Annotated in this window: 51 protein-coding genes, 1 tRNA gene and 1 pseudogene (2 of these 53 running past the window's edge); 23 read left to right on the plus strand and 30 right to left on the minus strand. The window is 66.7% G+C overall.

What is annotated here, in order from left to right; all coding sequences use genetic code 11:
• The 10 genes from AX676_RS16280 to AX676_RS16325 form a co-directional block, all read right to left on the minus strand.
• Nucleotides 1–1,733 carry the 5' end (the start) of a strawberry notch-like NTP hydrolase domain-containing protein gene (locus tag AX676_RS16280; protein ID WP_156437711.1) on the minus strand. The gene continues 2,611 nt to the left of window position 1, outside the view, so the window shows 1,733 of its 4,344 coding nt (coding positions 1–1,733); it begins with the start codon at nt 1,731–1,733; its stop codon lies off the left edge, out of view.
• 41 nt (nt 1,734–1,774) lie between these two features.
• Entirely contained in the window at nt 1,775–1,990 is a 216-nt protein-coding gene (locus AX676_RS16285; RefSeq protein ID WP_066479214.1) for a DUF6117 family protein, read from the minus strand.
• A gap of 71 nt (nt 1,991–2,061) precedes the next feature.
• Nucleotides 2,062–4,134, minus strand: a complete 2,073-nt coding sequence (locus tag AX676_RS16290) for a ParB/RepB/Spo0J family partition protein (protein ID WP_066479220.1) — start codon at nt 4,132–4,134, stop codon at nt 2,062–2,064.
• A gap of 130 nt (nt 4,135–4,264) precedes the next feature.
• Nucleotides 4,265–5,470, minus strand: coding sequence for a hypothetical protein (locus AX676_RS16295; RefSeq protein ID WP_066479222.1), 1,206 nt, complete (start codon nt 5,468–5,470; stop codon nt 4,265–4,267).
• 542 nt (nt 5,471–6,012) lie between these two features.
• Nucleotides 6,013–6,088 (minus strand) — tRNA-Lys (locus tag AX676_RS16300).
• A gap of 115 nt (nt 6,089–6,203) precedes the next feature.
• Nucleotides 6,204–7,322: a rod shape-determining protein RodA gene (gene rodA, locus AX676_RS16305; RefSeq protein ID WP_066479228.1), complete on the minus strand. Its 1,119-nt coding sequence runs from the start codon at nt 7,320–7,322 to the stop codon at nt 6,204–6,206.
• Nucleotides 7,319–9,298 carry a penicillin-binding protein 2 gene (gene mrdA / locus AX676_RS16310; protein WP_066479340.1) on the minus strand — a complete coding sequence of 660 codons (1,980 nt, stop codon included), beginning with the start codon at nt 9,296–9,298 and terminating at the stop codon, nt 7,319–7,321. The genes rodA and mrdA overlap by 4 nt, the downstream gene beginning before the upstream one ends.
• On the minus strand, nt 9,295–9,804 hold the full coding sequence (locus AX676_RS16315) for a rod shape-determining protein MreD (RefSeq protein ID WP_066479230.1): 510 nt from the start codon (nt 9,802–9,804) through the stop codon (nt 9,295–9,297). The genes mrdA and AX676_RS16315 overlap by 4 nt, the downstream gene beginning before the upstream one ends.
• Entirely contained in the window at nt 9,801–10,682 is an 882-nt protein-coding gene (mreC, locus tag AX676_RS16320) for a rod shape-determining protein MreC (protein ID WP_066479232.1), read from the minus strand. Before mreC ends, AX676_RS16315 begins: the two co-directional genes overlap by 4 nt.
• Before the next feature lie 14 nt (nt 10,683–10,696).
• Nucleotides 10,697–11,737 (minus strand): rod shape-determining protein, encoded by a 1,041-nt coding sequence (locus AX676_RS16325; RefSeq protein WP_066479234.1) that lies wholly within the window; start codon nt 11,735–11,737, stop codon nt 10,697–10,699.
• A 148-nt stretch (nt 11,738–11,885) separates the two neighbouring features.
• Between AX676_RS16325 and mutL the strand changes: the two genes are divergently transcribed.
• On the plus strand, nt 11,886–13,661 hold the full coding sequence (mutL, locus tag AX676_RS16330; RefSeq protein ID WP_066479236.1) for a DNA mismatch repair endonuclease MutL: 1,776 nt from the start codon (nt 11,886–11,888) through the stop codon (nt 13,659–13,661).
• Between the two features lie 3 nt (nt 13,662–13,664).
• Here the strand turns inward: mutL and AX676_RS16335 are convergent, their stop codons facing one another.
• The 5 genes from AX676_RS16335 to AX676_RS16355 all read right to left on the minus strand — a co-directional run bounded on the left by AX676_RS16335 (nt 13,665) and on the right by AX676_RS16355 (nt 16,884).
• Nucleotides 13,665–14,309: a CAP domain-containing protein gene (locus tag AX676_RS16335; protein ID WP_066479239.1), complete on the minus strand. Its 645-nt coding sequence runs from the start codon at nt 14,307–14,309 to the stop codon at nt 13,665–13,667.
• Nucleotides 14,310–14,675: 366 nt separating this feature from the next.
• Nucleotides 14,676–15,278 carry a 50S ribosomal protein L9 gene (gene rplI, locus AX676_RS16340; protein ID WP_066479241.1) on the minus strand — a complete coding sequence of 201 codons (603 nt, stop codon included), beginning with the start codon at nt 15,276–15,278 and terminating at the stop codon, nt 14,676–14,678.
• A 13-nt stretch (nt 15,279–15,291) separates the two neighbouring features.
• Entirely contained in the window at nt 15,292–15,516 is a 225-nt protein-coding gene (gene rpsR, locus AX676_RS16345; protein WP_010543816.1) for a 30S ribosomal protein S18, read from the minus strand.
• An 11-nt stretch (nt 15,517–15,527) separates the two neighbouring features.
• Nucleotides 15,528–15,941, minus strand: a complete 414-nt coding sequence (gene rpsF / locus AX676_RS16350) for a 30S ribosomal protein S6 (protein WP_066479243.1) — start codon at nt 15,939–15,941, stop codon at nt 15,528–15,530.
• Nucleotides 15,942–16,092: 151 nt separating this feature from the next.
• On the minus strand, nt 16,093–16,884 hold the full coding sequence (locus AX676_RS16355) for a citryl-CoA lyase (RefSeq protein ID WP_066479245.1): 792 nt from the start codon (nt 16,882–16,884) through the stop codon (nt 16,093–16,095).
• Between the two features lie 119 nt (nt 16,885–17,003).
• Here AX676_RS16355 and AX676_RS16360 point away from each other — a divergent pair, with 119 nt between their 5' ends.
• From AX676_RS16360 to fabG, 9 genes are all read left to right on the plus strand, one after another.
• Nucleotides 17,004–18,152 (plus strand): CaiB/BaiF CoA transferase family protein, encoded by a 1,149-nt coding sequence (locus AX676_RS16360; RefSeq protein ID WP_066479248.1) that lies wholly within the window; start codon nt 17,004–17,006, stop codon nt 18,150–18,152.
• A 69-nt stretch (nt 18,153–18,221) separates the two neighbouring features.
• Complete coding sequence (locus AX676_RS16365; protein ID WP_066479251.1) at nt 18,222–19,028, plus strand: IclR family transcriptional regulator domain-containing protein; 807 nt, start codon at nt 18,222–18,224, stop codon at nt 19,026–19,028.
• 193 nt (nt 19,029–19,221) lie between these two features.
• A complete protein-coding gene (locus AX676_RS16370) occupies nt 19,222–21,420 on the plus strand; it encodes a TonB-dependent receptor (RefSeq protein WP_082731117.1) in 2,199 nt (732 codons plus the stop codon).
• A 66-nt stretch (nt 21,421–21,486) separates the two neighbouring features.
• A complete protein-coding gene (locus AX676_RS16375; RefSeq protein ID WP_066479256.1) occupies nt 21,487–22,029 on the plus strand; it encodes a VOC family protein in 543 nt (180 codons plus the stop codon).
• 41 nt (nt 22,030–22,070) lie between these two features.
• Nucleotides 22,071–22,907 carry an alpha/beta fold hydrolase gene (locus tag AX676_RS16380; RefSeq protein ID WP_156437712.1) on the plus strand — a complete coding sequence of 279 codons (837 nt, stop codon included), beginning with the start codon at nt 22,071–22,073 and terminating at the stop codon, nt 22,905–22,907.
• A 41-nt stretch (nt 22,908–22,948) separates the two neighbouring features.
• The gene (locus AX676_RS16385; protein ID WP_066479260.1) at nt 22,949–24,088 is read left to right on the plus strand and encodes a cobalamin-independent methionine synthase II family protein; all 1,140 of its coding nucleotides are present in this window, start codon (nt 22,949–22,951) and stop codon (nt 24,086–24,088) included.
• 93 nt (nt 24,089–24,181) lie between these two features.
• Nucleotides 24,182–25,117 carry an ACP S-malonyltransferase gene (gene fabD / locus AX676_RS16390; RefSeq protein ID WP_066479262.1) on the plus strand — a complete coding sequence of 312 codons (936 nt, stop codon included), beginning with the start codon at nt 24,182–24,184 and terminating at the stop codon, nt 25,115–25,117.
• Nucleotides 25,118–25,164: 47 nt separating this feature from the next.
• Entirely contained in the window at nt 25,165–25,596 is a 432-nt protein-coding gene (locus tag AX676_RS16395; RefSeq protein ID WP_066479264.1) for a GxxExxY protein, read from the plus strand.
• A complete protein-coding gene (gene fabG / locus AX676_RS16400) occupies nt 25,596–26,336 on the plus strand; it encodes a 3-oxoacyl-[acyl-carrier-protein] reductase (RefSeq protein ID WP_066479343.1) in 741 nt (246 codons plus the stop codon). Before AX676_RS16395 ends, fabG begins: the two co-directional genes overlap by 1 nt.
• Here fabG and AX676_RS16405 read toward each other — a convergent pair.
• A complete protein-coding gene (locus AX676_RS16405) occupies nt 26,290–27,522 on the minus strand; it encodes a glycosyltransferase family 87 protein (protein ID WP_231726081.1) in 1,233 nt (410 codons plus the stop codon). The genes fabG and AX676_RS16405 overlap by 47 nt on opposite strands.
• Nucleotides 27,523–27,684: 162 nt before the next feature.
• Between AX676_RS16405 and AX676_RS16410 the strand changes: the two genes are divergently transcribed.
• The 3 genes from AX676_RS16410 to mltG all read left to right on the plus strand — a co-directional run bounded on the left by AX676_RS16410 (nt 27,685) and on the right by mltG (nt 30,294).
• Entirely contained in the window at nt 27,685–27,921 is a 237-nt protein-coding gene (locus AX676_RS16410; RefSeq protein ID WP_066479272.1) for an acyl carrier protein, read from the plus strand.
• Between the two features lie 124 nt (nt 27,922–28,045).
• Nucleotides 28,046–29,305 carry a beta-ketoacyl-ACP synthase II gene (gene fabF / locus AX676_RS16415; protein WP_066479273.1) on the plus strand — a complete coding sequence of 420 codons (1,260 nt, stop codon included), beginning with the start codon at nt 28,046–28,048 and terminating at the stop codon, nt 29,303–29,305.
• Between the two features lie 20 nt (nt 29,306–29,325).
• Nucleotides 29,326–30,294 (plus strand): endolytic transglycosylase MltG, encoded by a 969-nt coding sequence (gene mltG / locus AX676_RS16420; RefSeq protein WP_066479274.1) that lies wholly within the window; start codon nt 29,326–29,328, stop codon nt 30,292–30,294.
• A gap of 4 nt (nt 30,295–30,298) precedes the next feature.
• On the opposite strand, the gene AX676_RS16425 is transcribed toward mltG, so the two are convergent.
• The 9 genes and pseudogenes from AX676_RS16425 to AX676_RS16465 all read right to left on the minus strand — a co-directional run bounded on the left by AX676_RS16425 (nt 30,299) and on the right by AX676_RS16465 (nt 38,521).
• Entirely contained in the window at nt 30,299–30,781 is a 483-nt protein-coding gene (locus AX676_RS16425) for a DUF5946 family protein (RefSeq protein WP_197418127.1), read from the minus strand.
• Between the two features lie 3 nt (nt 30,782–30,784).
• A complete protein-coding gene (gene eda, locus AX676_RS16430) occupies nt 30,785–31,396 on the minus strand; it encodes a bifunctional 4-hydroxy-2-oxoglutarate aldolase/2-dehydro-3-deoxy-phosphogluconate aldolase (RefSeq protein ID WP_066479277.1) in 612 nt (203 codons plus the stop codon).
• Nucleotides 31,393–32,364, minus strand: coding sequence for a glucokinase (gene glk, locus AX676_RS16435; RefSeq protein ID WP_066479279.1), 972 nt, complete (start codon nt 32,362–32,364; stop codon nt 31,393–31,395). Before glk ends, eda begins: the two co-directional genes overlap by 4 nt.
• Before the next feature lie 13 nt (nt 32,365–32,377).
• The gene (gene edd, locus AX676_RS16440; RefSeq protein ID WP_066479280.1) at nt 32,378–34,195 is read right to left on the minus strand and encodes a phosphogluconate dehydratase; all 1,818 of its coding nucleotides are present in this window, start codon (nt 34,193–34,195) and stop codon (nt 32,378–32,380) included.
• 1 nt (nt 34,196) lies between these two features.
• Complete coding sequence (pgl, locus tag AX676_RS16445) at nt 34,197–34,901, minus strand: 6-phosphogluconolactonase (protein WP_066479283.1); 705 nt, start codon at nt 34,899–34,901, stop codon at nt 34,197–34,199.
• Between the two features lie 49 nt (nt 34,902–34,950).
• Nucleotides 34,951–36,408: a glucose-6-phosphate dehydrogenase gene (zwf, locus tag AX676_RS16450; protein ID WP_066479346.1), complete on the minus strand. Its 1,458-nt coding sequence runs from the start codon at nt 36,406–36,408 to the stop codon at nt 34,951–34,953.
• Between the two features lie 152 nt (nt 36,409–36,560).
• Nucleotides 36,561–37,493, minus strand: coding sequence for an N-acetyl-gamma-glutamyl-phosphate reductase (gene argC, locus AX676_RS16455; RefSeq protein WP_066479285.1), 933 nt, complete (start codon nt 37,491–37,493; stop codon nt 36,561–36,563).
• Nucleotides 37,490–38,260 (minus strand): C40 family peptidase, encoded by a 771-nt coding sequence (locus AX676_RS16460; RefSeq protein ID WP_156442297.1) that lies wholly within the window; start codon nt 38,258–38,260, stop codon nt 37,490–37,492. Before AX676_RS16460 ends, argC begins: the two co-directional genes overlap by 4 nt.
• A pseudogene (locus tag AX676_RS16465) lies at nt 38,157–38,521 on the minus strand (MarR family transcriptional regulator). Before AX676_RS16465 ends, AX676_RS16460 begins: the two are co-directional and overlap by 104 nt.
• A gap of 204 nt (nt 38,522–38,725) precedes the next feature.
• On the opposite strand from AX676_RS16465, the gene secG reads away from it, so the two are divergent.
• Both secG and AX676_RS16475 read left to right on the plus strand, forming a co-directional pair.
• Nucleotides 38,726–39,118: a preprotein translocase subunit SecG gene (secG, locus tag AX676_RS16470; protein ID WP_197417112.1), complete on the plus strand. Its 393-nt coding sequence runs from the start codon at nt 38,726–38,728 to the stop codon at nt 39,116–39,118.
• An 83-nt stretch (nt 39,119–39,201) separates the two neighbouring features.
• The gene (locus tag AX676_RS16475; protein WP_066479291.1) at nt 39,202–40,833 is read left to right on the plus strand and encodes a CTP synthase; all 1,632 of its coding nucleotides are present in this window, start codon (nt 39,202–39,204) and stop codon (nt 40,831–40,833) included.
• 129 nt (nt 40,834–40,962) lie between these two features.
• On the opposite strand, the gene AX676_RS16480 is transcribed toward AX676_RS16475, so the two are convergent.
• Nucleotides 40,963–41,427, minus strand: a complete 465-nt coding sequence (locus tag AX676_RS16480) for an Hsp20 family protein (RefSeq protein ID WP_066479348.1) — start codon at nt 41,425–41,427, stop codon at nt 40,963–40,965.
• 482 nt (nt 41,428–41,909) lie between these two features.
• Here AX676_RS16480 and AX676_RS16485 point away from each other — a divergent pair, with 482 nt between their 5' ends.
• From AX676_RS16485 to AX676_RS16505, 5 genes are all read left to right on the plus strand, one after another.
• Nucleotides 41,910–43,160 carry a lipoprotein-releasing ABC transporter permease subunit gene (locus AX676_RS16485; RefSeq protein ID WP_066479293.1) on the plus strand — a complete coding sequence of 417 codons (1,251 nt, stop codon included), beginning with the start codon at nt 41,910–41,912 and terminating at the stop codon, nt 43,158–43,160.
• On the plus strand, nt 43,153–43,833 hold the full coding sequence (locus AX676_RS16490; RefSeq protein ID WP_066479295.1) for an ABC transporter ATP-binding protein: 681 nt from the start codon (nt 43,153–43,155) through the stop codon (nt 43,831–43,833). Before AX676_RS16485 ends, AX676_RS16490 begins: the two co-directional genes overlap by 8 nt.
• A gap of 84 nt (nt 43,834–43,917) precedes the next feature.
• Nucleotides 43,918–47,415 (plus strand): DNA polymerase III subunit alpha, encoded by a 3,498-nt coding sequence (gene dnaE / locus AX676_RS16495; RefSeq protein WP_066479297.1) that lies wholly within the window; start codon nt 43,918–43,920, stop codon nt 47,413–47,415.
• A 21-nt stretch (nt 47,416–47,436) separates the two neighbouring features.
• Entirely contained in the window at nt 47,437–49,032 is a 1,596-nt protein-coding gene (locus AX676_RS16500) for a long-chain fatty acid--CoA ligase (RefSeq protein WP_197417111.1), read from the plus strand.
• 42 nt (nt 49,033–49,074) lie between these two features.
• The gene (locus AX676_RS16505) at nt 49,075–49,722 is read left to right on the plus strand and encodes a hypothetical protein (RefSeq protein ID WP_066479301.1); all 648 of its coding nucleotides are present in this window, start codon (nt 49,075–49,077) and stop codon (nt 49,720–49,722) included.
• On the opposite strand, the gene AX676_RS16510 is transcribed toward AX676_RS16505, so the two are convergent.
• Nucleotides 49,723–50,793 (minus strand): PA0069 family radical SAM protein, encoded by a 1,071-nt coding sequence (locus AX676_RS16510; protein ID WP_066479304.1) that lies wholly within the window; start codon nt 50,791–50,793, stop codon nt 49,723–49,725.
• Nucleotides 50,794–50,848: 55 nt separating this feature from the next.
• Between AX676_RS16510 and AX676_RS16515 the strand changes: the two genes are divergently transcribed.
• Nucleotides 50,849–51,193 carry a VOC family protein gene (locus AX676_RS16515; RefSeq protein WP_066479305.1) on the plus strand — a complete coding sequence of 115 codons (345 nt, stop codon included), beginning with the start codon at nt 50,849–50,851 and terminating at the stop codon, nt 51,191–51,193.
• A gap of 89 nt (nt 51,194–51,282) precedes the next feature.
• Complete coding sequence (locus AX676_RS16520; protein WP_197417110.1) at nt 51,283–51,828, plus strand: YbjN domain-containing protein; 546 nt, start codon at nt 51,283–51,285, stop codon at nt 51,826–51,828.
• A 224-nt stretch (nt 51,829–52,052) separates the two neighbouring features.
• Here AX676_RS16520 and moaB read toward each other — a convergent pair whose 3' ends face one another.
• Genes moaB through AX676_RS16535 form a run of 3 tightly spaced genes read right to left on the minus strand, consistent with a single transcriptional unit; the run spans nt 52,053 to nt 55,082 of the window.
• A complete protein-coding gene (gene moaB / locus AX676_RS16525; RefSeq protein ID WP_066479311.1) occupies nt 52,053–52,580 on the minus strand; it encodes a molybdenum cofactor biosynthesis protein B in 528 nt (175 codons plus the stop codon).
• Nucleotides 52,570–54,324: a lytic transglycosylase domain-containing protein gene (locus AX676_RS16530; RefSeq protein WP_156437713.1), complete on the minus strand. Its 1,755-nt coding sequence runs from the start codon at nt 54,322–54,324 to the stop codon at nt 52,570–52,572. Before AX676_RS16530 ends, moaB begins: the two co-directional genes overlap by 11 nt.
• 35 nt (nt 54,325–54,359) lie before the next feature.
• Entirely contained in the window at nt 54,360–55,082 is a 723-nt protein-coding gene (locus AX676_RS16535) for a uracil-DNA glycosylase family protein (RefSeq protein ID WP_197417109.1), read from the minus strand.
• A gap of 143 nt (nt 55,083–55,225) precedes the next feature.
• Between AX676_RS16535 and AX676_RS16540 the strand changes: the two genes are divergently transcribed.
• Nucleotides 55,226–56,751, plus strand: partial view of an electron transfer flavoprotein-ubiquinone oxidoreductase gene (locus tag AX676_RS16540; RefSeq protein ID WP_066479325.1) — the 5' portion only. The gene runs 130 nt beyond the window's last position; 1,526 of the gene's 1,656 nt are visible here — the first part of the coding sequence; its start codon is at nt 55,226–55,228; its stop codon lies beyond the right edge, outside the window.

The following is a 56,751-nucleotide window of genomic DNA, read 5'->3' on the forward strand; positions in this document are numbered from 1 at the left end:
GTGGCATAGGTCGTAAAAAGGATGCCTTGCTCGAGCCGGATCGGCGTACCCTGACGGAAGCGGGCGAGCGGCGTGACCAGCAAGGGCTCTTGCCCCAGAGCCTTCCAGTCGCGCTGCGCATCTTCGAGCAGCTTGTCGGATTTCGAAATCCAGACTGCGCGCGTTCTGCCCTTCAGCCAGTTGTCGAGCACAATCCCGGCAACCTGCCGCCCTTTGCCAGCGCCGGTGCCATCGCCCAGGAACCAGCCTTTGCGGAACCGGACTGCCGTGTCGCAGTCATCGGGCGCAGCTTCGATCCTGTCCCAGGTCGCATCGACGGACCAGCTGCCGGCGAGATGGTCGGCATGGGCTTCGCCCGCATATACTACCGATTCCAGCTGGGCATCGGACAGCAGACCCTGTTCGACGAGGCCAGCGGGCAGATGCGGGCGATAGCTCGGCTTGGTCGGCGCGACCGAGGACATTGCGGCTGATTGCACCAGACGCGTCGGGTGCGGCTGAGCGCCAGCGATGCGGATCGATTGGAGCGTGTAGGGCTCATAGAGCGTTTCGGAGAGCTTGCCGTCGGTCGGAGGACACCAGTCGATCACATCATAGCGGAGCGGCACACCGGATGTCGCAGGGATCGGGGCTGTAGCCAGTCTAGGCCTTGGGCTGGCTTTGATCGCTTGTGAATTACGCGCGCCGACCAGTGGCTGAAGGGCTGATGCGGCGATGGGCTGACGTGGCGGGAGGCTGTCGGCCAACCAGCGCAACAAGGTCGCAAGATCGGGAGCAATGCCTGGCGACGCCGGAAATTGCGCCGCATCGTCTGCGGGAACCTTGTCGATCACGGTCAGCCGGGTTTCGACCGTAGTGCCGTGCGGTGCGAACACGCTGCCCACAATGCTCGCGCTGAACACGACCCGGGCGTTGTCCTGCATCCGGACGAAACCATCGCGCCATGCCTTGTGATCCGCCGCACAGTTGGCTCCTGTGATCGCGACGAGCCGTCCACCGTCGGCAAGCCGCGCCACTGCCGATAACAGATGCTGGATGGCTGCGTCGGCCACACGGGCTTCGACATTCAGCGCTGCCGAAAACGGCGGGTTCATGATGATGCAGCTCGGCACGAGGCTGGCATCGAGCCGGTCGTGGATTTGCGAGGCGTCGTGCATCGACACGCGCGAGCCTGCAAACAGGCTGCCAAGCAGGGCGGCACGCACTTCGGCAACCTCGTTCACGGCCAATCTGCATCCTGCCAGTTCAGCCTGGATGGCCAGCAGCCCAGTGCCCGCAGAGGGCTCGAGCACCAGCTCGCCTGGGCGGAAGCTTGCAGCAAATCCGGCCGCCCACGCCAGTGCAAGCGGGGTTGAGAACTGCTGATAGACCTGCATTTCCTCGCTGCGCCGGGTTTGCGTCGGTGCGAGCCGGGCAATCCGTTCGACCAGTTTCACGCGTTCGAACGGATCGGCGGTCCTGGCGTGGATCGCCGGGCCGTAGCGGCGCATGAACAACAATTGCGCGACCTCGACGGCTTCGTAGGCGGTCTTCCAGCTCCAGGCTCCGGTCGCATCGCTTGCGCCAAAGGCGGACTGCATCGCGGTGCGAATGGCGGGCGTGTCGATCCGGCGACCGGCGGCAAGGTGGCCGAGCAGGTCATCGGCTGCGGTGATGATCGCGGTAGCGGTTTGCTGCGGGCAAGCAGCGGTAAGCGGACGCGCGGAGGCCCCCGCCAAATGCGAGTTGGTCATGTCGGAAATCCTTCAATGAAGTTGGGAAAGTGCAGGCCGGATCAGGCAGGCGGAATATAGGCCTCGTAGGGATTACCCGGCGCGAGGTGCCCGAACGGTGTCATCACATAGTCGCCGTCGTCGCGGCCAACGGCGCAAAGAACGTAGCGGGTTTCGCCGCTGGCAACCTCGGTACATTCCATCAGCGCGAGATCGCCTGCTTGTGCTGCTTGCAGCAGCGTCTCGAAATTGACGCGGGCATGGTCAGGAATTGCCATGGCAAGGCTCCTTCATCGGTGAGGGGGGCAAGACGCGCGGGACGACCGGGGCCGCCCCGCGCGAGCGAAGTTCATTCTGCAGCGATTGCGAAGGCGTCGTCGGCGTCCGCCTGTTCGGCATCATCCGCGAGGAAATCGGGCAGGTCCGTAAGGTCAGCTTCATTTGCTTCGATGACCGGCAACCGCAGGGGTTCCGGCAACCAACCGGTGCCGCTCAGCAGCCGTTCGGCCTCGCGTGCCATGTCACCCTTCTTGAGATGTTCGATCAGGGCTGCGGTCGAATCGCCCTTGGCTTCGCGGACCGCTTCAATGATCCGGGGTTTGGTCACCCGCCCGAGGTAGTTGTCGACCGTTGGCGTCCAGCCAGCCTCGGCCATGTCGAGCCCGACGACTGCTGCCAGGGCATCGGCGGCGGCAATGCGCTGCGCCACGCCATGCGCCGAGATGCGTCCGTCATAGCCCTTGCTCGGCTCAAACAGTGCGTTGACGCCGTGGCTGACACAGTGGGCGAGCAGTGCCATCTGCTCATCCTGCGGCATAGCGGCGAGGGCGTCCCACAGCGCCTGTGGTTCATCCGGCAGCCTTTCACCCCAATGTTCGTGCCGCGCCTGGATCGACTGGCTCCAGACACTCTCGCGCAAGTTCGGTGCGACATTGCCGAGCCAGGCCTGGGTGACGCCGATCTGCACACAACCATGAGTCCCGTGGGGACGGAACACCGACAGGACGAGGGCATGGAGAAGGGCGAGGAAAGCCGCCTGCGGAGCGTTGGCCAGTGCATCGCGCAGAGCGAGCGTGCGTTCAGCAGTGAGTTCGGAAACGAGCCTGTCAGGTAGCGGTTTGATCGCCTCGTCTTCGTCGTCGTCACCGCCGGTCTGCGCCGCTTGCCCTGCGACGGTGACAGTCGGGCCATCGGACACGTCTGCGTTGGCATCGTGCGCACTGTCATTCTGGCCATCAGCGAGGGGTTCATCTTCAGGACGGACATAGCCGCGGTCGATCCGCAGGCGACCATCATGGGTCAGCGAAATGAACACGCCGGCGCGCGCCATGTCGTCTGGATCGTAAACCGTGGGACGACTGTTCAGGGCGGTCAGTTCGGCATCGATTGCGGTCAGCCGCGCATCGACTTCGCCGGGAAGGTCGCTGCCATCGCCGTATTCGTCGCCAATGCGGTCATATTCCTCGACCAGCACATCGCGCCGTGCCTGCTCGTCGTCGGTCAACGGAACGGTCGTGCCGACGATCCGGCGTTTGCCGCGCTCGCATCCATAGGGCAGGTCTATGGCGGCCTCGACCCATTTCCAGCCTTCGGCACCGATTTCCTGTGCGAGTTCCGAGAGCTTTTCGCTCACCAGCAATTCGACCAATGCGGGATCCTGCAACCATCCATCCTCGTCCGACGAAAACAGATCGCGCATCACATAGCCGCCAGCCTCGGTGTAGGCGTCAATGCCGATGAACCGGACGCGGCGGTCGCTTGCGGAGATCGCGTCTTCGGTCAGCAAGCGGCGGATGTGGTAAGCCGGCACATGGTGCCCCTGATTGACCTGTTCCCAGACCTGCTCCTGGCGCGCGTGGTTGTCGGTGACCGAGAAGGCCATGAGCTGTTCGAGCGTAATGCCGTCCTCACCATAGATTTCGAGCAGGGTGGGCGAGACCGAGGCAAGCCGTAGGCGCTGGCGTACAGTCGACACCGATACAAAGAACCGCGCGGCGATGTCTTCCTCGGACAGGCCCGCTTCGATCAGCGCGCTGAAGGCACGGAACTGATCGAGCGGATGCAGCGCAACGCGCATGACGTTTTCGGCGAGCGAGTCCTCTTCGGCGATCCCGGCTTCGCGCACGACGCAAGGGACCGGTTGATCCTTTGCCATCCGCTTGGTCTTCACCAGCAGTTCGAGGGCCCGGAAACGGCGGCCACCGGCCGGCACCTCGAACATGCCGGTTTCCTTGCCGTCGGCATCGAGCACGGGGCGGACGTTGATGCTCTGGAGCAGGGTCCGGCGGTAAATGTCCTCGGCCAGATCCTCGATCGAAAGGCCGGCCTTTACGCGGCGGACATTCTTCTGGCTCAGCACCAGCTGCGAAAACGGGATGTCGCGCGAGGCGCTAAGCACGAGCTTGGGCAATGTCTTGGTCATGGGGTTTCTCCATGACGGGCTGCCCGAAAGACTCTCTCTCAGGCTCGAACCCGTCACGAAGCGAAGCGCCGCCCTCTCGCTTTCGAGAAGGCAGCGCAACGCAAGAGTAACACGCTGGGCCCGGGGAGGCTTAGTGCACCCGGTCGAGCAACTTCTTGGCCTTGCCCTCCATGTCGAGCCGGGCGTCCTGATGGGCCTTGGACCGCGCCAATGCGGTGATGCCCTGCACGAAATCGAAGATCGATTCCGGCGGGCGGCCTTCCTCGGCGAGGACGGTATCGATGATCCGGCCGGTTTCAGCCTTGGAGAATCCGCGCGCCCGGAGGAAATCCTGCCGGTCTTCGTCGCTACGGGCGACAATTCGCTCCCGGGCGGTCTTGATGCCGTTGATGAACGGCTGCGGCGAGGAATTGGCAAAGTTCAGCAGCGCCGGTTCGGCTTCATGGGCAAAGCGGTTCGCGGCATATTTGCTGTGGCGGATGCTGATCTCCTCGAAGTCCTCCACGCCCCACAGGTTCCGGTTCTGGCAGACCGCGCGCAGGTAGAAGCTTGCCATGCCGAGCGTCTTGGCGCCGACCTCGGAGTTCCAGCAATAGAACCCGCGGAAGTAGAGATCGGGCGATCCGTCGGGCAGCCGCCCGGCTTCGATCGGGTTGAGATCATCGACGAGAAACAGGAAAACGTCACGATCTGACGCATAGAGCGTGGTCGTATCCTTCGAGATGTCGACGTTAGGGTTGTAGACCCCGGTCGACCAGTCGAGCACGCCCGGAACCTTCCAGCGTGTGTCGCCGGTGCCGTTGCCAGCGATCTTCTGCACCGCTTCGACGAGCTCATGGTCGTAGATCCGGCCGTAGTCAGGGCCCGTCACGGCGCGCAGTTCGAGGCGGCCCCCGGAAACCGGATCGTCGGTTTCGAGCGTCTTGATCTGCTCGGCTCGGTGGGAGGTCAGTCCGTATTGCAGATTGATCGCGGCGAGCGGCGCCGGAAGTTGGCGCAGATAGGCAGCAGGAGCGCCTACCTGGCTGGCCAGTTGCCCAAAGCTCCAGTGGGTTGGCGTCACCGGTGCCTCGGCACCCGGCAACATGAGAGCCAGGCGTTCCGGATCATTGCGGTTCGCTTCGACATGGATCAGCGCCGTCTCGACCACGCGCGTCCGGCTCCGGTCAGACCGACCGCGCACTGATCGGGCCAGATCGCCAAGTGACAGAAACCGCTCATCATCTGGGCGCGAGAACCACTCCGACGACACCCGACCCACGCGCGAGCCGCGCGAGGCATCCACCTTGTAACCGCCGCTTGAGTCGCGGCGCGTATCGAGAACCTGCATATCCATGGGAAATCTCCATGACGGCTGGCCGGGAGCCTCTCTCTCGACCCTCATCCCGTCACGGCGAAGCCCGCCAGACTCTCACTCTCCCCCCTCAACGCTTACAACCGCGCGAGCGGCCAGCGAGATCGCCAAAGCAAGAAACTGCACCCTGAACGAGGCGGAGCAAAGCGTCATCGCCCGCGCAGGCGGAAAGGCGGGGCCTGTCGGCTTTCCCAGCCTGCGCTTCGTTTCATGTCCGCCGGTTCAGAGTGCGTGCGGGGCCCTTGTGGTGAAACGCCTCGCCCGCAGGAGTGCGCCGGAACGGCGCACGGGACCGAGCGCGTCCCTAGCCCCGCTCCTCGTTTCGGGGCGTTGCGGGGTGTCCCCGCTGAGGTGGGTGTGAAGAAGACGCACAGCGGCTTCGACCAGGGAGGAAACCTCCTCCCGCACATCGAAAATCAAGCCTCTACGCCAGGCTACGAAACACGTTGATTACGTGGCGATTAAGTGGCGCTCGACAGCCCCTTGGAAGGGGTGTATATTCGCACCTAAGTCGTTGAGAAGTTTGGTGGACGCACTTGGGCTCGAACCAAGGACCCGCTGATTAAGAGTCAGCTGCTCTACCAACTGAGCTATGCGTCCATGCCGGGGTCGGGGGCGGCGGATGCCGCTTCCGTCGTCGGAAGGCGGGCCGTTAGCATTGCGTGATCGGCAATGCAACGCCCGAAATCAGATTATCGTGCCGGCCTCGGGCGACCTACCAGCGCGGGGTGCGCGCCAGGCGGTTTTCGCGATCGATCGACATGAGGATACCCAGGCAGATCAGGACCGTCATCTGCGCCGATCCGCCCCAGCTGACCAGCGGAAGCGGAATGCCGACGACCGGTGCCAGACCCATCACCATCGCCATGTTGATCGCCATGTAGAAGAAGATCGTCGTCGCCAGCCCGGCCGCGGTCAGCCGCATGAATCGGGTCGAGGCCTGAATCCCCACGCCGACGCCCCAGCGGATCAGGAGGAGGAACGCGACGATCAGGAACAGCCCGCCCATCAGCCCCCATTCCTCCGCCATGGTGGCGAAGACGAAATCGGTGTGTCCTTCGGGCAGATAGTCGAGATGGCTCTGCGTCCCGTTGAGGAAGCCCTTGCCGAACAACCCGCCCGATCCGATCGCGATCTTCGACTGGCTGATGTGATAGCCGGTGCCGAGCGGATCATTCTCTGGATTGAGGAAGGTCAGCACACGCTTGCGCTGATAATCGTGGAGCAGGAAATTGACCGCCAGCGGCACCGCCAGCGCCAGCCCGAGTGCCCCGCCGATGAAAAGCCGCAGCGGCACGCCGGCCAGGAACATGACCGTCAGCCCGCCGGCCACGATCATCAGCGCGGTGCCGAGGTCGGGCTGGAGCATCACCAGCGCGGCCGGAAACCCGATCATCGCGCCCGCGGCCAGGATCGGCGTGAGCTTGCGCGCCTCGCCGGGTGGCTGAAGATCGAAGAACTTGGCGAGCGCCAGGACGATGCCGAGCTTCATCAGCTCGGAGGGCTGAAGCCGGATGAAGCCGAGATCGAGCCATCGCTGGCTGCCCCCGCGCACCGCGCCGAGCAGCTCGACCATGACCAGCAGCAGGATCAGCCCGGCGTAGAGCGGCAGAGCGCCCATCGACCACCACTGCACCGGCACGCGCGACAGCACGAGCGCCATCGCCATGAAGATCGCGAACTTGATCCCCTGCGGTCCGGCCCAGGGCGAAATGCTGCCGCCCGCGGCCGAATAGAGTACGACCAGCCCGAAACCGCCGATCGCGAGGACGAGCAGGATGACGCGCCAGGGTAGCTGCGCAACCGGACGCGGGACATAGGTTAGCGCGTTCACGGTGTCGCCCCCGGGACGCGCGGCGCGGCCGGACTCGCGCCGGCGACGGCTTCTGCAGCGGCAGCGGCCGCCGGGTCGAGCGCGGCGGCCCGGGCCGCGTCATAGGCCGCCTGTTTCTTGGCCATGCGTGCGCCGATGTCGCCCCCCCATTCGGCTTCGAGGGGCGCGAGGATGTCGAGCGCCTTCTGCTTGTCGAACAGATAGGTGAGCACGTCGCGCGCGACCGGGGCGGCGGCGCGCGATCCGCCGACGCCATGCTCGATCACGACCGCGGCGGCATAGATCGGATTTTCGACCGGGGCGAAGCAGATGAACAGCCCGTGGTCGCGATACTTCCAGGGCACGTTCAATCCGCCGCGCGCGCCGGCGCTCAAGCGGCGCACCTGCGCGGTGCCGGTTTTGCCGCCCATGCGGATGTCGGGAAGGGGGAGGCGCGACCGCACGGCGGTGCCGTTGCCGTTCACGACCTCGTCCATGCCCGACCGGATGATGGCCAGATGTTCGGCCGGCACGCCGAGCGGGCCATCGGCTTTCCTGTCGGCGACGATCAGGTGCGGCGTCAGCATCTTGCCCGACGCGATGCGTGCCGAGGCGAGCGCGAGCTGAAACGGGCTGGCCAGCACATAGCCCTGGCCGATCGAGGTATTGAGCGTGTCCGCGACCCCCCATTTCTGATCATATTTGCGCAGCTTCCACGCCGCGTCGGGCACGGTGCCATAACGTTGCGACGGTACCGGCAGCGCATGTTCCGCCCCGAAGCCGAGCCGGCGCGCCGCGGCCGCAATCGCCTCGATTCCGACCTCGCGGCCCATGGTGTAGAAATAGGTGTTGCAGCTGCGCGCGATCGCCTCGTGCATGCGCACCGAGCCGTGCCGCCCGAGGCACCCGAAACGGCGATTGCCGAGCTGATAGCCGCCGGGACAGAACACGGTGCGCTCGGGATCGATACCCGCGCCGAGGACCGCGAGCGCGGTCGCCGGTTTGAAGGTCGAGCCTGGGGGGTACAGGCCCTGCAGTGACTTGTTGGTCAGCGGCAAATGGTCGTCCTGCGACAACATGCCCCATTCGGCGCGACTGATCCCGTCCGAAAAGCTGTTGGGGTCATAAGCCGGCATCGACGCCATCGCCAGGATGCCGCCGGTGCGACAATCGAATACGACGACCGACCCCGATTCCTCGCCCAGCCGCCGGGCGGCATATTCCTGCAGCCCCAGGTCGACGGTCAGCTTGACCGTCTGGCCCTGACGGTCGGGTCGGGTGGCGAGCTCGCGCACCAGCCGCCCGCGCGCGGTGACCTCGACACGCTTGGCCCCCGGTTCGCCGCGCAGTTGGGGCTCGAGCATCTTTTCCAGCCCGTCCTTGCCCAGCTTGAAGCCCGGCGTGACGAGCAACGGATCCTTGTCCTTCTCGAACTGCTCGGCCGATGCGGCGCCGACATAGCCGACAAGGTGCGCGACCGCTGCCCCGCCGGGATAGTTGCGGGCGAAACCGCGCGTCGGTTCGACACCTGGCAATTCGGGCAGGCGGACGCTAACCGCGGCAAAGCGTTCCCAATCGAGATTTTCGGCGACCGGCACCGGTTGAAAGCCCGCGGCGCGCTTCAGGTCGGTCTGGACCTTCTCCAGATCGTCGGCGGTCAGCGCCAGCACCGACTGCAGCAGCCCGAGCACGCGTGGCCGATCGTCCTTGGGCAGACGATCGGGGATGATGTCGACGCGAAAATCGGTCCGGTTGTTGGCGATGGGCGCGCCGTGACGATCGACGATCCAGCCGCGACGCGGCGGGACCAGCGTCAGGTTGACGCGATTGCTTTCGGCGAGCAGCCGATAATGCTCGTTCTCGGCCACCGAGATCCAGGCCATCCGCCCGGCCAGCACCACGCCGACGGCGGCCTGCGCGCTCGTCAGGAACATGGCCCGGCGCGAAAAGCTGAACGCCTGCGCGGCTTCGGTGACGATCTTGACCGGGCCGCTCATCGGTCGCGCGCCGGGGTATCGAGCGCGGCGCACAGCCGCGCGGCGAGGGGAAAGCAGGCGATCGACACCACGATCTGGATCAACAGCCAGCTATCGACATGCGCCGTGAAATCGGTCGCGAGCAATCGCCCGGCGATCAGGCAAAACCCGATGGCTGCCGCCGCAATCAGCCAATTCTGCCAAAAATCGCGCCACACAAGGCGTGTGTCTAGCACATCGATGCCCAGAACGCACAGGGCCCACAACAACATCGCGCTGCCCGGCGGCTGACCGCTCAGCAGGTCGTCGAACAGGCCCAGCAGCGGCGGCGCCCAGCGCGGCAGCAGGTCCGCGCGCGTCAGCCGCCAGCCCAGCAGCATCAGCAGCCCGGCGGGCGGCAGCAGCGGCACCGATGCGACGACCGGGAGCACGGTAAGCGCCGATCCAGCCATGATCGACGCTGGCGGCCGCCAGCCGGTGCGACGCGGCAGATCGCTCTCCCACGGCGCGGTGCGACGATCGGTCACGGCGTCGCCCCCGCGGCTGCCGGTGGTGCGGCGGCCTCCGGGAAATAGGCGGGCTGCACGATTGCGATGTCGAGCGCATCAACATTCGCGAAGGGACGCGCGGTCGTGCTGTCGCGCGCCGACCTCAGCACCTGGGCGACCGGCACGCCGGGCGGAAAGATGCCGCCCGCGCCGGAGGTGACGAAGGTGTCGCCCGCCAGCAGGGGGGCGTTGGCGACGCTTGCGCTGCGCACGTCGACCAGGCCGTCGCCACGGCCGACGACGATTGCGGGCAGATTGTCGCGCGCCCGGCGGACGGGAACGATGCTCTCCGGATCGATGATCAGCAGGATGCGCGCCGTGTTCAGGCTGGTTTCGATCACCCGGCCGATCAGGCCGTTGGGTCCCAGTACCGGCTGGCCCGCGCGCACGCGCTGGCGCGATCCAGCGTTCAGGGTGGCGAAGCGACGCGTGCTCGATGCCGACGAACTGACCACGCGCGCGGTAACGATGGTCCCTGGAGCGCGATCGCGCACGGCAAGCAGCGCTTTCAGGCGGCGGTTTTCCGCCACCAGCGCGCGCGCGCGCAGCACAAGCTGCTCATCGCGCGCCAGCCTGGCGCGGAGCACGCGGTTCTCGCCATGGACGTGAAAATAGGTGCCGATGCTCGCGGGCACGCCGCTGATCCCGTTCCATACCCATCCAGCCGCGTAGGAAACGGGGACGGTGATCTCACGCAACGCCCCGCGGGGCCAGGATAGCGCCTGGGGGCTGATGCTGGACAGCAGCAGGAGCACCGCGCCGACCACGGCGCCGGTCGCGAGCAGCACATAGCCGATGAATACGCCATATTGCGCCCGACGCGAGAAACCCGGGCGCCGATCCCGCGGCGGCGCCATTGCTCAGCGCCTTCTCAGACGGAGATGAGGACGCCGCGGAACACCGGGTCCTCCAGCGCGCGTCCGGTGCCCAGCGCGACACAGGTCAGCGGATCCTCGGCTACCGACACGGGCAGCCCGGTCTCGTCGCGCAGCACTTCGTCGATGCCTTCGAGCAGCGCGCCGCCGCCGGTCAGCACGATGCCCTGATCGACGATGTCGGCGGCGAGTTCGGGCGCGGTGTTCTCAAGCGCGATGCGCACCCCTTCGACGATCGTGCCGACCGGCTCGCTCAGCGCCTCGGCGATCTGGCCCTGGTTGATCTGGATTTCCTTGGGCACGCCGTTGACCAGGTCGCGGCCCTTGATGTGGATGGTCAGGCCGATGCCGTCCGCCGGCGGCTTGGCGATGCCGACTTCCTGCTTGATCCGCTCCGCCGTCGCTTCGCCGATCAGCAGGTTGTGGTTGCGGCGCACATAGCTGACGATCGCCTCGTCCATCTTGTCGCCGCCGACGCGCACGCTGGTCGAGTAGGCCAGGCCGCGCAGCGAGAGCACCGCGACTTCGGTCGTGCCGCCGCCGATGTCGACGACCATGCTGCCGATCGGTTCGGTAACGGGCATGTTGGCGCCGATCGCCGCCGCCATCGGTTCCTCGATCAGCCACACCTGGCTCGCGCCCGCGTTGGAGGCGGCGTCGCGGATCGCGCGGCGTTCGACGCTGGTCGAACCCGACGGCACGCAGATCACGATCTGGGGCCAGCGCATGAAGCGACGCTGGCCGTGCACCTTCTGGATGAAATGCTTGATCATCTGTTCGGCGACGTCGATGTCGGCGATCACGCCGTCGCGCAGCGGGCGGATGGCCTCGATCGTGCCGGGCGTCTTGCCCATCATCAGCTTGGCGTCGTCGCCGACCGCCTTGACGCGGCGCACCCCGTTCAGCGTTTCGACCGCCACCACCGAAGGTTCGTTGAGCACCACCCCGCGACCGCGCAGATAGACAACCGTGTTCGCCGTGCCGAGGTCGATCGCCATGTCGTGCGACATGAATTTGAAGAAGCGGGAAAATACCATCGTCGTTCCGTTCCGGTCCGCGCCGTCATGCTGCGCGGGAGTTCGCACAAATTATCAGCCCATATCCCAAAAACCGGACATCTCCGGCCTTGAGAAGACTGGCGGATTCGGGTCGCGGGATGCCGTCGCTTGGGCTAGAGCAACGACCATGTCAATACGCCGCCTGCCCGAACATCTCGTCAATCGCATCGCGGCCGGTGAAGTGGTGGAACGCCCCGCCAGCGCGCTCAAGGAACTGGTCGAGAATGCCATCGACGCCGGGGCGACGCGCATCGCGATCCGGCTCGCGGCGGGGGGCACCGAACTGGTTGAGGTCGCCGACGACGGCTGCGGCATGCGCCCCGACGAGATCGCGCTCGCGCTCGAACGCCACGCGACGTCAAAGCTGCCCGACGAAGCGATCGACGCGGTCACGACGTTGGGCTTTCGCGGCGAGGCGCTGCCCTCGATCGCCAGCGTCGCGCGGCTGACGATCGAAACCCGGGTGCGCGGCGCGGAGGGCTGGTCGCGCATCGTCGATCACGGCGTCCTGACGGGCGAGGGGCCGGCCGCGCTGCCGCCGGGAACGCGGGTGCGGATGGAGGGATTGTTCGCGCGGGTGCCGGCGCGGCGCAAGTTCCTGCGCTCCGCCCGCGCCGAATATGCCGCCAGCATGGATGTCGTGCGCAGGCTGGCGATGGCGCGGCCCGACATCGCCTTTTCGGTCGAGCATGACGGTCGCCGCGTGCTGGGCACCCAGGCGGGGGAAAGCCGGCTCGATCGCGTCGCGGCGCTGACCGACCGGGCGCTCGCCGACAACAGCATCCTGGTCGACCTGGCGCGCGAGGCGCTGCACCTGACCGGGATTGCCGGGCTGCCGACCTTTAACCGCGGGGTGGCGGATCACCAGTATCTGTTCGTCAACGGGCGGCCGGTGAAGGATCGGCTGCTCGTCGGCGCGGTGCGTGGCGCCTATGCCGAGATGCTGGCGCGCGATCGCCATCCCGTCGTTGCGCTGTTCCTCGACCTGCCGACCGAACTGGTCGACGTCAACGTCCATCCGGCCAAGACCGAGGTGCGCTTCCGCGAACCCGCGCTGGTGCGCGGCCTGATCGTCAGCGGCCTGCGGCGCGCGCTGGACGAGGCGGGTCACCGCAGTGCCCAGCGTGCGGATGCGGGCGCCATGGCGATGTGGCAGCGCGAGGCACCGATGCCTGCGACGTCGTCGGCCGATCCGCTGGCCGGTTGGGACGCGCCGAATGCCGCGTCGCGCCATGCGGTCGCCGATCGTCGGCCGACCTTTTTTGCCTCGCCGCCTCAGGCACGCGCCGAACCCGCCGATGCGGCACCGTTGCACGCGACCGTGCACCCGCTGGGCGTCGCGCGGGGACAGGTGGCGCGCACTTATATCGTCGCAGAGGCCGAAGACGGGCTGGTTCTGGTCGATCAGCACGCCGCGCACGAGCGTCTCGTGCTCGAACGGATGCGACGCGCGATGGCGGATGGCGGGGTGGCGCGCCAGGCGCTGCTGCTGCCCGAGGTCGTCGAGCTCGACGAAATCGCGTGCGACCGGCTGGAAGCACGCGCGGCCGAGCTGCTCGCATTCGGGCTGGAGGTGGAGCGGTTCGGTCCCCGTGCCGTCCTGGTCCGCGCGACCCCGGCGATGCTGGGGCAGGGGGATGTGACCGGCCTCGTCACCGACCTTGCCGACGAACTGGCGGCCTATGACGAGGCGCTGAGCCTCAAGGAGCGCCTCGACCATGTCGCGGCGACGATGGCGTGCCACGGATCGGTGCGTGCCGGGCGCGTCCTGTCGGTCGCCGAAATGAACGCGCTGCTGCGCGAGATGGAGGTGACGCCGCATTCGGGCCAGTGCAATCATGGCCGCCCGACCTGGATCAAGCTGGCGCACGGCGACATCGAAAAGCTGTTCGGACGGGCGTGACCGTCAATTGCCGCTGGTCGGCAGCACTGGATTGCCGTCGGGCGTGGCGCTCAGCTTGACGACGCACACCGTGCGCTGGCGCGGATGCGTGCCACACCCCGCCCCGGCAAAGCGATAGCGGCTGGAAAAGACCAGCTGGCGATGACCGCGCCCCGGCACGCCATCATTGACGATGAGCTGGCGCACGACGGCACGGGCGGATCGCTGGCCGTAGGAGATCACCTCCCCCACATAGATGTCGCCGCCGCGCCGCCGCACGCGATCGCCGGGGGTCGATCCGTTGCGCCCGACATGGCCGATCGCGCCGGTCGCGCCCTGATCGTCGGCATGATCGCGCGCCGCAAGATCGAGGATGCGGGCGTCGTCGAGCGCGGGCAGGGGCGGCTGGCGCTCCAGAAAACGGATCGCATCATCGACCGCCGCCACGCCTTCGCGCGTCGACTGTCCCTCCGGATCGTCGGGCGGATAGACCACGCGCCCCTCGAAATACCCGCGATAGTCGCGCAGCTCTTCGGCATAGTCGCGCGGATTGGCCCGCGCGAAATTCAGTTCCGCGATGATCGCGCGCTCGATGTCATCGGGCGGCGCGTTGGCGAGCAGCCATGCCGCGCCGATCGCGATGCCAATGACGCCGAAACCCTGCCGCATCCGAACCCCGCCCGCGCGCTTGCTGGCTGACGGGGTTAGCGCGCGCGAGATTTACCGGGGATGACCGGTCTGGGGCAGCTGCACGCAAAAAGCGTGATTGTTCCGCGTGATCGGTGAAAATTCCTGCGGTGCCTCGCGGAAACCTTTGTCTTCACCCGGCATTGTTGCTGCGAGATGAATGAGGATTGGATCATCCGATGAACAAGCTGTTGCCGATCATCCTGGCGTTGGTGCCGCTCGGTGCGGTCATCAGCGCGTGCGTCATGGCACCCTGAACCCTCAGCGCATTTTCCCGTACGCATGAAAAAGGGCCGCCCGGATCGCCGGACGGCCCCTTTTTCTTGGTATCGCGTCGGCGTCGGACGATCAGCCCTCGGCTTCGGTCTCCGCTTCCGCCGGGGCGGCTTCCGCCGCGATTTCGCCCGGCTCGGCATTGGGATCGTAATCCTCGGTGAAGCCGGCCTCGTCCTTCTCGAACATCGCCGCCATCACGTCGACGCCCTGCGCCTGCATGTCGGCTTCTTCCGGCGAACGGGCGACATTGACCTTGATCGTCACCGCGACCTCGGGGTGGAGGCCCAGCTTCACCTCGTACAGACCGATCGCCTTGATCGGACGGTCGAGCACGATCTGGCTCTTGTTGACCTTGTGCCCGTCGGCAACCAGCGCGTCGACCAGGTCGCGAACCGCGACCGAGCCATAGAGCTGGCCGGTGTTCGACGACTGGCGGATCAGCGTGACCGAAACGCCGTCGAGCGTCTTGGCTTCCTTTTCCGCTTCGGTGCGGCGCGCGGCGTTGTCCGCCTCGATCCGCTCGCGATTGGCCTCGAACACCTTGCGGTTGGCATCGTTGGCGCGCAGCGCCTTCTTGCGCGGCAGCAGGTAGTTGCGGGCAAAGCCGTCCTTGACCTTGACCACGTCGCCGATGGCGCCGAGCTTTTCGACGCGTTCCAGCAGAATCACTTCCATCGGACTGCCTCCCTTACTTCACGATATAGGGCAGCAGGCCCAGATGGCGGGCGCGCTTGATGGCCTGGGCCAGCTCGCGCTGCTTCTTGGCGCTCACCGAGGTGATGCGCGACGGGACGATCTTGCCGCGCTCGGACACGAAGCCCTGCAGCAGACGGACATCCTTGTAATCGATCCGCGGCGCGTCCTTCGCACTGAAGGGGCAGCTCTTGCGGCGGCGGAAAAACGGTCGTGCCATGTGTCTGCTCCTTACTCGCCGTCAAAGCCATCGCGGTCGCGGCGCGGACGATCACCGCCGCCGCCACGATCGTCACGATCCCGCCGACGCTCACGGTCGCGGTCGCCCTTGCGCATCATCACCGACGGACCCTGCTCGAGCTCGTCGACCTTGACGGTCATGTAGCGGATCACGTCTTCGTTGATCGCGGTCTGGCGCTCCAGCTCGGCAACGACGCCCGCGGGGCCGTCGATTTCGAGCATCACATAATGCGCCTTGCGGTTCTTTGCGATGCGATAGGCGAGCGAGCGAAGACCCCAGGTCTCGGTCTTGACGACCTTGCCCTGCATATCCTCGACGATCTTGGTTGCGGCTTCCGCCAGCGCGTCCACCTGCGCCTGTGCCAGATCCTGGCGCGCAAGGAACACGTGCTCGTAAAGAGCCATGTCTTGTACCTTCTCTTGGCCGATCGCTGACGCCGCCCCGTGCGGACGCCCCTCCGGCTGTCGTCTCAAGCTTGTCCGGGCCGATGGCGCGATGCCGCGAGCCCGGGAACGGCGCTCATACAGATTTGGGGGCAAAAGGCAAGCGCGCCGCTCAGGCGGGCGCGGGCCCGTCATATTCGATCGCGCGTGCCGCGGCGCCGGACAGGATGAAGCCGATCGGACGCTCGCTTTCCTCCTGAAGATGGCCGATCAGGCTGGCGGTGCGTGCCAGCAGGGAAATGCCCTTGAGCGCGCCGAGCGGGAAGCCGACGTCGAGCATCACCGCCGGGATCGCCCCGTTGACGTTGATCGGCAGCGCGCGGCCCAGCACCGCCGGCAGCGCTGCGTGCAGCGCGCGCAGCATTTCGATGTGCGGTCCCGCCACGCCATGATCGTCCGCCAGCGCCAGCAGCAGGTTCGCGCGCGGATCGCCGCTGCTGTGCTGGGGATGGCCGAAGCCCGGGATCGCGCGCTTGTCGCGGCGAAGCTCGGCGATGCCCGCGGCCGCCACCGTGTCGACGCCTTCCCCATTCGCGGCTGCACGCGCGGCCAGGTCGGCATAGAAGCGGCCGGCGACCTCCGCGCTGCCGAGCACGACCGATCCGCAACCCAGCAACCCGGCGGCGACCGCGCCGTGAAACGCCTCGGGCGCGGCGGCATAGGTCATGCGCGCCGCGACGACGCTGGGTACCAGGCCGTGTTCGGCAATCGCCGCCAGTACCGCGTCGGCGAAGAACTTCTGGGTCGCCGTCGGCATCTCGCCGGTGACGAGCAGCCAGAAATAGCTGGTGAAGTCGACCTTGCCGATCAGTTCGCCGCACAGGTCGCGGCCGCGAACGGTGATCCGTTCGGCATCCGACGTGCAGATGGCGGAAAAGGGCGCGTCCTGCTTCCCGATACGCATCGCGGGGTTCCTCAGCCTTGGCCGGGCATTGCCGACATTCCGATATCACAAAACTTCGTAATGCGAAGTTGATTTCGTATATCGAACTTTCTATGCTTGCCGGGTCAGGAGATGTCAACATGGCCACGCCGCTCGCCAACGTCACCGTCTTGGAAATGGGCACGTTCATCACGGGCCCTGCGGCGGGAATGCTCTTGGCCGATCTGGGTGCCGATGTCATCAAGGTCGAGCGGCCGGATGGCGGCGACCCGTTCCGGGCGTTCCGGGGCGGGCTGTATAGCCCGCATTTCCAGACCTATAACCGAAACAAGCGATCGATCACGCTCGACACGCGCGACGCTGACGACCTGGCCGCATTCGACCGGATGGTCGCGGATGCGGACATCTTCATCCAGAATTTCCGGCCCGGCGTCGCCCAGCGGCTGAACGTCGATCCCGATCGCCTGCGCGCGATCAACCCGCGGCTGATCTATGTGTCGATCTCCGGCTTCGGGTCGAGCGGCCCGGACCGCGACCGCCCCGCGTTCGACACCGTTGCACAGGCGGCGAGCGGTTTTCTGCGCCTGCTGCTCAACCCGGCGAACCCGCGGGTCGTGGGGCCGGCGCTGGCGGATGCGATCACGGGCTTCTATGCCGCACAGGGCGCGCTCGCGGCCTTGCACGAGCGGACGACCACCGGGCGGGGACGCCTGGTCGAACTGTCGATGTTCGAGGCGATGGCGCATTTCAACCTCGACGATTTCACCCATTATTTCTCGCAAGGGGAGGTGATGGCCCCGTACAGCCGGCCGAACGTTTCGCAATCCTATGTCTTCCAGTGCGCCGACGGCGGCTGGATCGCGCTGCACATGTCTTCGCCGCCCAAATTCTGGGAAAGCCTTGCCGAAGCGGTCGGCGCGCCGGACATGCTGGCGCGCCCCGAATTTGCCAGCCGCGACGCGCGGATCGCCAATTACGAGCGGGTCGCGGCCTTCCTCGCGCCGCGTTTTGCCATGCGTCCCCGCGCGGAATGGTGCGAAGTCCTGGCGCAGTTCGAAGTGCCGCATTCCGCGGTCCACACCGCGCCCGAGGTCGTGGCAACGCCGCAGGCGGTGGATCTCGGCCTCTGCGTCGAGGATCCGTCGGGCCCGCATGGTCGGTTTCGCACCATCCGCTCGCCGATCAGCTTCGACGGCGAGACGATGCGCAGCGTCACCGCGCCGCCGGTGCTGGGCCAGCACAATGACGAGCTGCTTGGCGACCGCCACCGCGCCGACGCGGCGGAATGAGGCATCCGGGCAGGGTTCGGCGCGGGCAGCTTGCCTGCCGCAGCGCGCCCGGCTAGCGCGGAAGGCATCATGGAAAAGCCCGTGCGGCCGGCCAAGGACGGCGAATATCTCTCCACCCTCGATCGCGGCCTGAAGGTCCTGCGGTCGTTCGACGCCGCGCGCCCGGAAATGCAGCTGAGCGAGGTGGCGGCCGCGACCGGGCTGAGTCCGGCGGTTGCGCGGCGGTGCCTCAACACGCTGGTCCAGCTCGGCTATGTCGCCCAGCACGGTCGCAAGTTCCTGCTGCGGCCCGAGGTGCTGTCCTTCGGCACCGCGTATCTGTCGTCGATGAACGTCGAGCAGGTCGTGCTGCCGCCGCTCCAGAACCTGCGCGACATTACAGGCGACAGCGCATCGATGGCGGTACTGTCCGGTTCCGACATCCTGTATGTCGCGCATGTCTCGACCCAGCGACACATTCGCCTGGGTGCGACGGTCGGCACGCGTTTTCCGCTCCATGCGACCTCGCTTGGCAAGGTGCTGATGGCGTGCCAGCCCGAGGACGCGATCGCCAATTTCCTGGCGACGACCGATTTCCAGCGCTTCACCGAACGCACCGTCACCGATCGCGACGCGCTTCGGGCGCGGCTGAATCAGGTCCTGGCGAATGGCTATGATTCCGCGCTCGACGAGCTCGACTACGGCATCGTGTCGGTCGCGGTCCCCGTGTTCGATGCCAGCCGCCGCGCAATCGCAGCGATCAACTGCTCGACCTCGACGACGCGGATTTCGCAGGACGAGCTGGTGCGGACCCGCCTGCCGCTGCTGCGCGAGGCGGCGATCGAAATCGGCGCCGCGCTGCAACGCTGGCCGACGCTTCTCCGCTCGCTCCAATAGCCTCTTCACCAGACCGCCACTTGGCAATCGGTCGGATCGGCGATCCAGCTCAACGCTGGTCCAATATTGCCAAAACTTCGTATATCGAAGTTGACTTCGACAATCGAAGTGCTTAGCGTCGCGAACAGGACCGGGGCGTGCCTGTGGGCGCGATGACATAATGCCCGGCGATCTCGGGGAGAGGAGCAGGCGCATGCGGGCACTTTCGAAAAGGGCATTCTGGGCGGCGTCGATGCCGGCCATGCTGATCGCGGCAATCCAGCCCGCTTACGCGCAGGCTCAGGAAACCCCTGCCGCCGACGCACCCGCCGCTGAGGAGGGCGAAATCGTCGTCACCGCGCTACGGCGCGACGCGAAGCTTCAGGACACGCCCGCGGCGATCACCGCCTTCAACGCGGACCTGATCGAGGACGCGGGGATCGACAAGGCGGCCGACTTCATCGGGCTGACGTCGAACGTGCAGCTGATCGAGACGCAGAATGCGGGCAACGCCTTTGTCATCATCCGCGGCATCACCCAGAACCGGAATTCGGAACCCTCGGTCGCGGTGGTCGTCGACGGTGTCCAGCAGGTCAATGCCGCCCAGTTCAGCCAGGAGCTGTTCGATATCGAGCAGATCGAGGTGCTGAAGGGCCCGCAGGGTGGCCTTTACGGCCGCAACGCGATCGGCGGCGCGATCATCATCAACACCAAGCAGCCGACCGACCAGTTCGAGGGCCGCGTATTCGCCGGCATCGACAATGGTTTCGGCTACACGCTACTCGCCGGCGTCTCGGGGCCGATCAGCGACACGCTGCGTTTCCGCCTGTCGGGGTCGTATCGCGACACCGAAGGCTATATCCCCAACACCTTCCTGGGCGAGGACGCCGATCCGCTCGAGGACATCTCGCTGCGCGGCAAGCTGTTGTGGACGCCGACGCCCGAGCTGACCGTCGACCTGCGCGCCTCGCTCTCGCTGCTGCGGACCCAGGCGCTCTATTACAACATCGTCGCCGACGTGAACGACACCAGCCTGCCGGTGCGGGTCAATAACGCCGGCCAGAACGACCGCGACATCTACAACGTCTCGGCCAAGGTCGATTACGAGGCCGATTGGGGCTCGATCACCTCGGTCACGTCCTATGACACGTTGAGCGAAATTCTGACCGGCGACGCCTTCAACTTCCTGCCGATCCCCGAATCGCTGTTCTTCGCGATCTTCGGCTTCGACCTCAACCAGAGCCAGTTTCTGGATGTGGAAGCGATCAGTCAGGACCTGCGGATCCAGTCGCCGACCGGCCGCGCGTTCGAATGGTCGGTGGGCGGCTATTTCATCGACACCAATCGCTATATCTCGACCGGTAACATGATCGATACCGGGGCGGGGGTGTTCCCGGTGTTCCGGACGCCCAGCACCAATCCGGCCAACCCGCAATTCTCCTTCCTGGCGGATTCGCAAAGCAATTTCGCCTGGGCGATCTATGCGAATGCCGGGTACAAATTCTCGGACGCGCTGCGTATCGACGCGTCGCTGCGCTACGACCGCGACCGTCGCCGCAACACGACGCTGACGCCGCCCGGGTTCATTCCGGTCGTGCCCGGCTTTCCCGCCGGGACGACGGGCGAGGTGCGGCGCGAGACGTTCGATGCCTGGCAGCCCAAGGTGACGTTGACCTACAAGCCGGTCGACAATGTGACGTTGTATGGCGGCTACAGCCGCGGCTTCCGGTCGGGCGGGTTCAATCAGACCGGCGTGGGCGCGGTCGCGGCGGGGACGGGCGTGGTCGGGGTTGCCGACATCTATGAGGCGGAGACCGCCGACACGTTCGAGATCGGGGCGAAATCGACGCTGTTCGGCCGGGTGCTGACCCTCAATGCCAGCGCCTATACGACCAAGTCGGAGAATGGCTATTTCTTCGTCTTTCTCGCGGCGAACTCGACGCAGAACCTGGGCAATGTGCCCGAGGTGCGGCTGAAAGGCTTCGAGGTCGACGGCACGCTCCGCCCCGCGCGCGGGCTGGATATCAATTTCGGGCTCGGCGTCACCTATAGCGAGATCAAGGCGTTTCCGGACCCGACCGTGATCGGCAACGAGGCGCCGTTCATCTCGCGCTATTCGATCAACCTCGGCACGCAGTACGAAACGCGGCTGGGTGCGGGTGACCTGAAGGGACGGTTGCGCGTCGATTACAGCCGTACCGGCCGCACCTGGTTCGACGTCCCCAATTCGACCAGCCGCGATCCGGTCGATCTCGTCAATGCGCGCCTGACGATCGACGGCGGTGCCTGGTCGCTGACGGGCTTTGCGGACAATCTGTTCGACGAACGCTATAATGCCGAATTCTCGCCGGGTGGCTTCGTGTTCAAGGCGCGGCCGCGCATCTATGGCATGGAAGCGACGTACAAATTCTGACTTGCCGGCCGCCGCGTGGTCCCCTTCACACGCGGCGGCCGGTTCCGGAGCAAGGGAGCCGAGCCGATGACGATCCTGGTCAACCGATTGCACCACACCGCCTACACGACCCGCGATCTCGAAAAGACGCGCGCATTTTATGAGGACGTCCTCGGCTTCCCGCTGGTCGCGACCTATTGCGAGAAGGACGAGCTGTTCGGGAAGGAGCGCGTCTACTGCCATTGCTTCTTCGCGATGAAGGACGGCAGCGCGCTCGCCTTTTTCCAGTTCGCGGACCCGGCCGACGCCGACGAATTCAGCCCGCCGATCCCGGAATCGCCGTTCCACCACATCGCGCTTCAGGTCGATGTCGACGCGCAGGCCGAGATCGAGCGGCGGATCGCCGCGGCAGGCATCGTGGAGCCGCAGACCTATGTGCTCGAGCACGGCTATTGCCGGTCGGTCTATGTCAAGGATCCCAACAACATGATCCTGGAATTCACCTGCGACGCGCCCGAGGCGCTGGCGGACGAACCCGAACTGCGCGCGAAGGCGCACCGCGAGCTGGAACGCTGGCTGGCCGGCGACCATTCGAACAACAACCGCTTCCGCCACGTCGAGGCGGCATGAGTGGTGCGCTCGGCGCTGGCTGAGCCGCCCGGCGTGGCGTGGTGAGCGGGCCGGAAGCCCGGCTGGGCGGCGTGACGCGATGGGTCGGCGTCGCGGGCGGCCGGATCGCGGTCGAGGTGTCGGGAACGGGGCCGGCGCTGATCCTCCTGCACGGCTGGACGCTCGACCGGCGGATGTGGGCCGCGCAGCATGGTGCCCTGTCGTCCAGGTTCCAGATGGTCACGCTGGATCGCCGCGGCTTCGGCCAGTCGACTGCGCCCTTTGCGCCCTCGCATGAAGGCGACGACATCGTGCGGATCGCCGACGCGCTGGGTTTGGACGGCTTCGCGTTGATCGGCATGTCGCAGGCAGGCAGCGCCGCGATCCTCTGCGCGCGCCACCATCGCGACCGCGTCGCGGCGCTGGTGCTGCAGGGAATCTCGCTTGCCGATGTGCCCGATACCGGGCCGGAGGACGAGCGCATTCCGCTCGACAGCTACACGCGCTGGGCGCGCGCCGGGCGGCTGGGCGATCTTCGCGCGCACTGGCAACGCCATGCGCTGATGGCGGGCCTGTCGGGGGCGAGCCGGGACCGATGCATGGCCATGCTGGTCGATTATGACGCGCGCGACCTGATCGCGCCGGCCGGCCCGGGCGCACCCGGCGCGGGTCGGGACGATGTGCGCGACCTGCCGATGCCGGTGCTGGCGATCACCGGTGCACGCGATACGGCGTGGCGGCGGCAGGTGACGCAGGCGGCGGGCAGCTGCGCGCCGGATGGCCGCGCCGTCCTGATTCCCGGAGCCGGCCACCTGTGCAACATGACCCACCCCGAAACCTATAATGCCGAGGTGAAGGCGTTCCTGCTGACCGCCGCCGCGCACCACGCCGCCGCCTGAACCCGCCCCCAATCCCGTTCCCCGCATGACTGGAGCCCGCCATGTCTTCGCCTGACCGCTTCCTGACCACGCATGTCGGCAGCCTGCCCCGGCCCGAGGCGCTGGTGTCGATCATGTTCGCGCGCGAGGACGGGTTGCCGCTCGATCCCGCCGCGGTCGCTGACGCGATCGACGATGCGACCCGGCGGATCGTCGCCAGGCAGGTGGAGGCGGGCATCGACATCGTGAATGACGGCGAGATGTCGAAGCCGAGCTATGCGACCTATATCAAGGATCGGCTGACCGGGTTCGGCGGCACCGGGACGAGCTACGTCTTTCAGGACATCGAGGACTTTCCCGCCACCAAGGCACGGATTTTCGACGATCCGGGCCGCAAGCATCGCCGCACCCCGGCGTGCGACGCGCCGATCACGGTCAAGGACATGGAGGCGCCGCGGCTGGACGCACAGCGGCTCAATGCGGTGCTGGCGGATCATCCGGGCCACCGGCCGTTCATGAGCGCGGCGTCGCCGGGCGTGACGACACTGTTCTTCCGCAACGATTATTACGATCGCCACGAAGACTATCTGTTCGCGGTCGCCGATGCGCTGCGCCATGAATATGAGACGATCGCGGCGGCCGGGATCACCCTGCAGATCGACTGCCCCGACCTGGCGATGGGTCGGCACACCCAATATGCCGATCTGACCCTCACCCAGTTCCGCGACCGCATGGCGCTGCATGTCGAGGCGATCAACCGCGCGACCGCGAACATCCCGCCCGAACAGCTGCGGATGCACCTGTGCTGGGGCAATTACCCGGGGCCGCACCATTGCGATGTGCCGCTCGCCGACATCATCGATCGGGTGTGGGAGGCGCGGCCACGCTACCTGTTGTTCGAGGCCGCAAACCCGCGCCATGCGCACGAATATACCGTGTTTCAGGATGTGCGGCCGCCCGAGGGCAAGGTGCTGGTCCCCGGCGTCATCGAATGCCAGTCGAACTATATCGAGCATCCGGAGCTGATCGCCCAGCGCATCGGTCGCTATGCCGATCTGGTCGGGCGCGACAGCGTGATGGCGGGGGTCGATTGCGGCTTTTCGATCCATGTCGGATCGGGCGGGGTCGAACCCGACCTGGTCTGGGCGAAGCTGGCGGCGTTGAGCGAGGGCGCCCGGATCGCATCATCACGCTATTGGTGAAATCGCTTCGCGCATCGGCACCGCGTCGCTTCGCACTTGAACCCGGGGGCGGTTCGGCCCTAACCGCACCGGCCAGTCGAACGGGAGCATCACATGCGCGCATTCATCTTTCCGGGCCAGGGCAGCCACGCCGTTGGCATGGGCAAGGCGATCGCCGACGCCAGCCCGGCGGCGCGCGAGGTCTTCCAGGAAGTCGACGATGCGCTCGGCCAGCACCTGTTCCGGTTGATGTGCGAGGGGCCAGAGGCGGACCTTACCCTGACCGAAAACGCCCAGCCCGCGATCATGGCGAATGCCATCGCGGTGCTGCGCGTGCTTGAGCGCGAGGGCAATGTCCGCCTCGCCGAAAAGGCCGATTTCGTCGCCGGCCACAGCCTGGGTGAGTATAGCGCATTGTGCGCGGCGGACGCGCTCGACCTGTCGACGACGGCGCGTCTGCTCAAGCTGCGCGGCCGGGCGATGCAGGCGGCGGTGCCGGTCGGCGAAGGCGCGATGGCCGCGCTGCTCGGCGCCGACCTCGCCAAGGCGCGCGCAATCGCCGACGCAGCGGCGCAGGGCGATGTGCTGGCGGTCGCCAACGACAATGATCCCGGGCAGGTGGTGATTTCTGGCGTTCACGCCGCGGTCGAGCGCGCGCTCCCGATTGCCAAGGGCCTCGGGGCCAAGCGCGCGGTACTGCTGCCCGTGTCTGCGCCCTTTCATTCGCCGCTGATGCAGCCGGCCGCCGATGCGATGGCCGAAGCGCTGGCGAATGCCGACCTGCGCGCGCCACTGGTCCCGCTCTATGCCAATGTGACCGCGGCACCCGTCGCCGATGCCGACACGATCCGCACGCTGCTGGTCGAGCAGGTGACGGGCATGGTGCGCTGGCGCGAAAGCGTGCTGGCGATGCATGCGGGCGGCGTCACCCACCTCGTCGAGCTGGGCGGCAAGGTGCTGGCCGGCATGGTCAAGCGCACCGCGCCCGAACTGGATTGCGTCAGCGTGGTGTCGATGGCCGATATCGAGGAACTGCTGAAGCGGCTTTAGAAAAAGAGGAATCGCGCGAAGGCGCGAAGGCGCTAAGAGGCGTCTCGATGATTGATGTCGAGCATCTCGCCACCGCCGCCGTGGATACGTCGCTGCGCATTCACCGCCAGCTTGGTCCGGGCCTGTTGGAGACCGTTTACGAGACCGTGCTGGCGAAGGCTCTCGAACGCGAAGGCTATCGGGTGGCGCGGCAGGTGCCGATCAGCATCGAGTTTGAAGAGCTACATTTCGAGGCCGCCTTTCGAATCGACATTCTCGTTGAGGATGCCCTGATCGTCGAGGTGAAGTCGCTCGAGCGATTAAGTCCGGTCCATGCGAAGCAGCTGCTGACTTATCTCCGTCTTACGGGGCGATCGCTCGGCCTTCGCGTCAACTTCGGCGGCGAGACCTTGAAGGAAGGTGTGCGACGGATCGTCAACAATCACACCGCCTTCGCGTCTTCGCGCCTTCGCGTGAATCAAAATAATAGGAGTGAATGATGTTCGATTTATCTGGCATGACCGCACTGGTGACCGGCGCATCGGGGGGAATTGGATCGGCGATCGCGCGCGCGCTGGCGGGGCAGGGGGCACGGCTGGCGCTTTCGGGTTCGAACGCGGCCAAGCTCGACGCGTTTCGCGCCGAACTGGGTGGCGATCACGTCGCGCTCGCCTGTGACTTGTCCGACGCAGCGGCGGTCGACGCGCTGGTGCCCCAGGCGGTCGAGGCGCTGGGCGGGCGGCTCGACATCCTCGTCAACAATGCCGGCGTCACGCGCGACAACCTGTCGATGCGGATGAAGGACGAGGAATGGGACCAGGTGATCCGCGTCAACCTGGAGGCCGCGTTCCGGCTTTGCCGTGCCGCAGCGCGCCCGATGATGAAGGCGCGGTTCGGCCGCATCATCTCGATCACCTCGGTGGTCGGCGCGACCGGCAATCCCGGCCAGGCCAATTATGCGGCGTCGAAGGCCGGGCTGACCGGCATGTCGAAGGCGCTGGCGCAGGAACTGGCGAGCCGCAACGTCACGGTCAATTGCGTGGCCCCCGGCTTCATTCGTTCGGCGATGACCGATGCGCTGCCCGATGCGCAAAAGGATGCGCTGATGGGGCGTATCCCGGCGGGCAGGCTGGGCGAGGGCGACGATGTCGGGGCCGCGACGGTCTATCTGGCCAGCCGCGAGGCGGCTTATGTTACCGGGCAAACCCTGCACGTGAATGGCGGTATGGCGATGCTGTAAGCCGCGGCGCGACGCTTCCGGCGGTCATCAGCCGGCGTGTGGCGATCAGCAGCACCGCGACGATCGCGATGAGGTTGAGCGGCACGCCGCTCACTTCCGCGAATTGCCGGCCGATCAGCGGTGCCGCATAGGCAAGCGCAAGCGCCGACCGCTCATAGCGTCGCCAGCCGTAGCGCCGGGCCTGCTCCGCCAGAAAGGCGATCGCCATGCCGAGCGCAACCATGTCGTAATCAAACGCATAGGGGGTGGCGATCAGCACCGCGGGAATGACGACCGCGCCGCGCAGCGGGGCGGGCGCCCGGGCCGCCATCACGACAAGCGCGGCGGCCAGGACGATGGCGGTGCTCTGGACGCTCCAGGCAAGCCCCGCCGAACCGCCGTTGAGCAGGATGGCGGCATAGGGCGTGATCATCTTCGCCGGGCCGGTCTGCGCCTCGCCGATCACGACGTCGCGGGTCAGGCCGATCGAGGTCGCGAAGGCGGGCCACACGTCCGGCCCGAGCACGACGATCGGCACGGCATAGAGCGTCAGCACGGTCAGCGTCGCCACCCATGCCACGCGCCACTGCCCGCCGGCGATCAGCAAGAGCGGCAGCAGAAAGCCGAATTGCGGCTTGTAGGCGATCAGGCCGATCAGCACCCCGGCGAGGTTTGGCTGGCGGTCGAGTGCGAGCATGGCGCCGCCGAGCAATGCGGCGGTCAGGAAACCGTTCTGGCCATGCCCCAGGCAAACGAACACGGCGGGAAAACCGAGCGCGATCGGCAATGTCCAGCGTCCCGGCGCGACGCGCAGCACGACCGCAAGTGCCAGCGCCGCCGTCACCCCCTGCCACGCGACCAATGCGACGAGATAGGGCATCAGCGCGAGCAGCGCCGCAACCATCAGGAAGGGCGGGGGATAGTGCCAGCCGTAAAAGGGCACGTCGGCGCGCCCGTGCAGTGCCTGTTGCGCGGCATAGTGTTGCGGCCAGTCCCAGACGGCGGCGGCATGGCCATCCAGCGCCATCCGTCCGGCAGCATAGACATTGGAAAAGTCCGTCCCGATCGGGCGACCCATCCAGTCGAGCGTGCCCGACGCGGTGATTAGCAGCGAAAGCAGCGACGCCGTGGTGATGGCGAACGACACGAGCGCCAGCCGCCGTGCGCGCTGCGCGGTCAGCCAGCGACCGTCCGCAATCCTGTCCAATGCCCCCGTCACCCGACAAATATGACCGACCAGGGTTAACGGATGGCAAACCGCCGCTTTTGTCGGCCGATTGCCCCGGGCTGGGCGGCGGGACTTGCCACCGCGCCAACGGCGTTCTAGGTGCGATTCCGAGTTTCTAGCCAGATTGAAGAGGAACAGGGAATGAGCGAGACTGCCGATCGCGTGAAGAAGATCGTCGTCGAGCATCTCGGTGTCGAAGCCGAGAAGGTGACCGAGGATGCGAGCTTCATCGACGATCTGGGCGCCGACAGCCTCGACATCGTCGAATTGGTGATGGCGTTCGAGGAAGAATTCAGCGTCGAGATTCCGGAAGAAGCCGCCGAGAAGATCACGACCGTCAAGGACGCGATCAGCTACATCGACAGCCATCAGGGCTGAGCGCGGAACGGATTGACCCCGGCCCCGATACGGGCCGGGATGACATGAGACGGCTTCCCGCACCCGGGCAAATCAGGGGCGGGGGGCCGTTTGTCGTTACTGGATTGAAGGACGGAGAATCGGGATGCGCCGTGTTGTCGTGACCGGTCTGGGTCTGGTCACCCCGCTGGGGGCCGAAGTGGAAACCGCATGGCGGAACCTGATCGCGTCGAAATCCGGCGCGGGCACGATCACGCGCTTCGACGCGACCGACTATCACACCAACTACGCCTGCGAAGTGAAGCCGGCCGACCATGAATATGGTTTTGATCCCGGCAAGCGTGTCGACCACAAGGTGCAGCGCCAGGTCGACCCCTTCATCGTCTATGGCATCGACGCCGCCGGCCAGGCGCTGGAGGATGCCGGGCTGACCGACATGCCCGAGGAGGACCGGCTGCGTGCCGGCTGCTCGATCGGGTCGGGCATCGGCGGGCTGCCGGGCATCGAGAGCGAATCGCTGGTGCTGGCCGAACGCGGACCCAAGCGCGTGTCGCCCCACTTCGTCCATGGCCGGCTGATCAACCTGATCTCGGGCCAGGTCAGCATCAAATACGGGCTGATGGGCCCCAATCACGCGGTCGTCACCGCATGTTCGACCGGCGCGCATTCGATCGGCGACGCCGCGCGGATGATCGCGATGGACGACGCCGATGTCATGCTGGCGGGCGGTGCGGAGGGCGCGATCTGTCCGATCGGCATTGCCGGTTTCGGCCAGGCGCGCGCACTGTCGACCGGCTTTCGCGACGATCCGTCGCGTGCCAGCCGCCCCTATGACCGCGACCGCGACGGCTTCGTCATGGGCGAAGGCGCAGGCGTCGTCGTGCTCGAGGAATATGAGCGCGCCAAGGCGCGCGGCGCGAAAATCTATGCCGAGGTGATCGGCTATGGCCTGTCGGGCGACGCGTATCACGTCACCGCGCCGCATCCCGAGGGATCGGGGGCCTTCCGCGCAATGCAGATGGCGATGCGCAAGTCCGGCCTCAGCCTGTCCGATATCGACTATGTCAACGCGCATGGCACGTCCACGCCGCTGGGCGACGAGCTCGAGCTGGGCGCGGTGCGTCGCCTTTTCGGCAACGCGATCGAGACGATGTCGATGAGCTCGACCAAGTCGGCGATCGGCCATCTGCTCGGCGGGGCCGGCGCGGTGGAGAGCATCTTCTGCATCCTCGCGATGCGCGACCAGATCGTGCCGCCGACGCTCAACCTCGATAACCCGAGCGAGAATTGCGAAGGCGTCGACCTCGTCCCGCACGTCGCCAAGGAGCGGCGGGTGAAGGCGGTGCTCAACAACAGCTTTGGTTTCGGCGGTACCAACGCCAGCCTGGTGATGCGGGCGATCTGATCGCCGGATAGAGTGGGTCGATGCGCAGGCTTGGCTGTTTCGGACTGGTCCTCGTCCTCGCGCTGGTCGCCGGCGTGGCGCTCGCGCTGAACAGCTGGCGCGGCGCGGGACCGCTGGAGGCAAACACGACCGTCCTGATTGCACGCGGGTCCAGCCTGTCGGGTGCGGCGAGCGCGCTCGAACGGGCCGGTGCCGTCACGTCCGCGCGCCGTTTCGTCCTGCTCGCCCGCGTGCTGGGCGACGACACCGCGATCCAGGCGGGCGAGTATCGCCTCGCCAAGGGCATGAGCCAGGCAGAGATCCTGAACCTGCTCCAGCGCGGCGAGACGCTGCAGCGGCTGGTGCGCGTGCCCGAGGGCTGGCCGTCCGTCATGGTGCATGACGCGGTGATGAAGGCGCCGCAGCTGACCGGAAGCGTGGCGGTGCCGGCGGAGGGCTCGGTGCTTCCCGACAGCTACAGCTATCAGCGCGGCGACACGCGCGCCGAGGTGGTCGGGCGGATGCAGGCGGCGATGACCCGCTACCTGGCCGAAGCCTGGAAGCGCCGCAAGCCGGCCACGGCCGTCAGGACACCGCAGGAGGCGATCATTCTCGCCTCGATCGTCGAGAAGGAAACCGGCAAGCCCGAGGAACGGCGCATGGTCGCGGCGGTCTATTCCAACCGGCTGCGAATGGGCATGCCGCTCCAGGCCGACCCGACCGTCATCTATCCGGTCACCAGGGGGCGTCCGCTCGGCCGCCGCATTCTGCGCTCCGAACTGCGTGCGCAGAATGGCTACAACACCTATGCGATGGCAGGTCTTCCGGTCGGGCCGATCGCCAATCCGGGGCGCGAGAGCATCGACGCAGTGCTCGATCCGGCGAACACCGATGCGCTTTATTTCGTGGCTGATGGCACGGGCGGGCATGTCTTCGCCCGCACGCTGGCGGAGCACAACGCCAATGTCGCCAAGTGGCGCGCGATCCGGCGGGCGCGGGGCGAGATCTAAACGATCAGCCGAGCAGTGCGATGATGTCCGGGCGCAGCCCGGCCCAGCACCGATGCGCATCGCGCGCCCAGGCTTCGACCATCTCCACGTGACGCGCGGGCGGCGCCGCCGCGACCTCCGCAGTCGTGATGGCAAAGGGCTGATGGGCCGGCAGAACCGGAAACTCGCGATGGGCGAGCGCGGAAAGCAGCTTTCGCGCTTCGGCATGGTCGGCTCCTCGCTCGAAGATCACGAACAGGGCTGCCGCGTGGATCCATACCGATTGCCGCGCACGCCGGTCGTCGGGATCACCGGGATGCTGGACGGCATAGGCGTCGACGGTCAGCCGGTGCACGGCCTGAAACAATGCCGGCTGTTCATATTCGCGCGCCAGCACCTCGCCATAGGTCGCCCAGCATCCGGCACTCCCCAGCATATAGGGATGCGTCGCCCCGGGGCGGTCGGCTGAAAACATGCCGCCGCAGCCATGACAGGGGGCGCGCATCATCGCTCACCCCCGCAGCGTCGCCGCATCCCGCGCCAGCGCCTCGACTTCGGCCATGCTCGCCCCCTTTGGCGTCACCCAGCTGCCGCCGACGCAAAGCACCGGATCGAAACTCAGCCAATCGGTCGCGCTCGCCGGCGTGATCCCGCCGGTCGGGCAAAAGCGGGCCTCGAAGAAGGGCGCGGCGAGTGCCTTAAGTGCCTTCAACCCGCCCGAGGTTTCGGCAGGGAAGAATTTGAAGTGCCTGAGCCCCAGGTCATAGCCGCGCATGATGTCGCCGGCAGTGGCGACGCCGGGCAGGAAGGGAACGCCGCTGGCGATGATCGGGTCGGCGAGCTTTTCCGTGAGGCCGGGCGAGACGATGAACTCGGCGCCCGCGTCCATCACCTGCGCAAATTGTTCGGTGGTCACCACCGTGCCCGCGCCGACGATCGCGCCCTCGACCTGCTTCATCTCGGCGATCGCTTCCAGTGCCGCGCCGGTGCGCAGAGTCACTTCGAGGACGCGCAGCCCGCCTGCGACCAACGCCTGCGCCAGCGGCCGCGCAGTCGCCGCATCCTCGATCACCAGCACCGGGATGACCGGGCTTGTGCGCATGATGGTCTGGATGTCGCTCATCGCGTGTGCTCCTGCGCATAGGCCGCCGCCGCGCCATAGAGGCCCGGCTGGGGGTGGCTGATGATCTTGACCGGCACGGACTTCATCAGTGACTGGAACCGCCCCTTGGCGGTGAAGCGCTGCTCGAAGCCCGAGCGGATCAGGTGGTCCTTGAGCCTGAGGCCAAGCCCGCCGGCGATCACCACGCCACGGGGACCGTGGCAAAGCGCGAGGTCGCCCGCCACCGCACCCAGGCTCAGGCAAAAGCGATCGAGCGCGGCGGTGGCCAGGCTGTCGCTGCCCTCCAGCGCCATCGTCCAGATCGTCTTGTCGTCATAACGCTGGATCGGACGGTTCTCGATCTCCGCCAGCGTTTCATAAATGGCGACGATGCCGGGGCCGGCAACGATCCGCTCGACCGACACGCGGGTATAGGTCTTGCGCAGCCGCTTGAGGATTGCATCCTCCAGCCCGTCGAGTGGCGCGAAATCGGTATGCCCGCCCTCGGTTTCGATCACGTGATAGCGACCATCGCCGGAAAAATGGACCTGCGCGACGCCCAGCCCGGTGCCGGGGCCGCAAACCGTGATCGAGCCGCGGGTGGCAAAGGGCTCGTCTGGGCCGCAGAGATGCGTGAACCATTCGGGCGCGGCCTGCGCGACGGCATGGGCAATCGCGCCGAAATCGTTGATCAGCGTCCAGTTGTCGACGCCCAGCCGCTCGTTGATCAGCGCCGGGCGGATGATCCAGGGATTGTTGGTCAGCTTGATGATCTCGCCCCCGATCGGCGAAGCGACGGCGATCGACGCCGCGCGGGGCAGGGGGCGGCCAAGCTCGACGCCGAACGCTTCCCACGCGGTCTGCAGGCTGGCGTGCTCGGCGGTCTTCTGCGTCATCGGCTCGGATAGCGAGATGACGCGACCGTCATCGACCTCCGCGATCGCAAAGCGGGCATGCGTGCCGCCAATATCGACGGTGACGATTTCCATCGGCACGCCCTCCCTACAGCCCGGCCGCCGCCAGCATGGCGGACGCGCCGCGTTCAGCCTCGTCAGCGGCGCGGAACAGGTTGAACAGCTCGCGGCCCGTGCCCTCGAACACCGGCGCTTCGAGTACCGAGTCGCGTGCATCCCATTCGGCGGCGTCGACCAGCGCATTCAGCGTGCCGGCTTCGGCGTCGAGGCGGATGACGTCGCCATCGCGCACCTTGCCGATCGGGCCACCGCCCAATGCCTCGGGTGACAAATGGATCGCGGCCGGCACCTTGCCGCTCGCCCCCGACATGCGACCGTCGGTGACGAGCGCGACGCGGAACCCCCGGTTCTGGAGCACGCCGAGCGGCGGCGTCAGCTTGTGCAGTTCGGGCATCCCGTTCGCCTTCGGCCCTTGCAGCCGGACCACGACGACCACGTCCCGGTCGAGCTCGCCGGCCTTGAACGCCTCCTGCACCGCGGCTTGCGTCGTGAAGACCCGCGCCGGTGCCTCGATGCTCCAGCGATCGCGCTCGACCGCCGATACCTTGATGCAGGCACGGCCCAGATTGCCCTGGACGATGCGGAAGCCGCCCTCGGGCGAAAAGGGCGCGTCGATCGTGCGGACGATCGCGTCGTCGCCGCTGGTGGCGGGATGGTCGCGCCAGACGAGCCGGTCGTCCGCGATCACCGGCTTGCGCCCATATTCGGCAAAGCCCCCCTCGGCGATTGTCAGGATGTCGCTATGGATCAGCCCGCCGCGCAGCAGTTCACGAATCACGAAGCTCGGGCCGCCGGCATCCTCGAACTGGTTCACGTCGGCCGAGCCATTGGGATAGACGCGCGCGAGCAGCGGGACGACGCCCGACAGCCGGTCGAAATCCTCCCAGTCGATGACGATGCCCGCCGCGCGCGCGATCGCCGGCAAGTGGATCAGATGGTTGGTCGAGCCACCTGTCGCCAGCAGCGCGATCGCCGCATTGACGATCGCGCGCTCGTCGACGCATGCCGACAGCGGGCGATAGTCATTGCCCTGCCAGCCGATCGCGGCGAGGCGATGCACCGCCTTGCGCGTCAGTTCCTGGCGCAGCTTGGTGCCCGGATTGGGGAAGGCCGCGCCGGGGACGTGCAGGCCCATCGCCTCCATCATCATCTGGTTAGAATTGGCGGTGCCGTAAAAGGTGCACGTGCCCTTGGAATGATAAGCGGCGATCTCGGCGTCGAGCAGTTCCTCGCGCGTCGCCTTGCCCTCGGCATAGCGTTCGCGGACCGCCGCCTTTTCCTTGTTGGGCAGGCCGGTCCGCATCGGTCCGCCCGGGATCATCACCGCCGGCAAATGCCCGAAGCGCAGCGCGCCGATCAGCAGCCCCGGCACGATCTTGTCGCAGATGCCCAGCATCGCCGTGCCCTCGAACATCGCGTGGCTGAGCGCCACCGCGGTCGAGAGCGCGATGGCGTCGCGGCTGAACAGCGACAGCTCCATGCCCTCATAACCCTGGGTCACGCCGTCGCACATCGCAGGCACGCCGCCGGCGACCTGCGCGGTTGCGCCCGCTTCGATCGCCCAGATCTTCATCTGTTCGGGATAGCGATAGAAGGTCGCGTGTGCCGACAGCATGTCGTTGTACGCCGTGACGATGCCGATATTCATGCGCGCGCCGTCCTTCATCGCGTCGCGCTGCTCATCGGTGCCGGCATAGCCGTGCGCCAGATTGGCGCAGCCCAGCCGGGGCCGACCGACGCCATGGTCGCGCTGACGGTCCATCAGGTCGAGATAGGCGGCGCGGCCGGGGCGCGAGCGTTCGATGATCCGGTCGGTGACCGCGGCGATGACGGGGTGGAGGGACATCTTATTCGCTCCAGTGGATGTCGACCGGCAACTCAGCTTCCGCGAGCACGCGGCCAATGGGGAAGGGGGAGGACTGACCCTGTTCGATCGCCTGCTCGATCACGTCGCGCTTGGCCTGGCCGCTGACCGCGATCATCAGCGCCTTGGCCGTGATGATCGACGCGCGCGACAGGGTGACGCGGGCCACCGGCGCCTCGGGCGGCAGCGGGTCGGGCATGACCCCCAGCGCGCGGCGCTCGCGCGGACCGTTCAGCGCCTCGTCCAGGTCGGGGCCGGGAAAGATCGACGCGGTGTGCCCGTCGCCGCCGACGCCCAGCAGGCAAAGGTCGAGCGGCCAGTGCAGGTCCTGCAACCGCGCATCGGCCGCGCGGCCCGCCGCCTTGTAATCCTCCGCCTTCTCGCTGGTGATCGGAAAGACGCGCGCGCCCTTGGGCACGAAGACCTTGCCGATCGCGGTGATGTTGCTCAGCGGATCGCCCATCGGCACCAGCCGGTCGTCGGTCGGCACGATCGTCACGCGCCTCCAGTCGAGCTTGGCCTTCGCCAGGCGATCGTAGATCGGCAGCGGGGTCTTGCCACCGGGCAGCGCGATGACTGCGGCACCGCGCGCGTCGATTGCGCTTTCGATGATGAACTGCACGTCGCCCGCGACCGCATCGGCCATTTCGGTGGCGTCGTCATAATCCCACCATTCGATCTCGGTCATCTCGTTTCCTTGTCGTGTTCCGTCGCCGCGCCACGTGGGCCGGAGCCGTTCATTCGTTCCAGGTCACGCCGTCGCGCTCGGTCAGCGCGATCGCGGCGGACGGGCCCCAGCCGCCCGACGCATAGGGCTTGGGCGCCTGTCCATGCGCGGCCCAGCCGTCGCGAATCCCGTCGATCCACTGCCATTGTGCCTCGACCTCGTCCCGGCGCACGAACAGCGTCGCGTCGCCCTCGATCAGGTCGAGCAACAGGCGCTCATAGGCGATCCGCCGCCGCGTACCCGCAAAGGCCGTGGTGAGCGACAGGTCGAGCGGCACTTCGCGCAGGCGGATGCCCTCACGGTCGAGGCCCGGTTCCTTCGCCATGACCAGCAAGCGGACATATTCCTCGGGCTGGAGGCGGATGACCAGGGTGTTGGGCTGGAGCGATCCACCGCGTTCGGCAAAGATCGAATGCGGCACCGGCTTGAACTGAACGACGATCTCCGAACGGCGTTCCGCCATCCGCTTGCCGGTGCGCAGATAGAAGGGCACGCCCTGCCACCGCCAATTGTCGACATGCGCCTTGATCGCCACGAACGTCTCCGCGTTCGACGTGCGGCCCAGCTCCTCGGCATAGCCGGTGACGATCCGCCCGTCGACCGCGCCGCCGGTATATTGGCCCGTGACGGTCAGCTTCTCGACATCGGTTGCGCGGATCGGGCGCAGTGAGCGCAGCACCTTGACCTTCTCGTCGCGGATCGCGGTGCCGTCGACGCGCGCCGGCGGCTCCATCGCGATCAGCGCGAGCAGTTGCAGCATGTGGTTCTGCACCATGTCCCTGAGCGCGCCAGAGCCGTCATAATAGCCCGCGCGCCCCTCCAGCCCGACGGTCTCCGAAATGGTGATCTGGACATGGTCGATCCCGCGCGCGTTCCAGCTCGGCTCGAACAGCGAATTGCCGAAGCGCAGCGCCAGGATGTTCTGGACGGTTTCCTTGCCGAGATAATGGTCGATCCGGAAGGTGCGGTCCTCCGGGAAGGCGGAGGCGACGATGTCGTTGATCTCGCAGCTCGACGCGAGGTCGTGGCCGAGTGGCTTTTCCAGCCCGATCCGGACATTCTGACCCGCCAGTCCGGCCGATTCCAGCCCCTTGATCGTCGGGCCGAACAGCGACGGCGCGGTCGACAGGAAGATGGCGAGCCCGCCCGAGATGTCGCCCAGCTTCGCCGCCAGCGCATCGAAGCCCTCGATCGTCGACGCGTCGAGCGGCTGGTAGTGCACCCGCTTCAGGAACGATTCGACTTCCGCTGCATCCTTGCGATCGGCCGGCAGATGTGCCTCGAGCGCGGTCGCGGTGAAGGCGCGATAGCCGGCATCGTCATGTTCCGACCGGGCGGTGCCATAGATTTCCAGCCCCGCCGGCAACAGCCGGTCGACGTGCAGCCCGTAGAGCGAGGGGAGGAGCATGCGCTGGGCAAGGTCGCCCGTCGCGCCGAACACCAGAAGCTTGCCGACTGCCTGGCTCATCGCGTTGTCATTCTCCTGTCCGCTCGTGCGGCGCCGGTTGGCGCTGCGGCTGATGCCGTTTGGCTGGCTCTGCCGGTCGACACGATGCCGCGGCAAAGATCAAGGTTCGCCGCGCGGCATACGTATGGAGGTGCGGCGCGTCCAGCCCGTGTCTAGACGGTCAGCCCCGCGACGGGGTCGAACCCGGCCATCAGGTTGAGGTTCTGGACCGCGGCACCCGCCGCGCCCTTGCCGAGATTGTCGAGCGTCGCGACCAGGCGGGCGTGCCCGCGCTCGGCATTGCCATAGACGCGCAGCGTCAGCCGGTCGCTGCCGGCATCGACCTCGATCGGCACGGGGACGTCGTCGGGGTCGCTCTCGACGCGGATGAGCGGGCTGTCCCGATAGGCATCGCGCAACGTCGCCTCGATCGTCGCCAGTCCCGGCCGGCGCGGCAGCGCATACAGGGGCAGGGGGACTTCGACGATCATGCCGCGATAGGTGCGCGCGACCGCGGGCTGAAAGATCGGCGGATGCTCCAGCCGGGCGTGGCGCTGCATCTCGGGCACATGCTTGTGGCCGAGCGCCATGGCATAGGCGCGAAACGCGGTCGGTTCGGTTCCGCCCTCGAACGCCTCGATCATCGCGCGGCCGCCGCCCGAATAGCCCGAGACGGCGTTGACGCTGAGCGGAAAATCATGCGGCACCAGCCCGGCGCGGACCAGTGGCCGCACGAGCGCGAGGAAACCGGTCGGGTAGCAGCCCGGATTGCTGACCCGCGTCGCGGCAGCGATCGCCTGCGCCTGGGCGGGCTCAAGCTCGGCGAAGCCGTAGGTCCATCCTTCCGCGATCCGGTGGGCGCTCGACGCGTCGATCACCCGCGTGCGCGGATTGGCGATCAGACCGACCGCCTCGCGCGCGGCGTCGTCGGGAAGGCAGAGAATGACGATGTCGGCGTCGTTCAGCGCCTCCGACCGCGCGGCAGCATCCTTGCGGCGCGCGTCGTCCAGGGTGACGACGTCGATCTCGGCACGCTCGGCCAGCCGCTCGCGGATTTCGAGGCCAGTCGTGCCGACCGCCCCATCGATGAACACCGTCGTCGTCATGCCACTCGCCGCCAGATGCGGTCCGCGTCCGCCGGCCCGACAGTCGCCAGGTCGAGACGGATGACGCCCCGAACCGGGTCCGCGCAGATCAGGGTCGTGGACGTCTCCAGGACGCCGACGCGGTCGCCTGCGAAACACAGGTCGCCCGGTTCGGGCTCACCCGCCACCGCCACGCCGAGTTCCCGCTGCAGGTCGACGAAGCGCGGGGCCGGAACCCCTGCGTCGCGCAGCACGGCAAAGACAAGCCCGCCGCCATCCATTCCCGCTGACGATCGTCCGCCCGCGCGATACGGGATACCGACGAAGCCGGCCGCGATTTCCGCAATCGTCGCCGGTTCGGGGGATGCGCGGTGCGTTATCCGGTCATCGGCACCGACGCCGCCGAGCACGCTCGCATCGACATAACCCACGGTTCCATCGATCGGCGATTGTCCCCACGCGCGGTGCGCGGCGATTTCCAGCACGTCAAAGGCTTCGCCGGGCAGGATTTCGGACAGGATCTCGCTGTCGCCGCGCACGTCGGCACGAACCTCGCCGCGCGTCATCACCACCCGACGAATCGGCTGGGCATAGCTCGGCACGAACACGCGTCCTGCAAAATCGATATGGGCCAGGTCGCCGCGAACGGCGTCGATCCGACGATCGATGGCGACCGAATGCTGGCTAAGCGCGAACCGGTTCGGCGTTGGTGCGATGGGCCGGGGGGTCGGCAAATCGTTTGCCGACAAGGAACTGCCCGAATTCTGCAAGAAAATCTGCCCCCTCATCCGTTCGCGCGACGAAGATGTTTCGTTTGTCGCGTTCGTCACGCTGGCGGCGCAGATAGCCCAGCCCCCCAGGCGGTTCAAGGCGCGCGTCACCACGGGCTTCGATACATTCAGTGCGCTGGCGAGTCCACGCACGGTATGTGGGCCCGGGTCGAGATAGACGAGCAACAGCAGGGCCATTTGTCGATTGGTGAGGTCGGGTTCACCCGAGCGCACATATTCGACCAACGCCAATTTCCATGACGACAGAGGCTTGGGCATCAACGCATTCACATCAGGTTCCAACTCGTCTTGGGATAGGTGCGGCTTTCCACGCGAGATGAACGCCGAACCGACAGGCAAGTTTCCGCGCGCAGCCGAAATGTTACGGTCGCCGTCGCGCGGGGTGATCGCCGCAGGTTGATCGTGGCAGGCACACCGCCTATGTCGCCGCCGACACTTCCCCGAAACGATTGATCCAACGCCATGCTGTTCACTTTCCTGCTCGTCGTTCACGCCATCATCGCCGCCATGCTGGTGACGGTGATCCTGATGCAGCGGTCGGAGGGCGGCGGGCTGACCTCGGGCGGCAGCCCGTCGGGACTGATGTCGGCGCGCGGTGCCGCCGATTTCCTGACGCGCGCGACGTCGATCCTGGCCGGACTGTTCATCGCGATGAGCATCGTGCTGGCGGTGGTTGCGGCGACGCGCGGCAGCGACCGGATCGACACCAGCCTGGCTCGCGACCCCGCCGCCACCGCGCCAGCCACGCCGCCTGCGGCCGCGCGCCCTGGTGCCGATGACCCGCTGGGCGAGGCGGCGGCGAACATCGTCGCCGCCCAGAACGGCACCGACGACGCAGTTCCCGTCGTCCAGTAAACCCGTTCCGACCGATTTTTTTCGCGGCGCGCGGATTCGCGCGCTTGCGCGATGTTGCTCTCAAGGATTACGCCGTTATTCCCATGGCGCGGTATATTTTCATCACCGGCGGCGTGGTGTCGTCACTTGGCAAGGGATTGATGGCGGCGAGCCTCGCGGCGCTGCTCCAGGCGCGCGGCTATCGCGTTCGCATCCGGAAATTCGACCCCTATCTGAACGTCGATCCGGGCACGATGTCGCCCTATCAGCATGGCGAGGTCTACGTCACCGATGACGGGGCCGAGACCGACCTCGACCTGGGCCATTACGAGCGGTTCACCGGCGTGTCGGCGCGACAGTCCGACAATGTGACCTCGGGCCGCATCTACAGCCAGATCATCGCGCGCGAGCGGCGCGGCGACTATCTGGGCGCAACGGTTCAGGTCATTCCCCACGTCACCGACGCGATCAAGGCGTTTGCGCAGGCGGAAACGGACGATCTGGATTTCGTGCTGTGCGAAATCGGCGGGACGGTGGGCGACATCGAGTCGCTGCCGTTCATCGAGGCGATCCGCCAGTTGAAGAACGAACTGGGCCGTGGCCAGTCGATCAGCATCCACGTCACGCTGGTGCCCTATATCTCGGCTGCGGGCGAGCTGAAGACCAAGCCCACCCAGCATTCGGTGCGCGAGCTCGCCGCGCTCGGCGTCCAGCCCGAAGTGCTGGTCTGCCGGTGCGAACGTCCGTTGCCCGATGGCGAGCGCGCCAAGATCGCGCTGTTCTGCAACGTGCCCAAGGAAGCGGTGATCCCCGCGCTCGATGCCCGCAGCATCTATGCCGTGCCGCTGCAATATCATGCCGAGGGGCTGGACCGGGAGGTGCTGCGCGCGTTCGGCATGCCGGCGGAAAGCGCGCCCGAGCTGAGCCGATGGCGCGAAATCGTCGATCGCCTGTCGAATCCCGAAGGCGAGGTGACGATCGGTGTCGTCGGCAAATATGTCGGGCTACCCGATGCGTACAAGTCGCTGCACGAGGCGCTGGTCCATGGCGGCATTGCCAACCGGGTGAAGGTCAATGTCCGCTGGCTCGACGCCGAACTGTTCGAGCGCGATGCCGATGAGGTGGCGGCGCATCTCGAGCCGATGCACGGCATCCTCGTCCCCGGCGGCTTTGGCGAGCGCGGATCGGAGGGCAAGATCGCCAGCGTCCGGTTCGCCCGCGAGCGGGAGGTTCCGTTCTTTGGCATCTGCCTCGGGATGCAGATGGCGTGTATCCAGGCCGCACGCGATCAGGGGGTTGCGGGTGCCTCCACCACCGAATTCGGCGCGACCGAAGCGCCGGTGGTCGGGCTGATCACCGAATGGATGAGCGCCAAGGGACTGGAAAAGCGCGATGCCGGCGGCGATCTGGGCGGCACGATGCGGCTGGGGGCCTATCCCGCCAAGCTTGCGGGGAACAGCGTCGTCGCCTCAATCTATCGGGAGACCGACATCAGCGAGCGCCATCGCCACCGCTACGAGGTCAACACCCATTATCGTGACGTGCTCGAACGCGACGGGCTGGTCTTTTCCGGCATGTCGCCCGACGGCGCGCTGCCCGAAATCGTCGAGCGGCCCGATCATCCCTGGTTCGTCGGCGTGCAGTTCCACCCCGAGCTCAAGTCGCGCCCCTTCGAGCCGCATCCGCTGTTCGCAAGCTTCATCGAAGCGGCGGTGCGCCAGTCGCGACTGGTGTGATTGCAGGCGGACTGCCACGCCTGCATCCGATCGGCGGTCATGATGCAAAAAGCGCCCGAGCCTGAGGCCCGGGCGCTCCTGCCGCGGCATCCAAGGGAGAAAGACGCCGCCAGGTCGTGGCGATCGCGGTCAGGCCGCGTCGCGATGCTCGATCGGGGCCGCCGGGGTCGAGGTGGCGACCGGAATCTTCTTGGGCTTCATCGCTTCGGGCACTTCGCGCACCAGGTCGACGATCAACAGACCGTCGCTGAGGTTCGCAGCCTCGACGCGAATGAAATCGGCGAGCTCGAAGCGCCGCTCAAAGCTGCGGTTGGCGATGCCGAGATGCAGGAACTGGCCCGCCTCCGTATTCCGTTCATCGCTCTTCTTGCCCGTGATGAGCAGCAGGTTCTGCTGCGCAGTAATGTCGATCTCGTCCGCCTTGAACCCGGCGACCGCCAGCGTGATCCGGTAACGGTCCTCCGCCAGCCGCTCGAGGTTGAAGGGCGGGTAGTTTTCGTTCGACGCCTGGCGCGCGCTCGCTTCCAGCATGTCGAACAGCCGGTCGAAGCCGATGGCCGAACGGCGATAGGGGGTGAAATCCAGCTGACGCATCTTCAAATCCTCCATTGAGCAACATGAACGTCACACGGTGTCCGCGACGGCGCGACACCGTAAATGCGATCCCGATCGGCGATCGCATGACTGAAATTTGGGATTGATTTCGCGGGTTTCAAGGGCGGGGTCAGCCCATGTGACGCACAAACGCCCGGGCTGTTTCCAACCCGGGCGCCTGCGTGACGACTGCGCGTCAGCCCCCTTGATTGGCTCCGCTCCGCACATCCGTGTCGTACACAGACGGGATCAGAAGCCTCCCCGAACCACGGCCATTGCCGACGTTTCGTGGGGCTTTGCTATGCGCAGTTTACCGGCTTGTCACCGGAAATGCGCGCCCGCCGGGGCGAAAGCTTTCATCCTGTGTTCATTCGGCAACAGCATGGATTGCGCGGCTTCGTCCATCCACCTAAAGCATCGCCCGGCCCGCCGCTGGCCCAGCTTTCATCGCATTCGATTGCACCGACGGAGTTCCGGACCCGATGTTCCTGTCGCGATATGAACGGATGATCGCGCGGCGCTATCTCCTGCCCGGACGTGGCGAAGCCTTCATCTTTCTGGTCGCGTCGATCAGCCTGGCCGCGGTCATGCTGGGTGTCGCCGCGCTCGTCGTCGTGATGAGCGTGATGAACGGCTTTCGCGCCGAATTGTTCGACAAGATCGTCGGCCTCAACGGCCACGCGATCGTCAACGGCTATGGTGGCCAGCTGCGCGACTGGCGCGACATCGTCGCTCAGGCGCGCGCAACGCCGGGCGTGACGTCGGCGACCCCGCTCATCGAGCAGCCGCTGATGGCCTCGTTCGACGGCCGGGTCGAAGCCGTGCTGGTTCGCGGCATGCGGGTCGAGGATATTCGCGGCAACGCGACCATCGCCTCCAACATCATCCAGGGTTCGCTCGACAGCCTGCGTCCGGGCAGCGGCAACATCGCGATCGGCTCGCGCCTGGCGCGCCAGCTCGGGGCGACGTTGGGGACACAGATTGCACTGATCAGTCCACAGGGCCCCTCCACGCCGTTCGGGACGGTGCCGCGCATCGTGTCCTATCGCATCGGCGCGATCTTCGAGGTCGGCGTGTACGACTATGACAAGGCGTTCATCGTCATGCCGCTGGCCGATGCCCAGACGCTGCTGCTGATGGGCGACAGCGTCGGCATGGTCGAGATCGACACGGCCGATGCCGACCGGATCGAGGGCATTCTGGCGCCGCTCGCGCCAAAGATCGGTGCGCAGGGCCAGCTGACCGACTGGCGCCAGCTCAACGCCAGCCTGTTCGAGGCGCTGTCGGTTGACCGTATCGTCAGCATGACGGTGCTGTCGCTGATCATCTTGGTCGCGGTGTTCAACATCCTGTCGTCGCTGATCATGCTGGTGCGCGCGAAGACTCGCGACATCGCCATCCTGCGCACCATGGGCGCGAGCCGCAGCAGCCTGGTCCGCATCTTCGTCACCGTCGGAACGACCATCGGCGCGCTGGGGATCGTCGCCGGGCTCGTCCTCGGCTTCGTGATCCTGACGTTTCGCCAGCAGGTGGTGAGCGTGATCGGGCTGGTGACGGGCCAGCAGGTGTGGAACCCCGAAATGCGCTTCCTGACCGAGCTGCCTGCACGTACCGACCCCTATGAGGTGATCGGCATCGTGGTGATGGCCTTCGTCTTCTCGCTGCTCGCCACGCTCTATCCGGCGTTCAAGGCGGCGAGCACCGATCCGGTGCAGGTGCTGCGCTATGAGTGAGCCGAGTCCGGTCCTCGAAACCGTGGCGTTGAAGCGCAGCTTCATCCAGGGGGGCCAGCGTATCGACGTGCTGCGCGGCGTCGATCTCCGCGTCGCCCCGCGTGAGATCGTCGCGCTGCTCGGCCCGTCCGGGTCGGGCAAGTCGACATTGCTCCAGGCGGTCGGGCTGCTCGAGGGCGGGTTCGAGGGTTCGATCCGGATCGCCGGCCAGGAAGTCGCGAAGCTGGGTGCGGATGGCCGGACTGCGGTGCGCCGCGACCGGCTGGGCTTCATCTATCAGTTCCACCACCTGCTGCCCGACTTCAACGCGACCGAAAACGTCGTGCTGCCCCAGCTGATTCATGGCGCGTCACGCCCTGATGCGGAGGCGCGCGCGGTGTCGCTGCTGACGTCGCTCGGCCTGGGGGCGCGGCTGACCCATCGGCCCAACCAGCTGTCGGGCGGCGAGCAACAGCGCGTCGCGGTCGCGCGTGCGCTTGCCAACCGGCCGGCGCTCGTGCTCGCCGACGAGCCGACGGGCAATCTGGACGAAGCCACCGCCGACGTGGTGTTCGCGGAGTTTATTCGGCTCGTGCGCGACGAAGGCTCTGCCGCGCTCGTCGCCACGCATAACGAGAGGCTGGCGGCGCGGATGGACCGGCTGACCCGGCTGCACGACGGCGTGCTGGGTTGAGCCGCGCGACCGGGGACCGGGTCATCCACAACTAAATCGCGGCGACGGCTTTTGGAATCGGCGTTGGCACCCTAGGCTGGCGTCATGCCCCATTCCGGTTTCGTGCCGCTGCGCGTCTTTTCCTCCTACACCATGCTGGAGGGCGCGATCGAGCCCAAGGCGATCGCCAAGCAGGCGCGCGCGCTCGGCTTTCCTGCGGTCGCGCTGGTCGACCGCAACGGTCTCTATGCGGCCATGGCCTTTTCCGATGCGTGCAAGGCGGAGGGGGTTCAGCCGATCACCGGCGTATTCCTCTCGATCATCCGGCCTGGCCATGAAGGCGAGTTCAAGCCGGTGCTCGACTGGCTGGCACTCTATGCGCAGGACGATGTCGGCTATGCCAATCTCTGCGCGCTGGTGTCGATGGCGCATCTCGACCGCCCGGTCGAGCATCCGGCCTATGTGACGATCGACGCGCTCGCCGGGCGCACCGACGGGCTGATTGCGCTGACCGGGGCGGGCGAGGGCGCGCTGGCCCGGATGTTCGCCGACGGCCAGCATGACCATGCACGCCGCTATGCCGACCGGCTGGAAACGCTTTTCCCCGGACGCCTTTATATCGAGCTCGCGCGGCGCGGCGATGCAATGGAGCAGGCCGCCGAACCCGCGCTTGTCGATCTCGCCTATGATCGCAATCTGCCGCTGGTCGCGACCAACCCGTGCTGCTTCGCCGACAACGCGTTCCACGAGGCGCATGACGCGATGCTGTGCATCGCCGCTTCGACCTATGTCGCGTCCGAGGACCGCGCGCGCAGCTCGCCGGACGCGTGGATGAAATCCGCGCCGATGATGCGCGCGCTGTTCGGCGACCTGCCCGAGGCGATCGACATGACGCTGCACATCGCGCAGCGCTGTGCGGCGGTCGCGCCGAAGCGCAGGCCGATCCTGCCCAGCCTGGCCGGCGACCGCGCCGGCGAGGCGCAGAAGCTGCGCGACGATGCGCGCGAAGGGCTCGCCCGGCGGTTGGCCAAGATCGCGAGGGGCGAGGGCACCGACGCGGACGGCGCGTGGACCCAGGTCTATCGCGACCGGCTGGAGTTCGAGCTCGACGTCATCATCCAGATGGGCTTCCCCGGCTATTTCCTGATCGTCGCCGACTTCATCAAATGGGCGAAGGACAACGGGATTCCGGTCGGTCCGGGTCGCGGATCCGGCGCGGGGTCGGTCGTTGCCTGGTCGCTGACGATCACCGATCTCGACCCGATTCGGCTGGGGCTGCTGTTCGAACGTTTCCTCAATCCCGAGCGCGTGTCGATGCCCGACTTCGACATCGATTTCTGCGAAACGCGACGCGGCGAGGTGATCCGCTACGTCCAGGAAAAATATGGCCGCGACCAGGTGGCGCAGATCATCACCTTCGGAAAGCTGAAGGCGCGCGCGGTGCTCAAGGACACCGGCCGCGTGCTTCAGATGAGCTATGGCCAGGTCGACCGGCTCGCCAAGCTGGTGCCCAACCACCCGACCGATCCGTGGACGCTGGAGCGCGCGCTGAACGGCGTGAGCGAACTGGCGCGCGAATATGCCAATGACGACCAGGTCCGCCACCTGTTCGACCTGGCGATGAAGCTGGAAGGGCTGCCGCGCCACAGCTCGACCCATGCAGCCGGCGTGGTGATCGGCGACCGACCGCTCGCCGAGCTCGTGCCGCTGTATCGCGACCCGCGTTCCGACATGCCCGTCACCCAGTTCGACATGAAATATGTCGAGGGCGCGGGGCTGGTGAAGTTCGACTTTCTGGGCCTCAAGACGCTGTCGGTGCTGCGCGAGGCGGTGGAGCTGCTGGCGGTGCGCGGCGTCGATGTCGATCTCGATGCGCTCGGCTGGGACGACCCCAGGGTCTACGAGCTGCTGCAGCGCGGCGATACGGTCGGGGTGTTCCAGCTCGAATCGGAAGGCATGCGGCGCACGCTGTCCGCAGTGCGCCCATCCAATTTCGGCGACATCATCGCGCTCGTCTCGCTCTATCGCCCGGGTCCGATGGACAACATCCCGACCTTCGGCCGGCGCAAGAACGGGCAGGAGGCGATCACCTATCCCCACCCGCTGCTCGAGCCGATCCTGGCCGAGACCTATGGCATCTTCGTCTATCAGGAACAGGTGATGCAGGCCGCGCAGATCCTGGCGGGCTATTCGCTGGGCGGCGCCGACCTGCTGCGCCGCGCGATGGGCAAGAAGATCAAGGCGGAGATGGATGCGCAGCGCGCGACCTTCGTCGAGGGCTGCGCCGCGCATAACGACATCCCGGCGGCCAAGGCCAACGAGCTGTTCGACTTGATCGACAAGTTCGCCGGCTATGGCTTCAACAAGTCGCACGCGGCGGCCTACGCGCTGCTCGCCTATCAGACGGCGTGGCTGAAGGCGCATCATCCGCACGAATTCTTTGCCGCGTCGATGAGCTTCGACATCCATCAGACCGACAAGCTCGCGATTTTCGTCGACGACATGCGGCGGCTGGACATCGCCTGCCGCCCGCCCTGCGTGAACGCGAGTTCGGCGAGCTTCATGGTCGAAGACGAGGGAGGTACGCTGGCGGTGCGCTATGCGCTGGGCGCGCTCAAGGGGGTGGGCGAGCGTGCGATGGCGGAGCTGGTCGCGGAGCGCCGGACCAAGGGTCCCTTCCGCTCGATCGACGATTTTGCCGCGCGCGTCGATCCGCGCCTGCTCAACAAACGGCAGATCGAGACGCTGGCCGGCGCGGGCGCATTCGACGGGGTCGAGCCCAACCGCGCCGCGATCCATGCGGGGGCGGAAACGATCCTGGCGGTCGCGCAGCGCACGCATGAAGGCCGGGTGAGCGGGCAGAGCGGGCTGTTCGGCGACGATCCGGTCGCCGAGGCCGCGATCCGTCTGCCCGCCGATGCGCACTGGTCGCTGACCGAACGCATCGCCGCCGAGCGCGAGGCGTTCGGGTTCTACTTCTCGGCGCACCCGCTCGACCGCTTCGCGCATCTCGCGCGCGTGCACGGTGCGCGCCCGATCGTCGCGCTCAACGATGTCGATGTGGCCGAGGGCGGGCGCACGGTCGCGAGCTTCGCGGCGCTGGTCGAGGATGTGCGCTGGCGTACCTCCGCGCGCGGCAAGCGATACATGATGGCGACGCTGTCCGATTCGTCGGGTCAGTGCATCGCGACCTGTTTCGACGAGCCGGTCGCCGCGATGCTTGAGGAAGCCGCGCGCGAAGGCGGCTGCGCGCTGGTCTCTGCCGAGCTCGACCGCCGCGCGGGCGAGGATAGCGTCCGGGTCACGGTCAAGCGCATCCAGCCGCTGGAGGGGCTTGCCAACAACACCCGCCTGTTGCTCGACGTGGCGGTCGATCATGCCGACGCCGTCGCCGCGCTCGCCGTTTTGCTTGGCGACCATACCGGCGGGCGCGGCGAGGTGCGGCTCCATGCCCCGATCGACGGCCCGGGCGAGGCGCAGGTCGTGCTCGGGCGAGGCTTCCTGCTCGACGGGGAACTTGCCGCGCGGATCGAGAAGCTGCAGGGTGTTCGATGGGCGGCGCTGAAGACCGCTGAGACCGCGCGGCTCGCCGCCGCCGGCTGATAACGGGAGATGGATGCAACGATGCTTGGATCGATGCAGGATTTCGAGCTGCGGATCATGCGGCTGGTCGATCATGCCGAACGCGAGCATGGCACGCGCGAGATCGTCAGCCGCTGGGCCGACGGAAGCGAGACCCGGACCGATTGGGCCGGCATCGCACGCGATTCGCGCCGCCTCGCCAGCATGCTCACACGGCTGGGGATGAAGCCGGGCGATCGCATCGCGACGCTAGCGATGAATCACAGCCGGCACCTGGTCACCTGGTACGGGGCGATCGGCATGGGTGGGATCGTCCACACCGTCAATCCGCGCCTGTTCGAGGATCAGCTCGCCTATATCGTCAACCATGCCGAGGATCGCGTGCTGTTCTATGACCGCGCTTTCCAACCGCTGGTCGACAAGCTGAAGCCGCAATGGCCGACCATCGAACATTATGTCGTGTACGACAGCGACGGCCCCGACGGGTTCGAGGCGCTGATCGCGGAGGGCGACGACGGCTTTGTATGGGTCGAGGGCGACGAGCGCGATCCGTGCATGCTGTGCTATACAAGCGGCACGACCGGCAACCCGAAGGGCGTGGTCTACACCCATCGTTCCTCGATGATCCACGCGATGGCGGCGCTTCAGCCTTCGGTCTTCGACCTGTCGTCGCGCGCGGTGGCGATGCCGATCGTGCCGATGTTCCACGCGGTCGGCTGGGGCCTGCCCTTTTCGACCCCCGCGGTCGGCGCCAAGCTGGTCTTTTCCGCGATCAACGATCCGGCGGTGCTGTGCGAGTTGATGAACCGCGAACGCGTGACGCATTCGGCGGGCGTGCCGACGGTGTGGTTCGCCATGTTCCAGCACATGGATGCGGCGGGAGTCGCGCCAGAGCATCTTCAGCTCGTCACCATCGGCGGCTCGGCGGCACCGCGCTCGATGATCGAGCGGCTGATGCGGATGGGAATCCGCGTCAATCACGCCTGGGGCATGACCGAAACCTCGCCGATCGGCACGATCGGCGCGCGCTCGGTCGACTGGGACGAATTGAGCTTCGACCAGCAGGTCGGCCAGGTGGTCCGGCAGGGCCGCGTGCCGTTCGGCGTCGAGTTGCGCATCGTTGACGACGAAGGCGTCGTGCAGCCGCGCGACGGTGAATCGTCGGGGCGGCTCCAGATCCGTGGGCCATGGATCATCAAGCAATATTTCCAGGATGCGGGCGGACCGTGCCTGAGCGCCGACGGCTGGTTCGACACCGGCGATGTCGCGGTGCTCCACCCCGACGGCACGATGCACATCACCGATCGTGCCAAGGACGTGATCAAGTCGGGTGGCGAGTGGATCAGCTCGGTCGAGCTCGAAAACGCCGCGGTCGGCTGTCCCGGCGTGGCGGAGGCCGCCGCGATCGGGGTCTACCACCCGAAATGGGAGGAACGGCCGCTGCTGCTGGTGGTCCGCAAGCCCGGCTCCGACGTGACCCCGGAACAGGTCAGCGCCTATCTGGCTCGCCACGTTGCGAAATGGTGGCTGCCCGACGAAATCCTTTTCGTCGATCAATTGCCCCACACCGCGACCGGCAAGCTGTTGAAGACCGCGCTGCGCGCGCAGTACAAGGATTACAAGCTCGCCGCCGCTTGAGGCGGGGGATCAGGTCGGATCACTGCACGTTAGGGGACTGCCATGCCGCAAACCCGCAGCCGTGCCGCCAGGCGCGACTGGTCGAGCATTCCGATCGACCAGATCATCGACCGTGAATTCGGCCTCAACACCGAACTGCGCAACGGCACGGCGGCCTATGTCTGGATGTTCCGCGAGTTTGAACGGACCGGCGATCCGGCCCTGTTTCTCGAGCGGCTGCTCGACCAGGTCGGCGCGCAGTATCGCGCCAATGGCCAACCTGGCGCGCAGCTGCTGACCTTTGGCGACGGCAGCTGCAACTACCTGTTCGATTTTACGCGCAGCCGCGTCGCGATGGTCTGGGGCGTGAGCCGACCCGCGGCGCCGGGGACCCGCGACGATGCCTATCACGCCGGTTATCCGCGCGCCGCCGACGGTTTTGACAAGGGGCACGCGTGGTCGCACGCCCAGGGCGGGCGCGAAGGCGGGCCGAACTATTTCCAGCAGACCCGGCGGCTCAACCAGGCGCGATCGGACAATGGCCGATTGTGGCGCGCGATCGAAATGTTCCTGGCCGCCCATGCCGGGACGTCGGCATTCATCCGATTGATCTATGCAACGGGCAATTCGGGCGACGTCCCCGATGACGTCGAATACGGCATCCTGTCCGGCGAGGGCCAGTTTCGCGCGGTGCAGTTCCCCAATCGCTGATCAGAACAGCTCGCCCTGCGCGCCCGCGGGCGGGCGGAACAGGTCGGTGCGCAATTCGATCCGTTCGGCGTCGAGCCCCAGCTTGCGCGCGGCGATGTGGAAACGCGTGCGGAGCAGCGCCGCCCAGGGACCTTCGCCGCGCATTCGTGAGCCGAAACGGGGATCATTGTCTCGGCCGCCGCGCAACGCGTGGATGATCGCCATCACCTTGCCGGCGCGATCCGGAAAATGCGTGTCGAGCCATGCGCGAAACAGCGGCGCGACTTCATGCGGCAACCGGACCGGAATGAACGACGTCGCCCGCGCCCCCGCTTCGGCCGCGCGCGCCATCAGCGCCTCCATCTCATGATCGGTCACCGCGGGGATGACGGGTGAAATCGAAACCTGCACGGGCACGCCCGCGTCGGCAAGCAGCCGCACCGCACGCAGCCGCCGCTCCGGGTGGGGTGCGCGCGGTTCGATCGTCATCGCGATGGCGGGGTCGAGCGACGTGACCGAGACCATCACCGCGGCCAGCCCCTTCGTCGCCATCGGGCCCAGCAGGTCGATGTCGCGCAGGATGCGGTCGGACTTGGTCGTGATCGTCACGGGGTGGTCGCAGGCCGCCAGCACCTCCAGGCAGGCCCGCGTGATCCGCCACTCGTTCTCGATGGGCTGGTATGGATCGGTGTTGGTGCCGAAAGCAATCGGGCGACACGTATAGCCCGGCCGCCTCAGTTCGTCGCGCAGCAGCCGCGCTGCGTCGGGCTTGGCGAACAGCCGCGTTTCGAAATCGAGACCGGGCGACAGGTCGAGAAACGCGTGGGTCGGCCGCGCGAAACAGTAGATGCAGCCATGCTCGCATCCACGATAGGGGTTGATCGAACGGTCGAACGGCACATCGGGCGATTGATTGCGGGTCAGGATCGTGCGGGGCGTCTCCACCGTCACTTCCGTGCGCAGGCGGGGTGGATCGCCATCGATCACGCCGCGCGCGTCGCGCCAGTCGCCGTCTTCTTCATGCTGGGGCAGGCCGAAGCGCATGCTCGCCCGGTTGAGCGTGGCACCGCGGGCGGGGCGCACTTTGGTCATTGCCAATCTGTAGGAGGCGCGTCAGAACATATCAAGAACAATTTGGAGGTCATCGATGGCGCGGCTGAACTATCTCGAACTGCCGGTCGGCAATCTGCCGGGGCTCAAATATTTCTATGGCGAGGCGTTCGGATGGCGTTTCACCGACTTCGGGCCGAGCTATGCCGCGACCACCACGGGCGATGTCGACATCGGATTGGATGGTGATCCGGAAACCCAGGTGAAGGCGATGCTGCCCGTCATCGGGGTCGACGATCTCGAGGCCGCGCAGGCGCGCGTAGAGCAGGCGGGCGGGTCGGTGACCGTGCCGATCTTCGCCTTTCCCGGCGGGCGGCGGTTTCATTTCCGCGATCCGCACGGCCATGAACTGGCGGTGGCGCAGACCGACGCGGAAAGTTGAGCTTGCGCCGCGGCAGTCCGTCGCCAATGATGCCGGAAATAATATAGGTTCATGGGGTTGGGATGAGAGTTGCGCGGATGCCGCGGGCGATGCTCGCGACGTTTTTGGTCATGGGCGGGGGTGCGACCCCGGCGCTGGCCAAGGACGAGACGCTATGCCGCGCGGGCTTCGTCTGCGCCAGCTATCCGGAGGGCGTGCTGCGCGCGATGACCGATGCTGGCCTGACCGCCAAGCTGGGCGTCGACCGCCAGGGCGATCCGTCGATCGAAGGCGAAGGTGCCGGATACAAGTTCGACGTGTTCTTTTACGGCTGCGAGAACAAGAAGCAGTGCGATTCGCTTCAGTTCCAGGTCTCGTTTTCGGCATCGCCCGAACTCGACACCGAATTCGCCAACAAATGGAACGTCAGCAAGCGGTTCCTGCAGGCCGGAATTCGCGAAAACGGCGTGCTCGCGTTCAGCTATGACCTGACCACCGTCGGCGGCGTCAGCGCCGACAATTTCGACGACGTGCTGGTGTGGTGGCAGGTGATGCTGGACGAAGTCGGCAATTTCTTCGATGCGAACCGGCCAAAGTACGAAAAACCGGCCGATGCGCCGGCTGCCGATCCGGTCGTGACGCCGACGGCATCCTGACGCGACGCCCAAAGCGAGCCGGCGCGCGCCAACCCTGTAACGAACGAAGCCGACCTAGAGCCTGATGACGTTAGATCGAGGCGCGCTCTAACGGCTTTCTCGTCGCCCCGGCCTCATGCCGGGGTTCACCGTGCCGCGCAGTCCCGCAGTTGCGATGTGTCGCCCCGTGGGCCCGGCACAGGGCCGGGGTGACGAAAGTCGATTCCGTGCAAAGCCATCATGCTTCAGCGTTCGCGCAGGCGGGGCATCAGATCGACGAAGTTGCAGGGTCGAAAGCGGCTGTCGAGCTGATCCTTGAGGATCATGTCCCACCCGTCCTTCACCGCGCCGGTCGATCCCGGCAACGCGAAAAGATAGGTGCCACGCGCGACCGCGGCACAGGCGCGCGACTGGATCGTCGACGTGCCGATCGTCTGATAGCTGAGCCAGCGGAACAGCTCGCCAAAGCCGGGAATCGGTTTGTCCTGCACCAGTTCGACCGCCTCCGGCGTGACATCGCGTCCAGTGACGCCGGTGCCGCCGGTCGAGATCACGCAATCGATCGCCGGATCGTCGATCCAAGCGGTCAGCCGCGCGACCAGTGCCGGCACATCATCGCGGACGATGTCACGCGCGGCCACGACATGCCCGGCTGCCTCAATTCGCGCAACGAGCGTGTCGCCCGACCGGTCGTCGGCGGGCGTGCGGGTGTCGGAAACGGTCAGGACGGCGATGCGGACGGGAAGAAACGCGCGGTCGGGATCAACGGGCACCGGTCGCGCTGCCCGCCCGTGTCCCGCGCGTCTTGCTGATGCGCACCGCCTTCTCGCCCGGCAGGCCGGGAAATTTCGGCCAGAGGCCCTGCGCGAGCGCGGCGCGGCTGGCCGACGCCTTGCCCTCCTTGCGCTCGTACATCCAGTAGTTGCGCAGCACCGTCATCACATAGCCCCGCGTTTCCCAGTACGGGATGCTCTCGATATAGAGGAGCGGGTCGCCGTTATCGTGGGTCTGCACATTCCACGCCTCGACCGGCGAGGGGCCGGCATTGTAGGCCGCGATCACCTTGGGCAGCAGGCCCTGGGTCGCGGCCATGTCGCGCAGCTTTTCAAGATAGCTTTGCCCGACCTCGATATTGGTGGACGGCCGGGCGAGTGCCGACCGGTCGATCGTCACGCCGCGCGCCCGCGCGATGTCGGTGGCGGCCGCCGGCATGATCTGCATGAGCCCGAACGCGCCCGCCGGGCTGACGATATCCGCATCGAACCGCGATTCCTGCAGAGCGTGGGCATAGACCAGCGCCTTGTCGACACGCCAGCCGCCGTCGGGCGTCCAGTTCGGCGCGGGGTAGCGCGCCTCGACCGCCGGGCTCGCGCCGGGCGGGCAATATTGCGCGAGCCATAATTGCGTCTGGGGCAGATTGAGCGTCCCGGCCAACCGGCTGAGTGCGGCGAAATCGCGCACGTCGCCGATCTTGGCCTGGTGGCGCAGGACGCGATCGGCGAGCGCGGTTTCGTCGATCTCGATCAGTGCCGACGCGACCTGAACGTTGATCAGCGCGCCGAGCGCGTGCCAGTCGGCGGTCATCGCGTCAGCGGTCCTGACGGGCGCGTCGTCCATGCCGAGCGCATGGCGCGCGAGCAGGCCGTAAAAGGTCTCGCCATATTGCGACGCGCTCTGCAACCGCGCCTGCACCAGTTCGGGATGACCACAGGCGATGTCGGCGCGCGACGCCCAATACAGGCCGGCCGATCGCATTTCGGAGTGCGTCGCGCGCTGGGCGACCGACTGGAACGCCGCCTGCGCCGCGCCGCAATCCTGTTGCCGCCACGCCGCCAGGCCGTCGACCCAGTCGGCCTGTGCGACCCAGTCGCCTTCGCCACGCCGGGCGCGTGCCGCCATCCGGCGCGCATTGGCGTCGTCGCCGGCGGTGTAATAAATCCACGCGACGCGCTGCGCCCATTCGGCCCGCGCCTCCGGCGTCAGGTCGCCGTCGCGCGTATCGAGCAGCGCCTCGGCCGCGGCGCCGTCGTCCGCCTTGATATGGGGGCGCATCGCCACGGCGAGCTCGGCGGCGGCCGCGTCGCTCTTGACCGATTTCAACCGCGCGCGCACCGGTGCGCCACCGACCCAGACCAGCTTTTGCTCGGCGGGGAGCGGCGGCAAATCCTCGATACCGCGGCTTTTGGCCAGCCGGGCAAGCTGTGCGGCATGGGGCAGTTCGGGCGCCAGCGCGACGAGCTCGGCCAGCGCCTGTCCCGCCGCCTTGGGCGAATTGCGCGCGGTATAAAGCTCCGCCCGCGCGATCGAATGGAGCAGACCGGGCTTCGTTGCGTCGAGCAACAATTGCGCATCGGCCCAGCGTTCGGCGCGGATCGCCGCGAACACCTTACGATAATTGAGCCGTGCGGCGTCGTCGAGCAGCACCGGCAGCCGGGGCGCGCGGGCGGCGGCGGATACGGCAGCCGACGGAGACGACGGTGCCGCCGCGTCGCGCGCCTGCGCGGCGACCGGAAGCATCAATGTCGCCAAGGCAACTGCGAACGAAATCCTCATCACTCAAAACCCCCGGCCAGCAACTGCAGGTCTTGCCACGTCTCGGCCTTGAAGTGCCGGCGTTGCAGCAGCAGTCGCGGGTGTGGAACACCAATGGCGGAAACTATCCGATCGTTAGGGTTAAGCGTACGCAAACGACCCCAGCGCGCAGGGGCGTCTGCCCCGACAAACGCACGGCTCACCGATTGTCCGAGCAAAAGCGCATGTTTCGCGGGGAGCAATGCCAGGTGATGCTGGGCAAGGCGACCCAGCCGATCAACCTGTTCGACGCTCAGATGATCGCCCAACGGCCGGGTCCAGCACAGCGGCACGACGAGCGTATTTTGACGCGAACGTCCGATCGCGCGCAGCATCGCGTCGAACAGCCGGCCCGCGGCGCCGGTCAGAATCTCGCCGTCGCGATCATCGGCATCGGGATGATCGGTGAAGACGACGAGCGGGGCATCGACCGGCCCGTGCGGTGCAAAACGCGGGCCGGGCCACGCCGCCTCCGGCGCGGACGGGCCGACGCGCCAGGCGAGAAACGCCGGGAGATCGCCGGGAAAGTCGGGGTCGACGCGGTCATCGGCGGCGGGGGTCGGCAAGGTCGGGGCCGGCGCGCCCACCCGGCCGAACCAGTCGCGCGGATCGTCCGCGACCAGCGTATCGACGCCGGCGTCGATCCACCAGTCGAGCGCCGCCGCGGCGGTTACCCGCCAATTCCCGTGTTGCTCCGCTCCCATCCGCTTCATAAGGTGCGAAGCTGACGAAAACGTCAATTCCTCCGGAGGTGCGGGAGGATCAGGCGTGGCCGGGCTGCGACGAGGGCGTCTGTCTCTTGCCGCACCGCCGCCCCTGACAACGGATTGGCGTCGAGGAGAATGGAATGAGCGAACGCGAATCAATGCCCTATGACGTGGTGATCGTCGGTGGCGGCCCCGCCGGGCTCTCCGCCGCGATCCGGCTGAAGCAGCTGGCGACCGGGCAGGGGCGGGAACTCTCGGTCTGCGTGCTCGAAAAGGGGTCGGAGATCGGCGCGCACATCCTGTCCGGGGCGGTGATTGATCCGATCGCGCTCGACGAGCTGCTGCCCGAATGGCGCGACATGGGGTGTCCGCTCGCCGCGACGCCGGTGACCGAAAACCACCATTGGATATTGAGCGAGACCGGCAAGCGCGAGTTCCCGCACTTCCTGCTACCCGGATTCATGCACAACAAGGGCTGCTATACCGGCTCGCTCGGCAATCTCTGCCGCTGGCTTGCCGAACAGGCCGAGGGCATGGGCGTCGAAATCTTTCCCGGTTTCGCCGCCGCCGAAGTGCTGTTCAACGACGATGGGTCGGTCAAGGGCGTCGCGACCGGCGACATGGGCATCGCGCGCGACGGCACGCGCAAACCCGATTATCAGCCGGGCCTCGAACTCCATGCCCGCTACACTTTCTTTGCCGAGGGGGTCCGCGGTCACCTGTCCAAGCAGCTGATGCGTCAGTTCGATCTGCGCGCGAACTGTGACCCGCAAGTCTATGGAATCGGGATCAAGGAGCTGTGGGACATTCCGCCGGAAAACCATGTGCCGGGACGCGTGATCCACAGCCAGGGCTGGCCGCTGAGCGAGGGCGCGAACGGTGGCGGCTTCCTCTATCATCAGGCGAACAACCAGGTCGCGTTGGGCTTCGTCACCTGGCTCAACTATTCCAACCCGCACCTCTCGCCCTTCCACGAAATGCAGCGGTGGAAGACGCATCCGGCGATCGCGGCGATCCTGAAGGGCGGCAAGCGCGTCAGCTATGGCGCGCGCGCGATCAATGACGGCGGCTGGCAGTCAGTGCCCAAGCTGGTCTTCCCCGGCGGTGCGCTGATCGGCTGTTCGGCGGGATTCGTGAACGTGCCGCGGATCAAGGGCACGCACACCGCGATGAAGACGGGTATGATGGCCGCCGAGGCTGCCTTTGCCGCGGTCGCCGCCGACCGGCGCGGCGACGAGCTGACCGCGTACAGCGAGGCTTATGAGGCGAGCTGGGTGTACAAGGAGCTGTTCCAGGTCCGCAACGTCGTCCCGCTGGTCAAGAAATATGGCGACACGATCGGCACGGGCCTTGCGGGCGTCAACATGTGGGCGGAGAGCCTGGGGCTGAAGATGCCGTTCACGATGCACCACCATCCCGACCACGAGAGCCTGTGGCGCAAGGATCTGGCGAAGAAGATCGACTATCCCAAGCCCGACGGGGTGCTGACCTTCGATCGCCTGTCCTCGGTGTTCGTTTCGAACACCAACCATGAAGAGGACCAGCCCGTTCACCTGACGCTGAAGGACCCGGACGTACCGATCCGCCACAACCTGCCGCTCTATGACGAGCCGGCGCAGCGTTACTGCCCGGCGGGCGTCTATGAAGTGGTGGGCGAGGACGCGGG

Source organism: Sphingomonas sp. CCH21-G11 (genome assembly GCF_001555965.1).
Lineage (GTDB): Bacteria > Pseudomonadota > Alphaproteobacteria > Sphingomonadales > Sphingomonadaceae > Sphingomonas.

Excerpts from the sequence above, each read along its gene's own strand:
- AX676_RS16335 (WP_066479239.1), bottom strand. The coding sequence starts at position 14,309 with ATGCGGCAGGGTTTCGGCGTCATTGGCATCGCGATCGGCGCGGCATGG.
- AX676_RS16295 (WP_066479222.1), bottom strand. The coding sequence starts at position 5,470 with ATGGATATGCAGGTTCTCGATACGCGCCGCGACTCAAGCGGCGGTTAC.
- eda (WP_066479277.1), bottom strand. The coding sequence starts at position 31,396 with ATGAGCGACATCCAGACCATCATGCGCACAAGCCCGGTCATCCCGGTG.
- secG (WP_197417112.1), top strand. The coding sequence starts at position 38,726 with ATGCTGTTCACTTTCCTGCTCGTCGTTCACGCCATCATCGCCGCCATG.
- AX676_RS16480 (WP_066479348.1), bottom strand. The coding sequence starts at position 41,427 with ATGCGTCAGCTGGATTTCACCCCCTATCGCCGTTCGGCCATCGGCTTC.
- AX676_RS16285 (WP_066479214.1), bottom strand. The coding sequence starts at position 1,990 with ATGGCAATTCCTGACCATGCCCGCGTCAATTTCGAGACGCTGCTGCAA.
- AX676_RS16410 (WP_066479272.1), top strand. The coding sequence starts at position 27,685 with ATGAGCGAGACTGCCGATCGCGTGAAGAAGATCGTCGTCGAGCATCTC.
- rpsF (WP_066479243.1), bottom strand. The coding sequence starts at position 15,941 with ATGGCTCTTTACGAGCACGTGTTCCTTGCGCGCCAGGATCTGGCACAG.
- AX676_RS16365 (WP_066479251.1), top strand. The coding sequence starts at position 18,222 with ATGGAAAAGCCCGTGCGGCCGGCCAAGGACGGCGAATATCTCTCCACC.
- glk (WP_066479279.1), bottom strand. The coding sequence starts at position 32,364 with ATGGAAATCGTCACCGTCGATATTGGCGGCACGCATGCCCGCTTTGCG.
- AX676_RS16385 (WP_066479260.1), top strand. The coding sequence starts at position 22,949 with ATGTCTTCGCCTGACCGCTTCCTGACCACGCATGTCGGCAGCCTGCCC.
- rplI (WP_066479241.1), bottom strand. The coding sequence starts at position 15,278 with ATGGAAGTGATTCTGCTGGAACGCGTCGAAAAGCTCGGCGCCATCGGC.
- AX676_RS16360 (WP_066479248.1), top strand. The coding sequence starts at position 17,004 with ATGGCCACGCCGCTCGCCAACGTCACCGTCTTGGAAATGGGCACGTTC.
- mutL (WP_066479236.1), top strand. The coding sequence starts at position 11,886 with ATGTCAATACGCCGCCTGCCCGAACATCTCGTCAATCGCATCGCGGCC.
- argC (WP_066479285.1), bottom strand. The coding sequence starts at position 37,493 with ATGACGACGACGGTGTTCATCGATGGGGCGGTCGGCACGACTGGCCTC.
- zwf (WP_066479346.1), bottom strand. The coding sequence starts at position 36,408 with ATGAGCCAGGCAGTCGGCAAGCTTCTGGTGTTCGGCGCGACGGGCGAC.
- AX676_RS16530 (WP_156437713.1), bottom strand. The coding sequence starts at position 54,324 with ATGCTTCCGGTCGCCGCGCAGGCGCGCGACGCGGCGGCACCGTCGTCT.
- rpsR (WP_010543816.1), bottom strand. The coding sequence starts at position 15,516 with ATGGCACGACCGTTTTTCCGCCGCCGCAAGAGCTGCCCCTTCAGTGCG.
- AX676_RS16460 (WP_156442297.1), bottom strand. The coding sequence starts at position 38,260 with ATGAGGGGGCAGATTTTCTTGCAGAATTCGGGCAGTTCCTTGTCGGCA.
- AX676_RS16395 (WP_066479264.1), top strand. The coding sequence starts at position 25,165 with ATGATTGATGTCGAGCATCTCGCCACCGCCGCCGTGGATACGTCGCTG.
- AX676_RS16505 (WP_066479301.1), top strand. The coding sequence starts at position 49,075 with ATGCCGCAAACCCGCAGCCGTGCCGCCAGGCGCGACTGGTCGAGCATT.
- pgl (WP_066479283.1), bottom strand. The coding sequence starts at position 34,901 with ATGACCGAGATCGAATGGTGGGATTATGACGACGCCACCGAAATGGCC.
- AX676_RS16355 (WP_066479245.1), bottom strand. The coding sequence starts at position 16,884 with ATGCGTATCGGGAAGCAGGACGCGCCCTTTTCCGCCATCTGCACGTCG.
- mrdA (WP_066479340.1), bottom strand. The coding sequence starts at position 9,298 with ATGAGCGGCCCGGTCAAGATCGTCACCGAAGCCGCGCAGGCGTTCAGC.
- AX676_RS16475 (WP_066479291.1), top strand. The coding sequence starts at position 39,202 with ATGGCGCGGTATATTTTCATCACCGGCGGCGTGGTGTCGTCACTTGGC.
- dnaE (WP_066479297.1), top strand. The coding sequence starts at position 43,918 with ATGCCCCATTCCGGTTTCGTGCCGCTGCGCGTCTTTTCCTCCTACACC.
- AX676_RS16490 (WP_066479295.1), top strand. The coding sequence starts at position 43,153 with ATGAGTGAGCCGAGTCCGGTCCTCGAAACCGTGGCGTTGAAGCGCAGC.
- mreC (WP_066479232.1), bottom strand. The coding sequence starts at position 10,682 with ATGGCGCCGCCGCGGGATCGGCGCCCGGGTTTCTCGCGTCGGGCGCAA.
- AX676_RS16510 (WP_066479304.1), bottom strand. The coding sequence starts at position 50,793 with ATGACCAAAGTGCGCCCCGCCCGCGGTGCCACGCTCAACCGGGCGAGC.
- edd (WP_066479280.1), bottom strand. The coding sequence starts at position 34,195 with ATGTCCCTCCACCCCGTCATCGCCGCGGTCACCGACCGGATCATCGAA.
- AX676_RS16485 (WP_066479293.1), top strand. The coding sequence starts at position 41,910 with ATGTTCCTGTCGCGATATGAACGGATGATCGCGCGGCGCTATCTCCTG.
- AX676_RS16520 (WP_197417110.1), top strand. The coding sequence starts at position 51,283 with ATGCTCGCGACGTTTTTGGTCATGGGCGGGGGTGCGACCCCGGCGCTG.
- fabG (WP_066479343.1), top strand. The coding sequence starts at position 25,596 with ATGTTCGATTTATCTGGCATGACCGCACTGGTGACCGGCGCATCGGGG.
- AX676_RS16500 (WP_197417111.1), top strand. The coding sequence starts at position 47,437 with ATGCTTGGATCGATGCAGGATTTCGAGCTGCGGATCATGCGGCTGGTC.
- AX676_RS16325 (WP_066479234.1), bottom strand. The coding sequence starts at position 11,737 with ATGGTATTTTCCCGCTTCTTCAAATTCATGTCGCACGACATGGCGATC.
- mltG (WP_066479274.1), top strand. The coding sequence starts at position 29,326 with ATGCGCAGGCTTGGCTGTTTCGGACTGGTCCTCGTCCTCGCGCTGGTC.
- AX676_RS16515 (WP_066479305.1), top strand. The coding sequence starts at position 50,849 with ATGGCGCGGCTGAACTATCTCGAACTGCCGGTCGGCAATCTGCCGGGG.
- AX676_RS16535 (WP_197417109.1), bottom strand. The coding sequence starts at position 55,082 with ATGGGAGCGGAGCAACACGGGAATTGGCGGGTAACCGCCGCGGCGGCG.
- AX676_RS16290 (WP_066479220.1), bottom strand. The coding sequence starts at position 4,134 with ATGACCAAGACATTGCCCAAGCTCGTGCTTAGCGCCTCGCGCGACATC.
- AX676_RS16425 (WP_197418127.1), bottom strand. The coding sequence starts at position 30,781 with ATGATGCGCGCCCCCTGTCATGGCTGCGGCGGCATGTTTTCAGCCGAC.
- fabF (WP_066479273.1), top strand. The coding sequence starts at position 28,046 with ATGCGCCGTGTTGTCGTGACCGGTCTGGGTCTGGTCACCCCGCTGGGG.
- fabD (WP_066479262.1), top strand. The coding sequence starts at position 24,182 with ATGCGCGCATTCATCTTTCCGGGCCAGGGCAGCCACGCCGTTGGCATG.
- AX676_RS16370 (WP_082731117.1), top strand. The coding sequence starts at position 19,222 with ATGCGGGCACTTTCGAAAAGGGCATTCTGGGCGGCGTCGATGCCGGCC.
- AX676_RS16375 (WP_066479256.1), top strand. The coding sequence starts at position 21,487 with ATGACGATCCTGGTCAACCGATTGCACCACACCGCCTACACGACCCGC.